Source organism: Streptomyces sp. NPDC005925 (genome assembly GCF_040638805.1).
In the GTDB taxonomy this organism is placed as follows: domain Bacteria; phylum Actinomycetota; class Actinomycetes; order Streptomycetales; family Streptomycetaceae; genus Streptomyces.
Window position 1 is genome coordinate 1 of record NZ_JBEXVL010000035.1, and the last position, 54,634, is coordinate 54,634.

General features: G+C 73.5%; 37 protein-coding genes. 12 read left to right on the forward strand and 25 right to left on the reverse strand.

The window, feature by feature from the left end:
- Both ABZ354_RS26175 and ABZ354_RS26180 read left to right on the forward strand, forming a co-directional pair.
- On the forward strand, positions 1-1,945 hold a 1,945-nt coding region (locus tag ABZ354_RS26175; RefSeq protein WP_358660727.1), incomplete at its 5' end, for a hypothetical protein.
- Positions 1,942-2,802 (forward strand): immunity 49 family protein, encoded by an 861-nt coding sequence (locus ABZ354_RS26180; protein WP_358660729.1) that lies wholly within the window; start codon positions 1,942-1,944, stop codon positions 2,800-2,802. The genes ABZ354_RS26175 and ABZ354_RS26180, both read left to right, overlap by 4 nt.
- Positions 2,803-2,844: 42 nt before the next feature.
- Here ABZ354_RS26180 and ABZ354_RS26185 read toward each other — a convergent pair whose 3' ends face one another.
- The 8 genes from ABZ354_RS26185 to ABZ354_RS26220 all read right to left on the reverse strand — a co-directional run bounded on the left by ABZ354_RS26185 (position 2,845) and on the right by ABZ354_RS26220 (position 13,689).
- Positions 2,845-5,457 (reverse strand): SpoIIE family protein phosphatase, encoded by a 2,613-nt coding sequence (locus ABZ354_RS26185; protein ID WP_358660731.1) that lies wholly within the window; start codon positions 5,455-5,457, stop codon positions 2,845-2,847.
- A gap of 226 nt (positions 5,458-5,683) precedes the next feature.
- Positions 5,684-6,112, reverse strand: coding sequence for an ATP-binding protein (locus ABZ354_RS26190; RefSeq protein WP_358660733.1), 429 nt, complete (start codon positions 6,110-6,112; stop codon positions 5,684-5,686).
- A gap of 155 nt (positions 6,113-6,267) precedes the next feature.
- Complete coding sequence (locus tag ABZ354_RS26195; RefSeq protein WP_358660734.1) at positions 6,268-6,672, reverse strand: (deoxy)nucleoside triphosphate pyrophosphohydrolase; 405 nt, start codon at positions 6,670-6,672, stop codon at positions 6,268-6,270.
- Positions 6,673-6,702: 30 nt separating this feature from the next.
- A complete protein-coding gene (locus ABZ354_RS26200) occupies positions 6,703-6,894 on the reverse strand; it encodes an SPOR domain-containing protein (protein WP_358660736.1) in 192 nt (63 codons plus the stop codon).
- A gap of 394 nt (positions 6,895-7,288) precedes the next feature.
- Positions 7,289-8,041: a GntR family transcriptional regulator gene (locus tag ABZ354_RS26205; RefSeq protein WP_358660738.1), complete on the reverse strand. Its 753-nt coding sequence runs from the start codon at positions 8,039-8,041 to the stop codon at positions 7,289-7,291.
- Positions 8,042-8,189: 148 nt separating this feature from the next.
- Positions 8,190-9,335 carry a DUF4190 domain-containing protein gene (locus tag ABZ354_RS26210; RefSeq protein ID WP_358660739.1) on the reverse strand — a complete coding sequence of 382 codons (1,146 nt, stop codon included), beginning with the start codon at positions 9,333-9,335 and terminating at the stop codon, positions 8,190-8,192.
- A 204-nt stretch (positions 9,336-9,539) separates the two neighbouring features.
- Positions 9,540-11,114 (reverse strand): S8 family serine peptidase, encoded by a 1,575-nt coding sequence (locus tag ABZ354_RS26215; RefSeq protein ID WP_358660741.1) that lies wholly within the window; start codon positions 11,112-11,114, stop codon positions 9,540-9,542.
- Between the two features lie 352 nt (positions 11,115-11,466).
- On the reverse strand, positions 11,467-13,689 hold the full coding sequence (locus tag ABZ354_RS26220) for a DEAD/DEAH box helicase (RefSeq protein ID WP_358660792.1): 2,223 nt from the start codon (positions 13,687-13,689) through the stop codon (positions 11,467-11,469).
- A 276-nt stretch (positions 13,690-13,965) separates the two neighbouring features.
- Between ABZ354_RS26220 and ABZ354_RS26225 the strand changes: the two genes are divergently transcribed.
- Positions 13,966-16,380, forward strand: coding sequence for a tetratricopeptide repeat protein (locus ABZ354_RS26225; protein ID WP_358660743.1), 2,415 nt, complete (start codon positions 13,966-13,968; stop codon positions 16,378-16,380).
- A gap of 520 nt (positions 16,381-16,900) precedes the next feature.
- On the opposite strand, the gene ABZ354_RS26230 is transcribed toward ABZ354_RS26225, so the two are convergent.
- Positions 16,901-18,160, reverse strand: a complete 1,260-nt coding sequence (locus ABZ354_RS26230; protein WP_358660745.1) for a hypothetical protein — start codon at positions 18,158-18,160, stop codon at positions 16,901-16,903.
- Positions 18,161-18,452: 292 nt separating this feature from the next.
- On the opposite strand from ABZ354_RS26230, the gene ABZ354_RS26235 reads away from it, so the two are divergent.
- On the forward strand, positions 18,453-21,848 hold the full coding sequence (locus tag ABZ354_RS26235; RefSeq protein WP_358660747.1) for a tetratricopeptide repeat protein: 3,396 nt from the start codon (positions 18,453-18,455) through the stop codon (positions 21,846-21,848).
- Positions 21,849-22,137: 289 nt separating this feature from the next.
- On the opposite strand, the gene ABZ354_RS26240 is transcribed toward ABZ354_RS26235, so the two are convergent.
- The 10 genes from ABZ354_RS26240 to ABZ354_RS26285 form a co-directional block, all read right to left on the reverse strand.
- The gene (locus ABZ354_RS26240) at positions 22,138-22,593 is read right to left on the reverse strand and encodes a hypothetical protein (RefSeq protein WP_358660749.1); all 456 of its coding nucleotides are present in this window, start codon (positions 22,591-22,593) and stop codon (positions 22,138-22,140) included.
- A 68-nt stretch (positions 22,594-22,661) separates the two neighbouring features.
- Positions 22,662-23,219 carry an NADPH-dependent FMN reductase gene (locus ABZ354_RS26245; protein WP_358660751.1) on the reverse strand — a complete coding sequence of 186 codons (558 nt, stop codon included), beginning with the start codon at positions 23,217-23,219 and terminating at the stop codon, positions 22,662-22,664.
- Positions 23,220-23,229: 10 nt separating this feature from the next.
- Entirely contained in the window at positions 23,230-24,495 is a 1,266-nt protein-coding gene (locus ABZ354_RS26250) for a cytochrome P450 (RefSeq protein WP_358660753.1), read from the reverse strand.
- Between the two features lie 71 nt (positions 24,496-24,566).
- The gene (locus tag ABZ354_RS26255) at positions 24,567-25,760 is read right to left on the reverse strand and encodes a cytochrome P450 (RefSeq protein WP_358660755.1); all 1,194 of its coding nucleotides are present in this window, start codon (positions 25,758-25,760) and stop codon (positions 24,567-24,569) included.
- A 61-nt stretch (positions 25,761-25,821) separates the two neighbouring features.
- The gene (locus ABZ354_RS26260; protein WP_358660757.1) at positions 25,822-26,100 is read right to left on the reverse strand and encodes an acyl carrier protein; all 279 of its coding nucleotides are present in this window, start codon (positions 26,098-26,100) and stop codon (positions 25,822-25,824) included.
- Between the two features lie 19 nt (positions 26,101-26,119).
- Positions 26,120-27,874, reverse strand: a complete 1,755-nt coding sequence (locus ABZ354_RS26265) for an acyl-CoA dehydrogenase family protein (protein ID WP_358660759.1) — start codon at positions 27,872-27,874, stop codon at positions 26,120-26,122.
- Positions 27,871-30,342 carry an acyl-CoA dehydrogenase gene (locus ABZ354_RS26270; protein WP_358660761.1) on the reverse strand — a complete coding sequence of 824 codons (2,472 nt, stop codon included), beginning with the start codon at positions 30,340-30,342 and terminating at the stop codon, positions 27,871-27,873. Before ABZ354_RS26270 ends, ABZ354_RS26265 begins: the two co-directional genes overlap by 4 nt.
- The gene (locus ABZ354_RS26275; protein WP_358660763.1) at positions 30,339-32,096 is read right to left on the reverse strand and encodes a fatty acyl-AMP ligase; all 1,758 of its coding nucleotides are present in this window, start codon (positions 32,094-32,096) and stop codon (positions 30,339-30,341) included. The genes ABZ354_RS26270 and ABZ354_RS26275 overlap by 4 nt, the downstream gene beginning before the upstream one ends.
- On the reverse strand, positions 32,093-33,931 hold the full coding sequence (locus tag ABZ354_RS26280; protein ID WP_358660765.1) for a thioester reductase domain-containing protein: 1,839 nt from the start codon (positions 33,929-33,931) through the stop codon (positions 32,093-32,095). The genes ABZ354_RS26275 and ABZ354_RS26280 overlap by 4 nt, the downstream gene beginning before the upstream one ends.
- A 5-nt stretch (positions 33,932-33,936) precedes the next feature.
- On the reverse strand, positions 33,937-41,268 hold the full coding sequence (locus ABZ354_RS26285; RefSeq protein WP_358660767.1) for an amino acid adenylation domain-containing protein: 7,332 nt from the start codon (positions 41,266-41,268) through the stop codon (positions 33,937-33,939).
- 308 nt (positions 41,269-41,576) lie between these two features.
- On the opposite strand from ABZ354_RS26285, the gene ABZ354_RS26290 reads away from it, so the two are divergent.
- The gene (locus ABZ354_RS26290; protein ID WP_358660794.1) at positions 41,577-42,923 is read left to right on the forward strand and encodes a LuxR family transcriptional regulator; all 1,347 of its coding nucleotides are present in this window, start codon (positions 41,577-41,579) and stop codon (positions 42,921-42,923) included.
- Positions 42,913-44,418, forward strand: a complete 1,506-nt coding sequence (locus ABZ354_RS26295; RefSeq protein ID WP_358660769.1) for an MFS transporter — start codon at positions 42,913-42,915, stop codon at positions 44,416-44,418. The genes ABZ354_RS26290 and ABZ354_RS26295 overlap by 11 nt, the downstream gene beginning before the upstream one ends.
- A gap of 48 nt (positions 44,419-44,466) precedes the next feature.
- Here ABZ354_RS26295 and ABZ354_RS26300 read toward each other — a convergent pair whose 3' ends face one another.
- Both ABZ354_RS26300 and ABZ354_RS26305 read right to left on the reverse strand, forming a co-directional pair.
- Positions 44,467-44,673 (reverse strand): DUF397 domain-containing protein, encoded by a 207-nt coding sequence (locus ABZ354_RS26300; protein ID WP_358660771.1) that lies wholly within the window; start codon positions 44,671-44,673, stop codon positions 44,467-44,469.
- Complete coding sequence (locus tag ABZ354_RS26305) at positions 44,670-45,491, reverse strand: helix-turn-helix transcriptional regulator (RefSeq protein ID WP_358660796.1); 822 nt, start codon at positions 45,489-45,491, stop codon at positions 44,670-44,672. Before ABZ354_RS26305 ends, ABZ354_RS26300 begins: the two co-directional genes overlap by 4 nt.
- Before the next feature lie 242 nt (positions 45,492-45,733).
- Between ABZ354_RS26305 and ABZ354_RS26310 the strand changes: the two genes are divergently transcribed.
- Positions 45,734-46,183: an ATP-binding protein gene (locus tag ABZ354_RS26310; protein ID WP_358660773.1), complete on the forward strand. Its 450-nt coding sequence runs from the start codon at positions 45,734-45,736 to the stop codon at positions 46,181-46,183.
- A gap of 135 nt (positions 46,184-46,318) precedes the next feature.
- Here the strand turns inward: ABZ354_RS26310 and ychF are convergent, their stop codons facing one another.
- Positions 46,319-47,407: a redox-regulated ATPase YchF gene (gene ychF, locus ABZ354_RS26315; RefSeq protein WP_358660775.1), complete on the reverse strand. Its 1,089-nt coding sequence runs from the start codon at positions 47,405-47,407 to the stop codon at positions 46,319-46,321.
- A 182-nt stretch (positions 47,408-47,589) separates the two neighbouring features.
- Between ychF and ABZ354_RS26320 the strand changes: the two genes are divergently transcribed.
- A complete protein-coding gene (locus tag ABZ354_RS26320) occupies positions 47,590-48,270 on the forward strand; it encodes a DUF6542 domain-containing protein (protein WP_358660777.1) in 681 nt (226 codons plus the stop codon).
- 86 nt (positions 48,271-48,356) lie between these two features.
- On the opposite strand, the gene ppgK is transcribed toward ABZ354_RS26320, so the two are convergent.
- Entirely contained in the window at positions 48,357-49,103 is a 747-nt protein-coding gene (ppgK, locus tag ABZ354_RS26325) for a polyphosphate--glucose phosphotransferase (RefSeq protein WP_358660779.1), read from the reverse strand.
- Between the two features lie 58 nt (positions 49,104-49,161).
- A complete protein-coding gene (locus ABZ354_RS26330) occupies positions 49,162-50,187 on the reverse strand; it encodes a 4-hydroxy-3-methylbut-2-enyl diphosphate reductase (RefSeq protein WP_358660780.1) in 1,026 nt (341 codons plus the stop codon).
- A 119-nt stretch (positions 50,188-50,306) separates the two neighbouring features.
- On the opposite strand from ABZ354_RS26330, the gene xseA reads away from it, so the two are divergent.
- The 3 genes from xseA to ABZ354_RS26345 all read left to right on the forward strand — a co-directional run bounded on the left by xseA (position 50,307) and on the right by ABZ354_RS26345 (position 52,607).
- On the forward strand, positions 50,307-51,515 hold the full coding sequence (gene xseA / locus ABZ354_RS26335) for an exodeoxyribonuclease VII large subunit (protein ID WP_358660782.1): 1,209 nt from the start codon (positions 50,307-50,309) through the stop codon (positions 51,513-51,515).
- Between the two features lie 118 nt (positions 51,516-51,633).
- Positions 51,634-51,888 (forward strand): exodeoxyribonuclease VII small subunit, encoded by a 255-nt coding sequence (locus ABZ354_RS26340; protein ID WP_358660784.1) that lies wholly within the window; start codon positions 51,634-51,636, stop codon positions 51,886-51,888.
- 128 nt (positions 51,889-52,016) lie between these two features.
- Positions 52,017-52,607, forward strand: coding sequence for a malonic semialdehyde reductase (locus ABZ354_RS26345; RefSeq protein WP_358660786.1), 591 nt, complete (start codon positions 52,017-52,019; stop codon positions 52,605-52,607).
- A 124-nt stretch (positions 52,608-52,731) separates the two neighbouring features.
- Here the strand turns inward: ABZ354_RS26345 and ABZ354_RS26350 are convergent, their stop codons facing one another.
- On the reverse strand, positions 52,732-53,259 hold the full coding sequence (locus ABZ354_RS26350; protein WP_358660788.1) for a DUF4245 domain-containing protein: 528 nt from the start codon (positions 53,257-53,259) through the stop codon (positions 52,732-52,734).
- A gap of 126 nt (positions 53,260-53,385) precedes the next feature.
- On the opposite strand from ABZ354_RS26350, the gene glpX reads away from it, so the two are divergent.
- Positions 53,386-54,420 carry a class II fructose-bisphosphatase gene (gene glpX / locus ABZ354_RS26355; protein WP_358660790.1) on the forward strand — a complete coding sequence of 345 codons (1,035 nt, stop codon included), beginning with the start codon at positions 53,386-53,388 and terminating at the stop codon, positions 54,418-54,420.
- The last annotated feature ends 214 nt before the right edge of the window (positions 54,421-54,634 follow it).

Genomic DNA, 54,634 nt, shown 5'->3' on the forward strand with positions numbered 1-54,634 from the left:
CGTGGTGACGACGGTGTTCACGGGTGGTGCGGGTGGTGCCGCGGCGGGTGCGGGCAAGGCCGGTGCGGTGGCGAAGGCGCTGTCGGTGGCGGGCAGGGCCGGCAGGTTCATCGACCCGATGACGTACATCGCCAAGGGCGCCGGCGCGGGCCTGTCCAGGCTCGGGGACATCAGCGCCGCGCTGAAGGGTGTCGGCGCCATCGACATCCCGGCGCTGCCGGAGGGCGCGATCGCCCTGCCGGAGGGTGCGGTGAGGCTCCCGGACGGGACGGTGAACCTGCCCGGGGGCGCGGCCCTGCCGGACGGTGCGGCCCGTCTGCCGGACGGGAACGTGAAACTGCCCGACGGCGCCACCGTCCTGCCGCCGGGCACGGTGAGGCTGCCCACCGGGGACGGTGTCCCGGCCCAGTACATGGACCCCGACGGCAACCTCCTGGACGGGCGGGGCAACGCCGTGCAGCAGGCGGCCGACGGCCCCGGCGACATCGTCGACCGGCCCGGCACCACGTCCGGGGCACCGGGTGCGGACAACCCGCGGGTGGACTCCCCGGTGCGGGAGCCCGCCCTGGTGGGCGCGGGCGCCCACACCGCCGACACCGCGGCACATCCCGTCCGCCTCGGCAGCGACCTCGGCGACGACCTCGGCCGCGTGGGCGACGACCTCGGCACACCGGGCGGCCACGTCGAGGGACCGGGCGGCACCGCCGGGGACAACCTCCCGGGCGGCACCGCGGGTCACCACCTGCCGACCAACAGCATCGACACCCCCGCCGCCCCGGTCGGCACCGCGGACAACGCGGTGCCCGGCGGCGCCGGGACGGCCGATCACGTACCCGGCGGCCACGCCGGCGACCCCGGCCACGGCCCGTCCGGCGGCCACGACCTGCCCGGTGGCGGCCACGACCTTCCGCCCCGCCCCGACGGCCCTTCCGGCGGCGGCCCGGACGACCTCGGCCGCGCCGTCGACGACAGCGTCCCGGCCGGGGCCGACGGCACCCCGCCCGTGCGGGACGCGGAGGCCGCCCGGCCCGACTTCATGCGGGACGGCGACAACCCGTACGGCCCCGAAGGGTCGCTCACCCCGGAGCAGGTGCACGAGATCCAGGTGTACCGCGCCAACCACGAGTCGGGTTACTTCGACGACTTCTACAAGTCCAACGGCAACCGGAAAAACCTGGACTTCGTCGACGAGAGCGGGCGGACGCCGCCGCAGCTCACCCGGCAGTCCCCGCAGCACCCGTGGACGACGGTCAAGGACGCGCCGGAGCCCCTCCGTCCGCGCTACCTCGACGACGCCGTGAAGGTCGGCCGGGAGACCGCGAGCCCCGAAGCCCTGTCGAAGCTGGACGAGGCGGCGGCGAGCCGGCACCACGCCGTGGACTACGACCAGGCCGCGGGACGCCACAAGGCCGATGCGGTGGAGGCGCACAAGACGCATCCCACGCCCGAGTCCGAGCTGACCCGGATAGAGCGCACCAACGAGTACAAGGCCGCGCACCGCGACATGCGGGACCACGCGGAGGCGTACGGCGAGGCCGTCGCCGAGCACCACGTCGTCCCGGAGCGCTACCCGAACGCCACCCGGGAGCCCCTGGACGGTCCGCTCAACGGCAACGACCAGTTCGACCAGGTGTGGCGCCGCGAGGACGGCGGCTATGTCGTCGTGGAGGCCAAGAGCAGCGTCGACACGGAGCTCGGCGCGCGCAACCTGCCGAACGGCAAGCGGGTCTCGCAGGGCACCCGGGAGTACTTCCTGGACATCCTCCACGAGATGCGCAAGCGCGGCGAGGACAACCCCAGCGAACTGCTCCTCGCGGACGACCTCGAAGCGGCCCTGGCCAGGGGCGATGTCGACTACATCGTGGTCAAGGGCCAACGGAACACCGGCGAGTACGCTGGCTACAGCATGCGGGAGTTCGACATCGCCGACAGGAGCACGCCGTGACCATCACCGTTCCCCGGCACGGGTCGCCCGGCCCCAACGCCGAGCGGTTCGCCGAAGCGCTCGCCACGAGCACGGCCGCGTCGGTCGAGCGGCTGGGGACGGCGCCCGCCATGATCGACACGGCGTTCACCAAGTCCCTGCTGAACGTGCAGGCCCACTGCACCGCGGACCCCCGGGCCGCGAAGCTGCAGACGTGGGAATCGGTCGTCACCGCCATGCAGCTGGGCTCCGCCCTGTTCGCCGTGACCGGCGGTACGGACGGGGTCGTCGAGACCCGTATCGCCCACCAGGTGCGGCGCATCCCGGAGATCGGGCCGCGCCCGTTCGCCGACCCGGGCAACTGGCTCACCGCGTTCTGGCTGGCCGTCGTCTGCCGCGACCAGAAGCGCATGACCGCGCTCTGCGGGATCCCCCTCGACCGGCTGCGCTCGACGGAAGGGTCGTACGACGCATACGTGTACCACTGGGTGGACACGCTGCGGACCTACTGGCTCCAGGGCGAGGGGCTGGTGGAGAAACTCACCGCGGCCATCGAGCAGTCGAACCCCGACATCGCCACGAACACCCCCCGTGACCTGCTCCAGCAGGTGCTGTATCCGCCGATCGACCTGTTCTACCGCTTCCTGCGGCAGGACGCCGAAGGGTTCAACCGGGCGCTCGAAGAGGCCCTGAAGCTGCACAAGCTGTACTGGACGGCGGACGAGGACCGGGCCAAGGACGCCGAGGGCCGTGTCGCTCTCGCCCCGCTCGCCGTCGCCTGCCTGGCACACGACGGCGGCATCGAGGTCGCGGTGGAGTCCGAGTACCTGCCCCACCACCTCCTACGGGGCAGCTGGCTCGGCGAGTTCGACACCTGAGCCGGGCACCCGCGCGCGTCCCCCGGGCCGGCGGGCCCGTCGTCAGAACAGGCTGAGCAGGGCCTCCGCCGGGTCCGCCACGCTGTTCTCGCCGTCCGGCAGGGCCAGTTCGAACCACACGGTCTTCCCGCGCGGCGTACGGCGTGAGCCCCAGGCCGCACTGAGCAGACCGACGAGCTGGAGGCCGCGGCCGCCCTCGTCGGTGTCGCGGGCGCGGCGGCGGCGCGGCTGGACCAGGCCGGCGTCCCAGACCTCGCAGACCAGGGTCCGGTCCAGCAGCAGCCGTAGCCGGATCTCGCCCTCGCCGTACCGCAGGGCATTGGTGACCAGCTCGCTGACCAGCAGTTCCGTCGTGTCGACCAGCGGTTCCAGGTCCCAGCTGAGCAGCTGGGACCGGGCGTATTCGCGGGCCCGGCCCACGCTGCGCGGCTCGCGCGGCAGCGTCCAGTCGCCCACGGACTCGGCGGGCAGGCCCTGCACGCGGGCCATGAGCAGGGCGATGTCGTCCTCGCCGTGGTGGGTGTCGAGGGTGTTGAGTACGTGGTCGCAGACGTCCTCGAGGGGTTGGGTCGGGTCGGTGAGCGTCCCTACGAAGGCCTGGAGGCCCTCGTCCAGCGGATGGTCCCGGGACTCGACCAGGCCGTCGGTGTACAGGGCGAGCAGCGCGCCCTCGGGGAGTTCGACCTCGACCTCCTCGAACGGTTCGCCGCCCACACCGAGCGGCAGGCCCGGCGGGACGTCCAGCATCAGCGCGTTCTCGCCGGGCTCCACCAGTACGGGCGGCAGGTGGCCGGCGTTGGCGAAGGTGCAGCGGCGGGTGACGGAGTCGTAGACGGCGTAGACGCAGGTGGCGAGGTAGACCTCGGACAGGTCGGCCTCGCGGGGGCGGCGGGCGGCGCGGGTGGCCTGCTGGACGCCGCCGGGCGCGCCGAGGCCGCGGGCGATCTCGTCCAGCTGGGAGAGGACCTCGGCCGGTTCCAGGTCCAGAAGGGCCAGGGTGCGGACGGCGGTGCGGAGTTCGCCCATGGCGACGGCGGCACGCAGACCGCGGCCCATGACGTCGCCGACGACGAGGGCGGTGCGGTGGCCGGGCAGTTCGATGACGTCGAACCAGTCGCCGCCGACCTCGCTGGGCCGGCCGGTGGAGGCGCTGCCGGGCAGGTAGCGGCAGGCGATGTCGAGTCCGGAGGCCTCCGGGTCGCCGGGCGGGAGCAGGGACCGTTGCAGTATCAACGCGCGTTCGTGCTCGCGCCGGTAGAGGCGCGCGTTGTCGATGCAGACGGCGGCGCGCGCGGCCAGTTCGACGGCGAGGTCGCGGTCCCGGTCGCCGAACGGCTCGCTGCCCTTGGTGCGGGCGAACTGGGCGAGCCCCACGACCGTGTCGTGCGCGACCATCGGCACGGCGAGCGTGGACTGCACGAGGCCGCCGTCCTCGCCGGGGACGTGGCGCGGCCGGGCGGTGCGCAGGGCGTCCGCGTAGGGCGAGGTGAAGGCGTAGTGGTGGACGGCGCCGACGGCCACCGGGTCGCGCCGGTTGTTGAAGGGCGCGTCGGAGACGGCGCTGGCGTAGGCGACGCGGCGCAGTTCGGCGCTGCCGTCGGCGAGGCCGGGCGGGGTCTGGTCGCCGGCCAGGAGGCCCTGGTAGAGGTCGACGGTGGCCAGGTCGCAAAAGCCGGGGACGACCACGTCGAGGAGTTCGCGCGCGGTGGTCTCCAGGTCGAGGGAGTTCCCTATGCGGGCGCCGGCCTCGTTGAGCAGGGCGAGATTGCGTCGGGCGGCGGCGGCCTCGCGGGCGGCGGCGCGGCGGGAGGTGATGTCGGTCCCCACCCAGGCGACGCCGACGGGGCGGCCCGAACCGCTGTGCACGCGGTAGAGGTTGACGGACCAGTGGCGGCGCTCGTCGGAGTCCGGCACGAAGCCCGTGACGTGCATGTCCGTGATGGTCTCGCCGGTTTCCAGGACCCGGCGCAGGGTGGCGGCGACCCGCTCGGCCTCACCGCGCGGCAGGTAGTCGTGGACGTCCCGGCCGCGGTGGTCGCGGGGGGTGCCGCCGAAGACGGAGGCGAACCGCTGGTTGGCGCGCCGCACCTTGAGATGGGTGTCGAGGAGCAGGAAGCCGAACGGAGATTGACCGAAAATGGCCTGCGAGGCGGCGAGGTCGGTCTCGATGCGGCGCAGGGTGCGGACGTCGACGACGACGCAGACGGCGGCCCGTTCGCCCTCCGCGGTGCGCGTCGGCATGACGTACACCTCGGCGAGGCCCTCGGTGTGCTCGCGGCGCCCGGCGGCGCCGGGGGTCCTGAAGGGGACGACCCCGGTCCACTCGCGGCCGTCGAGGATCTCGGACATCTTGCGCCGTCCGTCGACGCGGTTGTACGGGTCGACGAACGCCTCGACGGGGTCCAGGCCGACGGCGCGCGCGGCGGGGACGCCGAAGACCTGCTCGGCGCGCAGGCTCCACTGGTCGATGAGGCCGTCGGGGCCGATGGAGAAGGACGCGACGTTGATGTAGTCGTACATCGAGCCGGGCGGGCTGCTGTGCCACAGTGCGTCACCGGTCCGTGCGTCGCCGGAGACGAGGCCGTCGGCGGCCCGTCCTGTCGCGCCGCCCGCCGGGTCCTCGGACTCCGTGGCCTTCGCTGGTATCTCGCTCACGCGAACCGTCCCCTCCAGCTCACCGCGTCCGGCACCGGTCACCGGGGGCGGCTGCCCGCAGTATCCAGCACTACGGCGCCGCGCGACACGGTGTTCACGATCACAGCACGGTTCCGGCGGTTTTCGGACCCGGCTGCGACAACACTTCCAGTCTTCTAACCAGGGAACACGTCGGCGAATCACTCATCGTGGCATGGGCTGAGGACATGCGCCGGTCGTGCGACCGTCACGGCACCGCGAGTTCGAACCAAACGGTCTTTCCCACCCGGTCAGGCCGGGTTCCCCAGCGGCGCGAGGCGATGGCGACAAGTTCCAGCCCGCGCCCGCTCTCGTCGTCGGGGCGGGCGGCTCGGCGGCGGGGCGGGTCCGGGAGCGGGTCGGAGACCTCCACGAGGAGGACGCCCGGCAGGCCGGAGGGGTGGCGGTCGAGGCGCACGCCGATGGGGCCCCTGGCGTATCGCAGGGAGTTGGTGACCAGTTCGCTGACCAGCAGCGCCGCCATGTCGGCCGCGCTGTCGAGGCCCCAGTCGCGCAGTTGCCCGCGCACGGCCGCACGGGCGACGCGGACCGCGCCGGGGTCCGCGGCGAACGTCCACGCGGCGCAGTCGCCCTCGGTGTCGATCACGCCGATCACTTCCCAGGCCGGCAAGCACACCCATGTCGAATTTCATGGGATTAATGGGGACATACCCGATATGCATGCGTGGTTACCGCGCATGAAGGCGCACTGTGGCACGAACGGCGTACGAAGTACCCGCGATCGCACGCTCCGGCGCCCCGTCCGGACCGGAACCGGGGCCCCTGCCCGGCCTACGCGTCCAGGCCGAGGTGGGTGAGGGCGGCACGGACGGCGGGGACGTCCTGGTCGAGCCAGTCGACGGACCAGATCTCGCCGGGCCCGAGCCAGCGCAGCGCGTCATGATCCTCGAGAGCTTTCGGCGCGGGTGACCCGGGCAGCAGCCGTGCCGTCCAGACGTGCAGGGTGTACGGAGATCTCAGCGGCCACTCGCCCGGGACGCGCGCCCCGGTCTCGCTCTCGACGCCCAGTTCCTCGCGCAGCTCACGCACCAGGGCCGCGTCGGGCGCCTCGCCGTCCTCGACCTTGCCGCCGGGCAGTTCCCAGCGTCCGGCCAGCTCGGCGGGGGCACTGCGGCGCGCGGCGAGCAGTCGGCCGCCGTCGACCAGGGCGGCACCCACCACGATCCGTTCGCTCATGCCAGGAGCCTACGGGAGCTCTCCGGGCCCCTAGGTCCGGTTGCCCGCCTCGCTCTGACCGATCTTCTCGACCCAGTAGAGCGGCTTGGGGCCGTGTGCGTCGAGGCTGTCCGCGATCTTCTGGGCCTCCGCCCGGGTGGCGTACCTGCCCACGCGGTAGCGATTGCCGTTGTCGTCCTGCCGGACGACGAGCCAGGGCAGAGTGACCGTGCCCTCGTTCATCCCACCCCTCCATTTCCCGCCCGCGGCCCAGGCCGCGCCCCGCCCGATAAGGAAACCGCAATCCGCATATGCCCGAGCCTACGCCCAACCTTCACGCAGCGAATACGGCTTCTCACAAACAGGTACGCAACCGGCCAGCAGCCAAGGGGCGCACAACGCCCAATGCGCCACCGGGCAACGGCGACGCGTCCGGTCAGCGGCATTCGCCGACGCCGGGACCGACCTGCGAAGACGGCGAGATCTCAACGGAATTGAGGGCAGCGGAGACGGGCCGGGGCGGTCCGGAGCCCCGCCGGCCGGGCGGCGCGGAGTGCGCCGCGTCACGCGCATGCGCCACCCCGCGCCCCTGAGCAACCCCCACGGGGCCACGGGCGGCAGCGCCCGCGTCCGCCGCCTACTTGACGGGCAGGTGGTACGCCGCTCGGTAGCGGTCCGCCGGGATCACCACGTCCGCCGTCTCCACGGGGCGGCCGGAGGCGTAGAAGGTGCGCTGGATGACGAGGACGACATGGCCGGGGACGCCGCCGAGCAGGTGCAGTTCCTCGGCGAGGCCGGGGCGGGCGCCGACCTCCTCCACCACGTTGTCGACGACGATGTCGATGGCGGCCATGCGCTCGACGACGCCCATGCCGCCCAGGGGGCCCTCCTCGGGCAGCATCACCGGTGTGCGGCCCGTGACGGCGAAGGGCTCCCAGGAGAGGGAGAGCATGGTGGCCTCACCGGCCTCCCGGAAGAGGTACCTCGTGCACATCACGCGGTCGCCGGCCGTGATGGCGAGCCGCTCGGCGACGGTCGGGCTCGCCTCAGCCGACTCGCTGTGGGACTCCCAGGTGCCGCGCACCCCGAGGTCGGCCTGCTCCTGACGGAAGGGTGTGGCGCCCCCGGACGGGCGGTAGCCGGAGCGGGCGATCCGGCGGGGCACGGGCCGTTCGCGCACGTACGTCCCCGAGCCGGAGCGGCCTTCGACCAGGCCCTCGGCCATCAGCACCTTGCGGGCCTCCAGCGCGACGGTGTCCGAGACGCCGTACTCCTCGCGGATCCTGGCCTGGGACGGGAGGCGGGTGTGCGGGGGCAGCAGGCCGTCGACGATCTTCTTGCGGAGATCGCCCGCGACGCGCAGGTACGCCGGCTGCTCACCGAATGTCACGGGCCCGCTCCCATCAGGTCGTACAGACAGCAACAGCGTGGCAACCGTAGGTTGTGCCATGCAAGTAAAGGCCAGAGAATCACCCGATGTGATGACTCGTGCGGACCGTGCCCTTCACGCAGGCGCTTTCTCCCCGCTATGAGCCCCGTCACACGTCGAGCCCGGGACCCTCCCCCGTATCTCCCCCGCTCTCCGCATGGGTGGGCGCAGTGGTGGCGAGGCCGAGGGCCTCGCGGGTGGTGACCGCCCGTGCGGGGCCGGTCAGTTCGAGGGCGGCGCCGTAGTGCTCGGTGAAGGTGTCCGCGTCGTCGGCGGCGGCCGCCGCGAGCCATTCCCCGCGCGCCTTCTCCAGGTCTTCCACCAGGCCGGCGACCGGCCTGCGGGCCGTCGAGGGCCAGTCGTGGGCGCGCAGTGTGCGGACCTGCCGCCGGATCGCGGCGGCCATGTCGTCCGCCCACCTCCTGTGGCCGGGCAGGTCGTCCTCGACGTCCTCCTCCCCGGGGCCCGCGGCCATGGCGAGGTCCTGGTACCGGGCCGCCTTCAGGTAGGTGACCTGGTGACCGTCGAGTGTGGTCCTGTCCCTGCGCAGCGAGCCGGTCAGCGCGCCCGTCTCGTGGGTGTTGCCGAAGAGGCAGGTGATCTCGCGGTCGCCGAGGCTCCAGGTGTCCGTCGTGGGCAGGAAGTAGTACACGTCGACGTTGCCGGGCACGGCCCAGGGGTCCATCGCGTAGGCGTCCTGCCGCGTGTAGCACGTGTCGTCGGCGATCTCCGTCAGCCGGTCGTCGCCGGGGTAGGCACCGTCTCGCAGGGTGATCACGGCGAACACCTCGCCGTCGTGCTGCCCGAGGCAGGGCACCGGGTCGACGTCGTACGTCACGCCCTCCAGGCCGTCCGGCGAGTCGAAGCAGTCGCCCTTGTCGAGGGTGAGCGGGTCGCCGGCGGCGCGGGCGCCGTCCTTGAGGTTCTCCCACATGTCGGACGCGAAGCCCGTGGCCAGCGACGCCGTCCACAGGGCGAGGCCGAGGGCGGACAGCGCGGCGCCGGCGATCGCCATGCCCCGGCCGCGTTCCCCGCTCCGTCTGATCTGCCACAGCGCGATCACGCCGAGGACGAGGCCGAGGGCGGGCACGAAGCAGAGGGCGCCGAGCACCAGGGCGGCGACGGCGACGCCGTTGACGGCGGCCGGGCGGCTGTCCGGGAGCGGTCCCCACGAGCCGTGGGCGGGGGCCGGCGCGGGCGGGGGGTACGGCCCCCGCGGCGGTTGGTGGGGGCCGGGGGGCGGTGGGACGGACACCGGTGACGTGCTCCTGGTTCGGGCGGTGGGACGTGGTGGGGCACGCGGAAGGACCTGTGGGGGGGGAACTGGGGTACGGGCGGACCCGCCGCATCGTACGCGCGGCCGCTCGCACCCTCTCCGCCTTCACCGGGCGCCCCGCCCCCGCGTCGGAACGCGGGGGCGGGGGGGGGACGGGCTGCTGTCAGGAGGAGTGCGGGGGCGTCAGAACTGCAGGGCCCAGGCGTCGATGCGGCCGGTGTCGTAGGTCGCGTTGTCGCCGACCCGCAGCTTCCACGTGCCGTTCGCGACCTCGGAGGAGGCGTTCACGGAGTACGTGGTGTCGATGTTGTCGGCGCTGCCGCCGGTGCCGTACGCCTTCAGCGTGTACGCGCTGCCGTCGGGGGCGATCAGCTGGACCTGGAGGTCGCCGATGTACGTGTGGACGATGTGCACCTCGACGGCCAGGGCCGAGGGCGCGTTGCCGGTGACGCCGGAGACGGTCACCGGGGACTCGACGGTGGCGTTGTCGGCGATGGTGTAGTCGGTGGCGTTCTCGAAGCGCGGCCCGGTGGGCGGCGTGGTGCCGGTGCCGACGTAGAGCAGGCGGTTGGGCGAGCCGGTGCCGGGGCTTGTGACGACGCCCGTGGTGGCGGCGGACGTCAGTGCCGAGGAGACCTGGGAGGGCGTGGCCGTGGGGTGGTCGGCCAGGTAGAGCGCCGCGGCTCCGGCGACGTGCGGGGACGCCATGGACGTACCGGAGATGGTGTTGGTGGCCGAGTCGCCGGTGTTCCAGCTCGAGGTGATGGAGGAGCCCGGCGCGAAGATGTCCACGATCGAGCCGTAGTTGGAGTAGCTGGCGCGGGCGTCGGAGGACGTCGTGGCGCCGACCGTGATCGCCTCGGAGACCCGGGCCGGGGACTTGGTGGAGGCGTCGGTGGACTCGTTTCCGGCCGCGACGGCGAAGGTGACGCCGGAGGCGATGGCGTTGCGGACGGCGGTGTCGAGGGCGCTGTCCGCGCCGCCGCCGAGGGACATGTTGGCGACGGCCGGCTTGACCGCGTTGCGGGCCACCCAGTCGATGCCGGCGACGACCTGATCGGTGGTGCCGGAGCCGGAGTTGTCCAGCACCCGGACGCCGACGATCTTCGCCTTCTTGGCGACGCCGTGCAGGGTGCCCGCGACGGTGCCCGCGACGTGCGTGCCGTGGCCGTGGCCGTCCTGGGCGGTGTTGTCGTTGTCGATGGCGTCGTAGCCGTAGGAGGCACGGCCGCCGAAGTCGGTGTGGGTGATGCGGACACCGGTGTCGATGATGTACGCCGTCACGCCCTGCCCGGCGGAGTCCGGGTAGGTGTAGGAGCCGTCCAGCGGGCGGTTGCGCTGGTCGATGCGGTCCAGGCCCCAGGAGGGCGGGTTGGTCTGCGTGGCGGTGGCGGTGAAGGTGCGGTTCTGGACGACGGAGGCGACGGCCGGGTCGGCGGCCAGCCGCTTCGCCTCGGTCTCGGAGGCCTCGATCGCGTAGCCGTTCAGCGCCTTGGTGTACGTCCGCTCGATCTGGGCGCCGTACTTCGTGGTCAGGGCGCGGCCCTCGGCGGAACCGGCCTTCGCCGCACCGGCCTTGAGGGTCACGATGTAGCTGTCGGCTACGGCGTTCGCCGCGCCGGCGTACTTGATGTGGCCCTCTGCCGCCGGGCCGGCGGCGTCCGCGGGGAGCGCGGAGACGAGGCTCGCGGCGAGTGCCGCGCCGGCCATCGCGCCGATGGCGGTCAGTCTTCGCCGGGTGTGACGCATCGCTGCCATGTGAGGGGTCCTCCTCAGTAGGTGGTGCGCTGCTGTGGGGGTGGTGCCGTGGGTCCACGCACGACGGGACAGACGCGCACGACAGGGGCATGTCAATGACAGTCACGGGCGTCTGTGCGTCAGCCGAAAGATTGCGGCCTTCGCCGGAGTTGCACAAGGGGACGCGCACGGACGTGTCCGGCGAGCCGTGTGGCGGGCCGGAAGCCGACCCCGGCCGGGAGGGAGAGGGCCGGGGTCGGCCCGCCCGGGCTCGCCGGGGCGAATCGGCCCGCCCACGCGGGCCGGGGCGGATCGGCCCGCCCACGCGGGCCGGGAACGCAGTCGGCCGACGTGGCCGGGGAGGGCGGCGCGCTCAGCCGACCGACTCCGGCTCCGTGACGCCCAGCCGGGCCTGTTCCTCCTCCACGATGCGGCGGGCCAGGGAGACGTCCGAGACGTCGACCGCGTCCGGGGTGGACTCGGCCGTCGCGCTGCGGCGGGCGTACGCGTCGAAGAGGCGGGTCTTGTTCTCCAGCATCCGCACCATCCGCTCGTCGACGCCGCCCGCGGCGAGCAGCCGGTGCACCTGGACGGAGCGGACCTGGCCCATGCGGTGCGCGCGGGCCACGGCCTGGTGCTCGATGGTCGGCTTGATCTGCGGCTCGCAGATGACGACCACGGACGCGGCCTGCATGTTGAGGCCGATCCCGCCCGCCTCGATCTGCGCGAGCAGCACCGCGTGCCCGCCGGCGGCGGAGAACTCGTCCACCAGGCGCTGGCGCCGCGCAGGCGGCACGCTGCCGGTGATCGGCCCGTACACGGCGCGCCCGCGCGCCGCGCGTCCGGGCCCGGCGTCGTCGAGTGCGCCCCGGACCGTGTCGAGGACGTCCCGGAAGGCCGAGAAGACGACCACCTTCAGGCCGCTGCCGGCCGACTCCTCGACCAGTTCCCGCAGCCGCCCGAGCTTCGCCGACCGCTCGGGACGGGCGTACGCGGCGCGGCGCATCGCCATGAAGTTCCCGGCGCGCACCGCCTCCCGGTACGCCTCCTCGTCCGCCGTACTGAGCTCCTCCCACTCGTCGGTGTGCTGCAGGACGGGCAGTTCGGTGAGGACGTCCTGCTGGTTGCGGCGCAGGTAGACGGGCGCGACGGCCGTGCGGAACGCCTTCGGGCCGGCCAGCGGGTCCTCGTCGTCCACGGACTCGGCGAACTCCGGCCGCAGGATCGTCACGAGGTTGCGGAACTCGGCGACGCGGTTCTCCATCGGCGTGCCCGTCAGGAACAGCACCCGCTCGCAGGCCCCGGCCCACGCGGAGACGGCGGCCGAGCGGCGGGTCCCGGGGTTCTTGACGTAGTGCGCCTCGTCCACGACGAGCATGCCGAGCTCGCCGCGAGCGGGCGGCGGGAAGCCGCGCAACGCGTCGAAGGTGGTCACGGCGACACCGCCGCGGTCCTTCCAGTCGGCGTACGCCTCCCGCCGGTCGGGCCCGTGCAGCGGCATGGCACGCAACGTGCTGCGGGCCTCGATCTCCCGGGTCCAGTTGATCAGCACGCTCGCCGGGCACACGACCAGGAAGTGACTCCGCCCGCTCTTGGCGCTCTGCCCGCTCTGCCCGCTCCAACCCTGTGCCGCGAGGTGCGCGAGCGCGGCGACGGCCTGCACGGTCTTGCCGAGCCCCATCTCGTCGCCGAGCAGGACCCGGCGCTGGGCGAGGGCGAAGCGGGCGCCGAAGGCCTGGTAGCCGCGCAGTGAGACCGTGAGGTGCGTGTCGTCCAGGCGCTGTTCCCGCACCCGCTCGGCGACGTCGTCGGGCAGGAAACCCTCGGCCGCCGCGCTGTCGGGGCCGCGCCCGGTGATCTCCGCGAGGAGGCTGTAGTACTCGGCGGAGCGCAGTTCGAAGTCGACCCATGCGGCGAGGTCGCTGTCGGGGCGGCGCAGCAGGTCGACGCAGGCCTGGGCCAACTGCTCGGGCACGCGGTCCCGTTCGGCCTCCTCCACGATCCGCCGCAGTTCCGCGACGGCCGCCCGGGCCCGCTCCCGCTTCTCGCGCCCGGCGAGCAGCGGGAGCCAGCGACCGGCGAGCGGGCGGGCGTCGGCCAGCGGCGGGGCGAGCCGCGCCGCCAGCGCGGCAGCGGTCTCGGCGGCGCGCCGCGCGCCGGCGCCGGCCTCGACCAGGACGTGCAGGGCGATTACGAGGGCGGTGGTGTGCGGCTCGGGGTGGTCGACGTCGATCCGTACGGCCACGGAGTCGCGAACCGCGTCGGCGATGCGCCGAGCGGCCGCGACCGCCTGGTCGGCGGTGCGCTGTCCGACGCCGGGCGTCTGCCGCAGCCGGTACGTCCCGGCCTCCAGCACGTCCCGTACGGTCCCGAAGCCGCCCTTGTCCAGGTCGCCGAGCCGGAGCCGCCCCTCGGTGACGTCCCTCAGGCGGGCGACGGGAATCCGGGCGAGTTCCTCGTCGGCCAGCCTGTCGTGGATCGGCCGCAGCGCCTCCCGCACGTCCGCGAGGGCCCGCTCGTGGTCCCCGCGGACCCGGGCGGCGCCTTCGGCCAGTCGTGCGCCCCGTGCCACGGCCTCGCGCTCGTCCCGCCCCATCCGCTCCGCCTCGCTCCCCGGTGCCCCATCCGCTCCGGGCATCGTGCCACTGCCCTCGGACAACGGCCGCACGCCGGTCCGCGGGAGGCCGCACGGTCAGGTCGGGAGCGTGCGGAACCGCAGGTCCGTCACATGCCTTTGGCATATTCTCCAACGGCACATTCGGCGGCCTGCCGCCGCCGCGTCGGAGGCCATTTCCGCAAACCATGGATATCGAGCAGGTGTACGGAAAGGATCTCCACGAGGTGTGGGCACTTACACGGGGGTGGGGAACGGGTGCGTCGCCATGAGCCGGGGTCCCACAACGAGCTGAGCGGTACGGTGCACGGCCCGGCCGTCCAGGCGGGCACGGTGTACGGCGGCATACGCATCGTCTCCGAGGCCGCCTCCGCCGAGCGGACGCCCTGGCAGCTGCCGGCGCCCGGGCACCTGGTCGACCGCGCGCCCGAGCTGGCCGCACTGGAGCGGTACCGGGACCGTGCCGCGCGGGCGGGGCGGGCCCCACTGGCCGCGCTCAGCGGGCTGGGCGGCGTCGGCAAGACGGCCGTCGCGCTGAAGTGGCTGCACTCCCTGCGCCCGCACTTCCCGGGCGGGCAGCTGTACGCGGACCTCGGGGACCAGTCCGCCGCCGGACCGGCGGACCCGGCCGAGGTGCTCGCCCGTTTCCTGCGGGCCCTCGGTGTGCCCGCACCGCACGTCCCGGCGACACTCGCCGAACGGACCGCCCTCTACCGGTCGTTGACCGCCGAGCGGCCACTGGTCGTGCTGCTCGACGACGCCGTGAGCGCCGCCCAGGTACGGCCCCTGCTGCCGGCGGGCGGCAGCGTCACGGTGGTGACCAGCCGCAGACGGATGCCGGGACTGACCGTCGACGGCTGCCACCCCGTCCACCTGGAACCCCTCGGCCACGACGCGGCCGTCGAACTGCTCGCGGACACCCTCGCCGACGGCCGTGTCGCCGCGCAGCCGGAGGACGCGCGCGCCCTGGTCGAGCTGTGCGCGGGACTGCCCCTGGCCGTGCGGGTCGCCGGGGCCCGGCTCGCGGCCCGCCCCGAGCGCAGCATCACCACGATGGTCCGGGCGCTCACCGACGAGCACGACCGGCTGGAGGCCCTGGCCATCGACGGCGACCACAGCGTGCGGGCGGCACTGGACCTGTCGTACGAGGCCCTGCCCGCCCCGGCCGCCCGCCTCTACCGGCTGCTGGGGCTGCACCCGGGGCCGGAGTTCGCCCCACCGGTCGCGGCGGCGGCACTCGGCACGGACGGCGACGGGGACAGCGGTGGAGGCGGTGGCACGGGCGGAGGCGGGGACGCGGAGCGGCTGTTGGAGACGCTGCACGACGCGAGTCTCCTGTTCGCCGTCGGCGAGGAGCGGCACCGCTTCCACGACCTGGTGCGGCTGCACGCCGTCGCGAAGGCGGAGCAGTGCGAGTCGCCGCACGAGCGGGCGCGGGCGGTGCGCCGCATGGCCGATCACTACCTCGCCGGGGCGAGCCGTGCCGAGGAGATCGTCGACCCCCAGCACCGGACGATGGCCCGGGACTACGCCTCGCGGCCGGTGGTCACTCCCGACGTCGGGGACGACGCCGATGCCGCCCTCGGGTGGCTGGAGCGGGAGCTGCCCAATCTGATGGCGGTGCTGCGCCGGTCCCGCGCCGAGGGCTTCCCGACCGTCGCCTGGCAGCTTGCCGACGCCCTGTGGCCGCTGTTCCTGCGGCGCAAGTTCTACGACGACTGGCGCGCGGCGCACGAGGAAGGGCTGGTGGCGGCGGAGGAGTTGGGGGACGTGGCGGCCGTGTGCCGGATGCTCACCTCCGGCGGGGTCGGCGAACTGGGGTCGGGCGGCCACGAGCGCGCCCTGCGGATGTTCGACCGCGCGGCACGGCTCTTCACCGACAGCGGCGACCGGCTCGGCCGGGCACGCACCCTCAACTACCGTGGCCTCGCCCTGCAACGGCTGGGCCGCCTGGACGAGGCAGCGGAACTCTTCGGCCGTGCCGCCACGGAACTCCCGGCCTGCGGGGACCCGCGGGCCGGCGGGCTGGCCCGGCTGAACCTCGCCGACGTCGCGCTCACCGCCGGACGCGCCGAGGAGGCCGTCGTCCAGGCCCGTGCCGCCCGTACGACGCTGGAGGAGGCGGGCGACACGTACAACACGGCACGCGCGGCCCTGGCGCTGGGCCGCGCGCATCTCGCGCTGAACGGGTTGGAGCAGGCGGAGGACGAGTTGTCCTCCGCCCTGGCCACACTGCGTGCCGTGGCCGCGGACTATGAGACGGCCCGCGCCCTCGGCGGCCTGGCCGAGGTGGCCGAGCGGCGCGGACAGCGACCGCTCGCCCGGGAGCGCTGCCGGGAGGCGCTGGACCTCTATGCCTCCGTGGGCAGAGCGGGCACGGAGGAGGCCGGGGCCGCCCGGCTGCGGCTGACGCGGTTGGACGACGCGTCCACGAACGGCGGCCCGTCCGCGAGAGGCGACGTGTCCGCGAGCGGCGACGCGCCTGCGAGCGGCGACGTGCCCCCGGCTGGTGGCGCGCCCGCCGGCAGCGACGCGCCCACGAGCGACGCCGCGTCCGCGCACGGTGACCCGCCTCCGAACGGCGGCACGCCCGCGGGCAACGGCATGCCCTCCGGCGACGACCGGTCCGCCGACGGTGAGGCGTCCGCGCACGGTGACGTGTCCCCGAGCTGAACCAGGAACCGGCGCAGCGATCCGAGGGCCGCCCCGGGCAGTCCGGCCGCCAGCCAGGAGTGGGCCAGCGAGGCGAGGCCCTCCCACAGCTCCTCCCGGTGCCGCTGCCCGGCGTCCGCCTCCAGTTGGAGCACGGTGCCGTCCGGGCTCAGCCGGATCCAGCAGCGGTCGCCCCGGTGGACGGCCACGACGAGCGCCCCGGGGTGGGCGAGGGCCAGGCCGGCGGCCTGCGACTCCCCCGTCCCGTACGCGACCAGTACGTCGCCGAGCGTCGCCCGGACCCCCTCCTCCGACGTCAGCCGTACCCTGACGTGTTCGTCCACGGCCGTGTCGCCGGTGACCGGGTGCTGCAGCACCGTGCGGACCCGGCGCAGCGGGCCACGAGCGCCCGTGCCCCTGACCACCGCCGCCACGGCGACCGCCGTCCTGACCGGCTCGGGCCGGGCCGGCGACGCCCCGGCAGCTTCCGGCCCGGCAGCTTCCGTCCCGGCAACGTCCAGCCCGGCCTCCGCCGTCGGGCTCACCACGGCGCCGTCACGCTGCCCGGCGCGTCGTAGCGCACGACGAGAGGCAGGCGGGCCGGTTCGGTGGTGGTCCGCCTGCGCAGGGGCCGCAGGCGGAGCTTGCGGTAGAGCAGCGCGCGCATCTTGCGGTGGAACTGGCCGGGCTCCGAGGTGATCCGTGCCGCGACCCGCTCGTACCGGTGTGCCCCGCAGGTCGCGGCGCTCCGCCGGAGCTGGTGGTACAGCGGCTTGTCCCCGCGCAGGCGCGGCGCGAACGACATGAGCTCGGCCAGCGGCGAGCCCGGGTCGACGTCGGCGTCGGGCCCGCCGGCCATGAGCACGGGTACGCCGGTCATGGCGCCGTACAGGGAGACCGAACCGTGGTCGCCCACCACGTAGTCGGCCGCGACCACGGCCCCGGTCCAGTCCGCGTACGGGCTGACCAGGACCAGACCCGCACGGGCCATGCCGGCGAGCCAGGCGCGGACCTGCCAGTCTCCGTGCGCGTTCCAGATGTGCGGGTGCAGCAGCGCCGCGATGCGGTACTCGTCCGCGGGCAGCTCCTCGACCATGCGCTCCAGGAGCTCCCAGCCCTGTCCCAGCAGGGAGTCCGCTCCCCAGGTGGAGCAGACCAGGACCAGGTTCTGTCCGGCGCCGACGCCCAGGGCTGCCCGGTACAGCGCCCGGGAGGACAGGCTGGCGGTGATGCGATCAAAACACGGGTCGCCCACCACCTCCGCGACCTGCACCGCTTCCGGGCATTCGTGGCCCAGCCTGGTCAGTTCCTCGTGGTGGGCCAGCACGATCGACTCCGGGACCACCGTGCCGTCCCGCACCAGCCGCTGCCTGCTCAGTCCGTACACCCCGCGCGGGGACACCGTCCGGCCCTTCTGCCTGGCCGGGGTGACCTTGTTGTGTCCGGCGCCGTGCGGCAGGACGACGACGGGCGCGTGCAGTTCGTGGAGGCCGCCGTAGCTGGCCGCCAGGGCGAGGTCGAAGGTCGTCTGCACCGCCTGGCCCCACGGCAGGACCAGGCCCCCCAACTGCTCCAGGAAGTCGGCCACCCCGTTGCTGAACACGTCGGGCGCCTGGGTGAAGAAGGTCTGCACCCTTATGTCGCCCTCCAGCAGGCGTATCGCGTCGAGCAGGCGCTGTCCCGCGACCACCGTGTGTACGACCACCAGGACCCGCTTTCGGGTCCGGCGGGTTGCCCACCGCTCGACGTCCAGACGCACCGGCACATGGCGCCAGAGCGGCTCGGGCACTGTCACGTTCATCGATTCCCCCGGTTCCTTCTCTCGTGTCTCGTGACATTCCGGGGCGGCGCTCCTTCACCGCCCGAGGGAGACATGCCCGAGGAACCGGACGCCGGGCTTGCAGGAATCCTGCACTCCGCCTGCACCGGGGCCGGGACTCCCTCCGTGGCGGCGGGGCACGTGCGCCCGCCACGCTTCGGTGCGCCCCTGTCCACCGCCCCCACGCCCGCAGAACAGTGATTCGGGTGCCTGTGCGAAAGCGTGGGCTCTGACGCACGTCCGTACGCGAGAAGAAGTACGCCCGTCGGGGGTGATGGTGGACCTTCTTGCTCTGGGACCTCTCGAACTGTGGCACGACCAACGGCAGCACAAGCTCGGAACACGATTACAGCGCGGCCTGCTGGCCGTGCTCGTCCACGCCCGGGGAGAACCCGTCGGCGTGGACACACTCATGGACCGTCTGTGGAACGGGGAGCCGCCGCGGTCGGCCCCGGACACCCTGCAGAGCTACGTGTCGCGGCTGCGGGGGCGGCTGGGGCAGGCGGTCCGCGACGACCGGGCCGGGATCGACCGGACCTCGTCCCGGCAGTACCGGCTGCGGGTGGACCCGGCCGTCATCGACCTGGTGCGCGTCGAGCGGTTGCGGGAGGACGCGTCGGCCGCGGCTCTCCGGGGTGAGCGGGACGATGCCGTCACCATGCTGCGCACCGCCGAATCGTTCTGGCGCGGCGAGCCGTTGCCCGAGTTCACCGGCAGCACGTGGGCGGATTCGGTGCGCGCCCGGCTGGCCGAGGACCACCGCCGGGTGCGGGAGGAACGCATCCAGCTGGAGCTGGACGCGGGCCGGCACGCCGACCTGATCGGCGAACTGCGGGAACTGGCCGAGCAGAATCCGTTCGCCCAGCGGGTGATCGGCGCGCTGATGCTGGCCCTGTACCGCTCGGGACGACACGACGAGGCGTTGCACGCCTACCGCGTCACGCGTGCCGCGCTGAGTGAGGACCAGGGCATCGAGCCGGACACCGAGCTCCAGGATCTCCACCTCCGCATGCTCGAACAGGACCGCTCCCTCCTCCGGCCGCCCGACACCGGGCGGGTGACGGTCGCGTCGCCCGCGCCGGAGACCGGGCCGGGGACGGTCATGCCGCCCGAGCCGGACACCGGGGCGGGAACGGTCGCATCGCCCCCCGCGCCGCACACCGGGGCGGGGGCCGTCACGCCGCACGCGCCCGGGGCCGGGGCCGGGCCGGGGACGGCTCCCCCGCCCGCGCCGCACACCCGGTCCGGGACGGGCACGCCCCCCGCGCCGCACACCGGGGCGGGGACGGTCGCATCGCCGCCCGCGCCGCCGGAGTCCCGCAACTGTCTGCCCCGCGACACCCCCGACTTCACCGGGCGCGCCGCCGAGCTGCGCATCCTGCTCGCCGCGGCCGGCCGCACCGCCCCGACCGCCCTGCCGGTCACCGTCGTCCACGGCATGCCCGGCATCGGCAAGACGGCGTTGGTCCTGCACGCCGCGCACCGGCTGTGCGAGGCCTACCCGGACGGGCAGTTCTACGTGGACCTGCGCGGGTACGGCGGTGAGCGGCCCCTCGACCCCGCGGAGGCACTCGCCACCCTGCTCCAGTCCACCGGCTTCGACGGCGAACTGCCGGGCACGCTCGGCGAGCGGGCGGCCAGGTGGCGGGAGTGGACCGCCCGGCACCGCGCGCTCGTGGTCCTCGACAACGCCAGGGACACGGCACAGGTCGCACCCCTGCTGCCCGGTTCGCCCGCCTGCCGGGCCGTCCTCACGACGCGTGGCCGGCTGGCCGGGCTGGACGGAGCCGCATTCCTGCCGGTGGAGGCGCTGTCCCGGGCCGAGGCGACCGCCCTGTTCACCAGGATCGTCGGCCCGTCCCGGGTGTCCGGCGAGCACGACGGCCTGGAGCGCGTCGTGGACGCCTGCGGCTGCCACCCCCTGGCCGTGACCCTCCTTGCCAGCCGCTTCCGGTTCCGGGGCTCGTGGGACCTTCAGCACCTGCTCGAACGTCTGGCACGCGCGGCCAACCCGCTCCACGAGTTCGACGACCTGATGTCGGCGGTGTTCCGCTTCTCGTACGCCGAACTCACCCGCCCCGCCCAGCAGTTGTTCCGCCGCCTGGCGCTGCACACCGGCCCGGACCTCACCCTGCCCGCGGCCGGGGCACTCGCCGGGTGGCACCTGGCGCGGCAGGCGGGTCTGCTGGAGAGGTGCGTCGAGGAACTGCTGGACTCCAGCCTGCTGGAGGAGCCGGTGCTCGGACGCTACCGGCTGCACGACCTGACCCGCGCCTTCGGCGTGCAGGTCGGCCTGGACACCGACACCGAGGACTCCCGGCACGAGGCGGCCGGCCGCCTCGTCGCCCACCACCTCTCCACCGCCCTGCGGGCCCACCGGCTCACCCACCCGCACCGCCGCCCGCTGCCGCCGACGCCGGAGACCGAGTCCCGTTACGCCCTGACCTTCTCCGGCAAGGACGAGGCCACGGTGTGGCTCACCGTCGAACGCCCCAATCTGCTGGCCACCGCGCGCACGGCCGCCGCCGGGCATCCCGCGTACGCGGCGGTGTTCCCGCGCGTACTGGCGAGGACGCTCAAGCTGTGGGGGGCGCTGGACGTCGCGGCGGAACTCTTCGACGCCGCCCTGCCGGTGCTGCGCGCCCGCGGCGACCGGTCCGCGCTCGCCGGCACCCTGACCGACCGCGCGGACCTGCTCGCGCAGCTCAACCACGGCGAGGCACTGCGCTGCGCGACGGAGGCGCTGGCGCTCTACCGGGACCTCGGGGACACGGGCGGCCGGGCCGACGCCCTCCTGCAGTCGGGGCGCGCCCACCTCGCGGGAGGCCACGGCGGCAGGGCGATGCAGGACCTCGAACAGTCCCTGGCGCTGTACCGCGAGGCGGGCGACCGCGCGGGCGAGGCCGACTGCCTCAACGTGCAGGGGGCCACGCTGGCCTACGCGGGCCAACACCACGAGGCCCAGGAGCGGGTCCGGCTCATGCAGGAGATCCACGAGGCGCTGTCCAATCCCTACGGCGTGGCGCGGGCGCTGAACAACCGGGGGGAACTGCTCTGCGCGCAGGGCCGCTTCGACGAGGCCCGCGACTGCTACGAACGGTCCCAGGTGCTGATGCGGCAGCACGGCGGTCGGTACGATTTGGCCATTTTGGACAGTAATTTGGGTGTCGTGCACGGGGCGACCGGTCGGACCGAAGAGGCCCTTGCCCATTTCCGGCGGGCCCGGGCCGCCCACGAGGCCAGTGGTGACGCGCTGGGCGTGGCCGACGTACTGATCAGCATGGGCACGGTGTACGCCCGGTCCGGGCGGCGGGGCGAGGCGCTGCTGCACCTGACGATGGCGGAACGTGTCGCCGCCGACATCGACAACCCCTTCGAACGCCATCGGGCACTGCTCGCGATGGCGGAGGTACAGCGGGAGTCGGGGCGGCTGGACGCCGCGCACCAGGGGTACGGGGAGGCGCTCGGCGTGGCCCGGAGCATCGACTTCCCCCTGGGCTGCGCGGCCGCGCTGGCGGGGCTGGCGTGGACGGCCCACGTCCGCGGCCGGCCGGAACAGGCCCGTCGGTACGCCGTGGAGGCGGAGGACCTGTACCGGCGACTCGGGGCCGACGCCGAGGCGGACAAGCTGTCGCCGCTTGTCACGCCTCACGAGGCGGCCGGCCCCTGAGCGACCTGCTGTGCCGGTGCCGTCAGGCGGTCGTGCCGGGGACGACCCACATCCACCTGTCAGCCACGGCCACGGCGGGCGCGACAGGCACGGTTACGAAGGTCAGGACGCAGACGGCGACGGCGGACAGCCGCTTAAAACGAATGTTCAAGTTACTTCCTCAACACGTTGGCGCGATGATCAGTTCACCGCATCGGGCAGCGAGGCTAACGCCAACGAGTAGATTTCGTAAAATCTGACCGTCACTCGCACATTCGCAACGCATATGCCCCGCACGCCACTTGAGCCCTCACCGTTCTCCCCCGTCCCTCTCAACGCCCCGCGGCGACTGGACGTGGAACGTCAGGCCGGAGATCTGCTGCGCCTGGAAGACCGGGGCGTACTGGGTGCCGCCACTGACGCTGTTGCTGACCGTGCCCGCCCGCGCCCCGTTCCCCTCCGGGGCGAGCTGAGCGAGCAGGGCCCTCAGCTCCTCCGCCGCCCCCGGTTCGGACAGCAGCGCGAGGCGCAGGCGGGTGCGCCACGCGTCCTCGATGTCGACGGCGGCGCCCTCGTCCCCCGCCTCCCGCGCGGCGATCAACTCCGCCCGGGAGGCGCCCAGTTCACGTTCGACCGTCTCCTCGTCACCGGCGCCCGCGAAGAACCGTGCCACCCGGTCCCGCGCCTGCGTCCAGGTCTCCGACACCATGAGTCCCACCAGTGTGGTGGCCCCCGACGCCGCCAGTGCCGCCAGTTCGGCTTCCACTGAACCCCCTCGTGTCCATGGTCCGTCGAGCACGTGTCAGCCACGGTAGAGGACGTGTGAGGGACGGGTCACGGTGCGAGAGCGGCACTGTCCTCCCGGGCTTCGGCGACGGCTCGGGCCAGGTCGTCGAGGAGGCCCTTCAGCTCGGCCAGGGTCGGCTCGTCGGTGATGCGGCCGTCCGCGATCTTGCGGGTGGCCTGCGGGATGCGCAGCCCGTCGGGGAGTACGGCCGCGCCCATGACCGTGAGCGTCTGGGTCAGCCAGGCCCGGGCGTTGTCGCCGCCCGTGACGGCCGGGGACGCGCTCACCAGGGCGACCGGCTTCGCGGCGATCTCACCGCCGCCGACCAGCCACTCCAGGGCGTTCTTCAGCACGCCGGAGGTGCCGTGGGCGTACTCGGGAGTGGCGATGAGGAGGCCGTCGGCCGCTTGGACGGCGGCGCGCAGGTCGGCCACGATGTCGGGGAGGGCGGTCTCCTCCACGTCGGCGTTGAAGAAGGGCAGACGGTCGAGGCCGGGTTCGACGGTGATCTCCCACGGTGGGGCGAACAGATCGGTGGCCGACCGCAGCACCGACGCGTTGAGCGACTTCTCCCGGAGACTTCCGCACAGGGCGAGTACCTTCATTCCGATCACCCTACGCTCGGAACGTGACGGGCAGTGAGGACAGCGCTCGGGAGACGGTGGAGGGGCGGTACGCCGGCTCGCCGGCGAGGGCCAGGTCCGGCAGTTTCTCGAAGATCAGCGGGACCGCGATGCGCGCCTCCAGGCGGGCCAGTGGCGCTCCCAGGCAGTGGTGGATGCCGTGGCCGAAGGCCAGGTGGCCGCGTTCGCCGCGGGTGATGTCGAACGCCGCGGCGTCCGGGAAGCGTGCCGGGTCGCGGTCGGCGGCCGCCACGCTCAGCGCCACGGCCTCGCCCGCCGGGATGGTGACGCCGCCGACGGTGACGGGCTTGCGGGTGAAGCGCCAGATGGCGTTCTGGATGGGGCCGTCCCAGCGCAGCACCTCCTCGACGGCGTCCGGCCAGCGGTGCGGTTCCCGCTTCAGCAGCGCGAGTTGGCCGGGGTGGCGGAGCAGCGCGAGCACGCTGCTGCCCAGCAGGTTGACGGTCGTCTCGTGGCCGGCGGACAGCAGCAGCGCGAGCATGGAGACGAGTTCGTCCTCGCCGAGCCGGTCGGTCTCGTCGCGGGCCGAGATGAGCGCGGACGTCAGGTCGTCGCCGCCCTCGACGCGCTTGCGGGCGACCAGGTCCGCCAGGTAGCCGTGGACGTCCTGGAAGGCGGCCATGGCCGCGTCCCTGCTGTCCTCGTCGTTGCTCATGACGGCCTCGACGTCGCGCCGCAGCCGTTCACCGTCCTCGGCGGGCACGTCCAGCATGTGCCGGACGACCTCCATGGGCAGCAGCGCGGCGAAGCCGGTGGTCAGGTCGGCCCGTCCCACCCGTTGCGCGGACGGCTCCCCGGTCTGCTCCCCGGCGCGCTCCAGCAGGTCGTCCAGCAGGCGGGTCGCCGTCCGCTCGATGCTCGGGGCGAGGGCCTCGATGCGGCGCGGGGTGAACGCCTTGGAGACCAGGGAGCGCAGCCGGGTGTGCCGGGGCGGGTCCGAGACCAGCATGGAGTCGCCCATGCCGATGACCACGTCGCCGGTGATGGGCACCCGTTGTTCCTGGAAGGCGGTCCAGGTGCCGGCCATGTCCTTGGAGTAGGAGTCGTTGTCGAGGAAGGCGGCGCGGCAGTCCTCGTAGCGGGTGAGCAGCCAGGCCTCCACGCCACCGGGCAGGGTGATCCGGTGCGCCGGGGCGTCTTCGGAGAGCGCCGCGTACGCCGGGTAGGGGTCGGCGACGAACTCGGGGGTGAAGAGGCTCGTGGTGGTGGCCGTGTTGGCGTGCGGGCAGGCGTTCACGGTGGGTCCATTCGGGGGTCGGGGGGTGGAGGGCCGGGGGCGTGGGCCGAAGGCGGGGGCCGGCCCGTGGGTCACCAGGTGACGGGCAGTTCGCGTACGCCGTAGAGCACCATGTCGTGGCGGAAGGGGAGTTCGCCGACGGGCTTGACCGGCCGCAGGCCCGGCAGGCGGGCGAAGAGGCCGCCGAACACCTCGGTGAGTTCGACGCGGGCGAGGGTGGCGCCGACGCACTTGTGGAAGCCGTGCCCGAAGGCGAGGTGCCGGGTGGTGTTCTCGCGGTGGATGTCGAAGGTGTCGGCGTTCTCGAAGACGCTCTCGTCGCGGTTGGCGGCGTTGAGCATCACCAGCACCCCGTCACCGGCGCGGATGAGCCGGCCGCCGACCTCGACGTCCTCGGTGGCGGCCCGGGGCAGGCCGGCGTGGTTGATGGACAGGTAGCGCAGCAGTTCCTCGACCGCGCCGGGCAGCAGCGCCGGATCTGCCCTCAGCTCGGCGAGCTGGCCGGGGTGTTCGAAGAGGGTGACCGTGCCGATGCCGATCATCTGGGCCATCGTGTCGTAGCCCGCGAGCAGCAGCAGGGCCGCCATGCCGACGAGTTCGCCGTGGTCGAGGCCGCCGTCGGCCGCGCGGGCGACCATGCGGCCGAAGAGGTCCTCGGACGGCTTCTCCTCCTTCGCGGTCACCAGCCGGTCGAAGTAGGCCATCAGCTCGCCGGCCGCGCGCACCGCCTCCTCGGGCGGGCTGGTGCGGTCCAGGACGGTGTCGGTGAGGGACACGAACAGCTTGTGGTCCTCGAAGGGCACGCCGAGGATCTCGCAGATCGTCATGGCGGCCATGGGCAGCGCCAGCTGACGTACCAGGTCGGCCGAGCGGTGGCCGTCGGCCGTCATGTCGTCGATCAGTCCGTCGAGGATGCGGCGCATGGTGGGCCGCAGGGCCTCCATCTGGTTGATCAGGAACTCGCGGGTCACCGTCCGGCGCAGCCGCCCGTGGTCCGGCGGGTCCGCCTGCATGAAGAAGCCGGCCGGCGGCGGTACGTCTCCGGTGACGTACGTGGGGAAGCCCGGCGTGCGCGGATCGGAGCTGAACCCCCGGTGGGTGAGCACGGCCCGCGCGTCCTCGTGGCGGGTGACGACCCAGGCCGTGTCGCCGCGCGGGGTGCGCACCCGGAAGACGGGCCGCTCGGCGCCGAGCGCCCGGTACTGGGGCGGCGGGTCGAGCGGATGGGAGCGGGGCATCGGGAACTCGGGCAGCGTATCGGTCATCGCGGTGACTCCGTACGTGGGTGCGCGGGGCGGTTCGGCAGGGCGCAGGTGAGGGGAGGGTTCAGCGGGCGGCCGTGATCAGCGGGACCAGTGCCTCGGCCAGCGGGTCGAGGGCGGGGTGGTCCCACATCACGGTCGGCTCGACCGCTATGCCGTAGTGGTCCTCGATGTCGGCGCACAGGCCGAGCACGTACACCGAGTCCAGGCCGTACTCGGTGAGCGGGAGGTCGTAGCGGATCTCCTCGGCGGGGCGCCGGATCTGTTCCGCCACGCGGTCGCGCAGCCAGGCGCGGACCTCGACGGCGGTGACCGGCCCGGGCCGGGTGACGGAGTCGGACATGGCGTTCCTCCAGGTGGGTTCAGGCCCCGGTGGGCCGGCGGTCGAGGTCGAAGGTCAGGCCCGCGTCGAAGCGCCGCAGCAGCTCCGCGTGGAGCGGCTCGGCCAGGGCGGGAGGCAGCGGGTCCCGGTGGCGGTCCAGGTGGGCGCCGAGCCGGTGCAGGGCGGCGAGCGCGGCCACCGGTTCGGCGCCGAAACCGCCGTGCCACCAGGTGTTGAGGCAGGCGGAGGCCGCGAGGACGCCAGTCCAGCGCCCGGCCAGGCCGAAGGCGTACGGCGTGGCGGCGGGCCCGGTGTCGGCGGGCCGCAGGCCGCTCGCGGCGGTGGCCAGCGCGTCGAGTTCCGCGTGCCAGGCCCTGGCCGGGTCGCTGAGCGGATCGTCCGGGGGCGCGGCGGCGAGGCCGTCCACGAGGGACTGGGACAGCGGGTCGCGTCCGCCGGCCGTCAGCGCGAGCCGCTCGAACCGCAGGGGCGTCCGGCCGGGCAGGGCGTGCCGGGGGCGGAAGGTCTCCTCGGAGAGTCCGTCGGCGCGCTCGGCGCGCCAGGTGCGGCGGACGGTGAGGGGGAGCTGGGGCAGCAGCGCCGACAGGCAGGACACCCGGGAGGCGTGCCCGAAGGCCGACGGCTGCACGTCCCGCAACAGCTTCTGGAACAGGGCGTGCTCGCCGCCGCGCAGATAGAACTGGGAGCCCAGCAGCTCGGACAGGCGGTAGACGGCCCGCATCAACACGGCCGGTACGAAAGCCTTGACGGCGGACGCGTACACGCCGGCCTGGGCGGGCGCGGTGTGGGTGGCGCGGGCGGCGACGGTGGTGAAGACGTCCGCGAGCAGCAGGTCGGCGAACGCCTCCGCGAGGAGCGAGCGGGACAGCGGGAGGTCCGCCGCCGTGCCGCCGTACAGCGAACGTCCGTGAGCCGCGCGCAGGGCGGTGCGCAGCGCCGTGTCGAGCAGCCCGATCGTCATACCGGGCAGGGCGATGCGGGTGGCCTGGAAGGAGCGCAGAGCGGTCTCGACGCCCTGGCCGGGGCGGCCCACCACACTGTCGGGCGGCACGGGGCAGCCGGTGAACTCGACGCCGCCGAGCGGCACGCCGCGCATGCCCGCGGTGCCGAACCGCTCCAGGTGCCGTACCGCTCCGGCGGGCAGCGCGTCGGCGTCGAGGAGCAGCTGGGAGTGGCTGCGGCTGCCCGGGGCCGGGTCGGTTCGGGCGAACACGACCAGGGCGCCGGCCCGCCGCAGGTTGGCCACGACCTCCTTGCGTCCGCTGAGCCGGAGACGGCCGTCGGGTCCGGGCAGGGCGGTCAGCGCGGCGCGCGCGAAGTCGTTGCCGTGCGCGAGTTCGTGGTAGACGCAGGCGGCGCGGGTGCCCGACAGGAGCCGCTCGGCGAGCCATGCCCGCTGGGGCGCGCTGCCCGCCGTCCAGACGTTGACGCCGGCCATGAAGGAGCCCGCGCCGTAGCCCAGCCCGAGGCAGGGGTCGCGCCGGTAGACCGCCCTCATGACGCCGATCAGGCCTTCCAGGCCGGTGAACCGGCCGCCCAGTTCCTCCGGTACGAAGTGGGCGTTCAGGCCGTGGGCGGTCAGGAGGTCCTCGCCCGCCGCGAGCATGGTGGCGCGCTCGTCGGCGGCGACGACCGCGGTCCGTCCCACGGGGTTCGCGGGGTCCTCGGCGGCGCCGAAGAGGACTTCGAGGCGCTCGATCGCCGCGTCGGGGGTGAGGTGCCCGGACGGCTGGGCGGGGGGCTGGGCGGGGGTGGCGGGGGCGGTCGATGTCATGCGGTCGGCTCCTTCGCCGGGTCCGTCCGCGGGGTGCCGTCCGGCTCGGCGTGGTGCGGCAGGGCAGCGAGCAGGGGTTCGTACGCGTCGTCCGGGGCCTGGTGGCCGGGTCTGAGCAGTTCCAGGGCGCGTTCGGCGGCGGCCGTCAGGCGCAGCGCCCTGCCGGGGGCGGCGGGTGCGGCGTCGTGGGGAGCGAGTGCGGCGGGAGCGGTGGCGGCAGGGTCGGGAACGGGTGCGTCGGGTGCGGTGGCCCCGGGCGCGGTGACGTCGGGTGCGGTGACGTCGGGTGCGGTGGCGGCCAGCAGGTGGACGGCTGCCGCGCCGGCGAAGCAGAGCTCGTAGCGGCGGGCCAGGGCGAAGGCCTCGGCGGGGGTGTCGCGGGCCGCCGCCGGGCGCAGCGCCGCCATCAGGTCCGCGAGGCGGGCGGTCTCCTCAGCCAGCGCGACGGCGATCTCGTGGGCGCGCGGTGGATGCCCGCGGAGCCGCTCGACGGCCGCGGGCAGGGCCTGTACGACGCTGCATCCGGTACGGCTCGTCAGGCGCAGGGCGTCGAAGTCGAGGGGCGCGAGGCCGCAGCCGAGGGCGGCGGCGAGGCCCGGCTCGTCGTAGGTACCGCGACGGGCCAGGCGGGCGAGGACGGGGAACTGGGAGATCAGGGCGGAGCGGTTGACGGCCGTGGTGCCGTCGAAGACGCCGACGATGCGGTGGTCCCGCTCCACCTTCTGGAACATGCCGTGGGCGTGGTGGCCGGTCAGGTAGCCGCGTGCGCCCATGAGTTCGGCCAGCTCGTCGATGGTCTGCTGGACGATCTCGGGCACGCCCGCCTTGACCACGGCCGACACCACGCTCATCTCACCGGTCAGGCAGTGCGCGGAGCGTGTCGCCAGGAGGGCCGCCGCGTCGGCGAGTTCCAGGGAGGCGGCGGCCCGTCCGAGCACCCGGCGGGCGAGCGGGAGCCGCAGCAGCGTCGTGCCGTACAGCTCGCGTCCGGCCGCGAACGCGTGGGCCAGCCGCAGGGCGTGTTCTCCCGCGCCGAGCGAGAGGGCGGTGCACACGGTCCGGGTCAGTTGCAGGGACCGCAGGACGATCTCCAGGCCCTGCCCGGGGCGGCCGGTCAGCGCGCCGGCGGGGATCTCGGCCCCGGAGAAGCGGATGCCGCTGATGTCGGCGCCCCTGATGCCGTGCGTGGGTTCCTTGGGCAGTGCGTGCCAACTGCCGTGTGGCAGACGGGACTTGTCGACCAGGAAGAGGCTGAAGCCGCGCGGGCCGCCGTCCGGTGAGGTGCGGGCGAGGACGGAGATGAGGTCGCCCCGGGTGGCGTTGTTGACCGGCCACTTCGTGCCGTCGAGCCGCAGCCCGCCCGCGGCGTTCGGTGCGGCGTCCGAGACGGCGACCGGTGCGGCGTCCGAGGCGGCGGCCGAGGCGGGTGCGGCCTCGGTCGGTGCGGTGACCGGCACGGCGTTCGGCACGGCGTTCGGGGCGGCGACCGCAGCGGCGTCCGAGGCGGCGGCCGGTGCGGGTGCGGCCTCGGTCGGTGCGGTGACCGGCACGGCGTTCGGGGCGGCGTTCGGGGCGGCGTTCGGGGCGGTGACCGCTGCGGCGTCCGAGGCGGCGGCCGGTGCGGGTGCGGCCTCGGTCGGCACGGCGACCGGCACGGCGGTCAGCCGGCCGGCGAGCAGGTCGCTGCCCCGGCCCGGCTCGGTCAGCCCCCAGGACACCACCGCGTGCTCGTCGACGACCCGCCGGGCCAGGGCGTGGCGCTGCCGGTCGTCGCCCGCGACCCACGTCGGCACCGAGCCGAGGAACGTCTTGCCGTGGGCGACGGCGACGGTCACGTCCCGGCGGGCCACGGCGCGCAGCGACGCGACGAGTTCGGGCAGGCCGCCCGCGGCGCCGCCGAGCGGGGCGGGGACGTAGGCGCGGGCGATGCCACAGGCGTCCAGCACCGCGCAGGCTTGGGCGGGAAACTCCTCGCGTGCGTCCAGCCGCGTGATGCACTCCGGGGAGAACGGCCCGGCCTCACCAGTGCCCTCATCATCGGCCTGACCGGTCTCCTCGCCGGGCTGTCCGGGCTGTCCGGTCTCCTCGCCGGGCCGACCGGGCTGACCGGTCTCCTCGCCAGGCTGACCGGGCCACGCTGCGGCGCGCATCGCGGTCTCCAGGGCATCGGGGAGGCCGTGCGGCCAGTCCGGGCCGACGGCGGCCACGGAAGCGACCACGGTTACCGGGTCGGGGGCGGCCACCGGGGCTGCCGCGGCCGGCGGGCCGGTCGCGACCACCGGGGCCGTCGCGGCCACCGGAGCGGCGTCCGGCACCGGAAGGGCCTCGGTCGCCGGGAGGGAGGCCGAGGCCGGGACCGCCCCGGTCAGCACGACGGCGTCCGGCACCGGAACCACCCCGGTCGCCGGGGCGACGGTGTCAGTCAGCGGCGCGGCGGCCTCGTCCGCCGGGGCGACGGCCTCGTTCACCGGTCCGCCCGCGACAGCATGGCCCGGATCTCCGGGTCCAGGTCCTCGAACAGCGGGGAGAGCGCGCTCTGGAGGAACAGGCCGCGCATCTCGGAGCGCTGCACCTTGCCGCTGGTGGTCTTGCGGACGGCGCCGGGGCGCAGCAGGACCAGCCCGGCCACGCGCACCCCGAACTCGCGGTACACGGTGACGCGCATCGCGACGGCCAGCTCCCGGTACTCGTCCTCGCTGAACCGGCCGCGCACCTCGTGCAGGACGACGACCTCCTCGTGCGGCGCGGGCACGGTGAACGCGGTGCCGGCGAGGGTGGCCAGCGGCGCGTGGTGGAGGCGCAGCTCGTGCTCGATGTCGTGCGGGTAGAGGTTGCGGCCGTGGACGATGAGGAGGTCCTTGCTGCGGCCGGTGACGTACAGCTCGCCGTCGAGCAGGGCGCCGAGGTCGCCGGTGCGCAGGAACGGGCCGGCGCCGTCGGCGGTACGGGCCCGGAAGGTCTCCTCGGTGGCGTCGGGCCGCCCCCAGTAGCCGGCCGCGACGCTGGGCCCGCTCAGCCAGATCTCCCCGGTCATGCCGTCGGGCAGCACCCGGTGGTCGGCCGGGTCGACGATCCGTACGCCGAAGTCGGGTGCGTCGCCGCAGCCCACCAGTTCCCGCGTGGGCCCGCCGGCCCGGGCGGGCTCCAGCAGGTGCTTCTCCAGGGCCTGCGGGTCGACGTGTTCGACGCGCGGCGGGCGGCCGGCCAGACCGGACACGTAGACGGTGGCCTCGGCCATGCCGTAGCAGGGCGCGAGGGCCTCGGCACGGAATCCGGCGGGCGCGAAGCGGGCCGCGAAGTCCCGCAGGGTGGAGGCCTGGATGGGTTCGGATCCGTTGGCGGCGAACGTCCAGCGTGACAGGTCGAGGCCGGCGATCTGCGCGTCGGTGACGCGGCGCAGGCACAGCTCGTAGGCGAAGTTGGGCGCGGCCGAGTAGCCGAGGTCGTATGCGTCGATCAGGGCCAGCCACTGGTGCGGTCGTTTCAGGAACGCCATGGGGGACATCAGGGCGCAGTGGCTGCCGAGGAACAGGCCGGGCAGCAGCTGACCCATCAGGCCCATGTCGTGGTAGAGCGGGATCCAGCCGCCGAAGTTGGTGTCCTCGGTCAGGCCGAGCGCGCCGCACAGGCTGTCGGCGTTGTGCAGCAGGTTTCCGTGGTCGACCATGACGCCCTTGGGGTCGCCGGTCGAGCCGGAGGTGTACTGCAGCAGGACCAGGTCGCGGGCCGCGGCGGGCGGTTCGCTCCACTGGCCGGCGTCGCCGAAGTCCGCGGTGTCGCTGGCGGCGACGTCGATGTCCAGGCCTTCCGACGCGGCCCAGGCGCGGGCCTCGGCGAGCTGGCCGGTGTCGGTGAGCGCGACGCGCACCCCGGCGTCGGCGGCGATCCCGGTGACGCGGCGCTGCTGGTGCTGGAACTGTCCCGGCATCGGCGAGGGCACCGCGACGACACCCGCGTACAGGCAGCCGAGGAAGGCGGCGGCGAAGGGCAGGCCCGGCGGGTGCAGCAGCATGACCCGGTCGCCCGGTGCGCAGCGCTCCTGCAGCCAGGAGGCGACCCGTCGCGCCTCGGCGTCCAGCGCGGCGTAGTCGAGGGTGTGGGCACCGTCCGCCGCGCCGGGGTCCTGCACGAAGGTCAGCGCGGCCCGGTCCGGCCGCTCCGCGGCGTGGCGGCGCAGCAGGTGCAGGGCGCTGGGCTCGCGCAGGAGCGGGGAACGGTTCATGGGGCGGTCCTCTCGGCATGCGCGGGCGGGTGGTCGAGGGGCGGACGGGCAGCGGGCGCGAGGGCGGGGGGCAGGTAGCCGATGGCGTCGAAGTAGTCGAGGTAGCGGCCGATCAGGTCCCGGTCCGGGGGGAGGCACGCGATGCCCGATCCGGCGAGGGCGGCCCGCAGGTTGTCCGTCTCGAACACGGGCCTGCTGCCCCGGTAGCCGAGGTCCTCGGCGGGCACGTCCGGCCCGAACAGCGGCAGGAAGCGGGCCAGTTCGTTGTCCTCGCCGCGTTCGGTCGCCGCCGTCAGTTCGGCGTACCAGTCGGCGTACGGCAGGCGGCGCAGCGGGCGGCCGCACTCGGCGAGCAGGTCGACGAGCCGGTCCCAGGGCAGCGGGTACGCGCCCGGGAGGTTGAAGGCGGTGCCGTGCCCCTGCCCGCCGAGCGCCACATGGGCCACCGTCGCCGCGCAGAAGTCGACGGGCGTCGTCTCCAGGTGCACGTCGAACTCCAGGGCCGCGCCGAGTTGCACGCACCCCTTCACCACGGCGTTGAGGAAGGTGTCGGTGGCGCAGGCGCCGGTGGTCTGCGCGCCCGTGATCTGCCCGGGCCGGTAGACGCAGGTGGGCAGGGAGCGCGCGTGGGCCTGCGCCATCATGCGGTCGCCGACCCACTTGGTCTGCCGGTACCCGCCGACCACGCCCTCGGGGTCGGTGGCCGCGTCCTCCGCCCACCGGTGCTCGCCGGGCCGCCCCGGATAGACGGCGAGGGAGGACACGTAGTGCACGGGCTTGATCCGGTGCCGTCCGGCCAGCCGCAGCACCTCCTGGGTGCCGAGGACGTTGACCGGCTTGAGTCTGCGGTACGGCAGCGCGTAGCTGGACCAGGCGCCGTTGTGGACGATCATCTCGACGTCCCGCGCCAGGCGCCGGTACGTCGCCCGGTCCACTCCGAGGTAGGGCCGGGCCAGGTCGCCGGGCACCCCGGTGAACCGTGCCGCGTCGCCCTCGCGCCACACCCCGTACCGCTCCATCGTGTCCCGCACCCGGTCCGCCGCCCGGCGGGGCGTGTCGGCGCGGACCAGGACGTACAGGTGGGCGGTGGAGCGGTCGATCAGTTCGCGCATCAGGAAGGCGCCGGTGTATCCGGTGCCGCCGGTGAGCAGGACCGTGCGGTACGGGGCGGGGGACGGGGGTTCCGCGTCCGGCTCGGGGGCGATGTCGGCGGGGAGTACGGCTTCCGCGGCGAGGTCGTCGCCGGCCAGGGAGCGCGGGTGCGCGGCCTGCCCGCCGTGCGCGGGGGTGGCGGCCGAATCGTCCGGTCCGGTGCTTGTGCCGAGGTGGCGGGCGAGGCGTTCGACGGTCGGATGGTCGAACAGCCGGCGCAGGGTGATCTGCTCGCCGGTCGCGTCCCGCAGCAGGGCCGCCGCCCGGACGGCTGCGAGGGAGTCGCCGCCCAGCTCGAAGAAGTTGTCCTCGAGTCCCACCCGGGAGACTCCCAGGACCTCGCCGAAGGCGTCGGCGACCTGGATCTCCAGCGGGGTCTGCGGGGCGACGTAGGCGGCGGCCGTGTCGTCGTCCGTCACGGCGGGGAGGCTGCCGCGGTCCACCTTGCCGTTCGGCAGTTTGGGCAGCTCGGGCAGGACCACGAAGCGCGCCGGGACCATCGCGTCCGGCAACTGCCGGCCGGCGAACTCCCGCAGCCGGGAGCGGAAGGCGGCCCGGGCGGTGCGGGCGAGGGGGTCGTTGGCGGTCAGTGCGGACGGCTGCGGGACCGGTGACTGCGGGACCGGTGACTGTGTGGGGGACGGCTGTGGGACCGGTGGCTGGGTGGCGGACGGCTGCTGCATGGGGGTCACCGCTTCCTCGGCTCGAAGATCGCGTCGAACGCGCCCGTCCGCCCGCTCTCCGGCGGGGTGAGACGGACCGCGCGCCCGTGCCGTTCACCCAGTTCGGCGAGGTCCTCGGGGTGCGGGGCGGTCTCGTCGGGCACCTCCCACAGGGCCTTCTCGAGGTCCCACGCGGTCTGCCGGTCTCCCTGCTCGCCGCGCAGCAGGGCCAGCGCGGCCAGCGGCCGGACCAGCCGGCGGTCGGGCAGCGCGGTGACGGTCAGTGTCCGTTCCGGGTCGGTGCCGGCGAGGAGGTCGTCCAGGACCTCGGTGCCACCCACCTCCGCCCAGTCGAGCCGCTTCCCGTCAAGGTGGCCGTCGTCCGGGGCGCGGTCACGCCCGTACAGGGTGACGTCCCAGCGGAACCGGGTCAGTTCGTTGGCGCCGCGGCCCCGCTTGAGCTCGATGCGCAGCCCGGCGCCGTGGGCGGCGGCGATCTCCTCGAAGAACGCCGGGGTCAGGCACAGTTCGCGTTCCTCGGCCAGGGCGCGCGACGCGGCGGCTGCCACGTCCCGGGCCGCGGCCAGGGCCGGTGACCTGCGCACCTGGGTGTCGGCGTGGAAGGCCGGCAGCAGCGACAGGTCCCGTACGTCGCCGACGAAGACCGCGCCCCGCGGCCCGGCGACCCGCAGCGCCTCGGCGAGGACGCGGCGCAGGTAGTCGGGTCCGGGGAAGTACTGGACGACGGAGTTGAGCAGTACCAGGTCGGCCGACGCGTCCGGCAGCCCGGTCAGGGCCGTCGCCTCGCCCTGCCGCAGGGTGATGTGGGCGGGCAGCCGGCCGTCGGTCTCGGCCGCGACCGACGCCGCCGCGGTGGCGAGGGCTGCCGGCGAGAGGTCGATGCCGAGGTAGGAGTCGGCGTGCGGGGCGAGTTCCCGCAGGTAGAGGCCGACCCCGACCCCGACGTCCACGATCCGGCGGGCCTCTGTCGCCCGGATGCGGCGCACGGTGTGCCCGAGCCACTCGCGCATCTCGTGGGCGGGGATGGGCCGTTTGGTGTAGGTGCTGAGCCAGCCCGCGAAGTCCCGTTCGTCGTCGTCTCCCGCCGAGGAGCCGTCGGGGCCCGCGGGGTTCGTCTCCGCGGGCCCGGTCACCTCGGGCCGCGCCCTGCCGGGCCGTGCCGCCTCGGGCCCGGTCCCCGGTTCGCCGCTGCCCGGTTCGCCGGTCCCCGGTGCGTACGCCCCCTCCCACACCTCCCGCCACCGCTCGACGTGGGTCCGCTCGCCGCCGCCGGACTCACCGTGTCCCGCCGGGGCGACGTAGGCGACGAGTTCGGCGCCACCGCCCGCGCGCCGCGCGGCGACGACCGCGACGGAGGCGACCTCGGGGTGCCGGGAGAGCACGCTCTCCACCTCGTCGGGTTCGACGCGGTGACCGAGGATCTTCACCTGCCGGTCGATCCGGCCGAGGAACTCCAGCGTGCCGTCGGCCCGGCGGCGCACCCGGTCCCCGGTGCGGTAGCAGCGCCCGTCCGGGGTGTCGACGAAGCGTTCGGCGGTCAGCTCGGGCCGGTCGAGGTACCCGGCGGCGACGCCCTCCCCGCCGATCCACAGCTCACCGGCGACACCGACGGGTACCTCACGCCCGTCGGACGTCGCGACCCGCACCCACGTGTTGGCGACGGGGCGGCCGATGGGCAGGGCGGAGGCGTGGGCGTCGTGTGCGCGGTCGAGTTCGTGCACGGTCGACCAGATGGTGGTCTCGGTGGGCCCGTACATGTTGAACACCCGCACCGACGGCAGCGCGGCCAGCAGCCTCCCGGCCAGCCCGGACGGGAAGGCCTCGCCGCCCACCAGCAGGGTCCGCAGCGGGCGCAGCGCGTCCAGGGCCTCCGGCTGCGCGGCGACCGCCGCCAGGAAGGAGGGGGTGGCCTGCAGCAGGGTGGCCCCGTGGCGCGTCAGCAGGTCGCACAGGGAGTCCGGGCCGTCGGCGGGCGTGAGCCGCTCGATCACGCGCTCCCCGGCCACGGCGACGGTGGCGCCGCGCGTGAGCGGCCACAGCAGTTCGAGTACGGAGATGTCGAAGGACATGCTGGTGAGCGCGAGGACGACGTCGTCGGGGGTGAGGCCGATGCGGCGGTCCATGGCGGTGAGGAAGTTCACGACGTTGCGGTGCCGCAGGACCGTGCCCTTGGGCCGCCCGGTGGAGCCGGAGGTGTAGATGACGTACACCGGGTCGGTGGCGGCCGGGGGTGCGGGGAGCGGTCCGGTGGGCCGGGCCGCGATGTCGGCGGCGTCGCGGTCGAGCCGTACGACGGCGTGCGCGGGCAGCAGTCCGTCGAGCGCGCTGGAACCGTCCGGTCCTCCGGGGCCGCCGAGGACCAGGCAGTCGAGGCCGGCGTCGGTCGCGATGTGGCGCAGCCGGTCGGCGGGAAAGCCGGGGTCCATGGGCACGTACGCGGCGCCGGTCCGTGCGACGGCGAGCAGGGTGACGACGAGGTCGGCGCATCGGCGCACGCCCACGCCCACCCGCCGGCCGCGTCCCGCGCCGTGTGCGCGCAGATGGTGGGCCAGCCGGGCGGCCCGCGCGTCGAGTTCGGCGTAGGTGAGCCGGTCGTGGCCGTCGTCGACGGCGGGGGCGTGCGGGGTCGCCGCGATCTGCCGGCCGATCAGCGCGGGCACGGTCGCCGTGCGGTCGAAGGGTACGGCGGTGTCGTTCCAGGCCCGGGCCAGGGCGCGCTCGTCCGGTCCCCGCAGGTCGGCGGGGGGTACGCCGTCGGGGTCGGCGGCGAGCGCGGCGAGGGCGCGTGCGTAGTGGCCGGTCAGGCGGGCGCAGAACTCCGGGTCCAGCAGGGACACGTCGCAGTCGAGCCACAGCGCGAGCCTGCCGCCCGCCGGGTCGACGAGGAAGTTCACGGCGAGCGGGAAGTTGGTCTCGGCGATGCCGAAGCCGCCCTGGATCGCGGTGTCCGCGCCCCACCGCTGGTGGAAGTCCATGAAGTTGACGTACGAGTCGAGGGCCAGGTCCTCGTGGTCGCGCAGGACGCGGGCGTACGGGTAGCGGCGGTGCGGCAGGGTGCGCTGCTCGTGGGCGTGGACCCGGCGGGCCAGCTCCGGCCAGGTGCCGCCGGTGACGGTGAGCCGCAGCGGCAGGGTGTTGAGGAACACGCCGATGGCCCGGTCGCCGCCGTCCTCGGCCAGGCGGCCGTGCGTGACGACGCCGGTCAGCACCTCGCCGCCCGGGGTGCCCGGTGTCACGGAGTGCAGGACCACGGCGTGTACGGCGGCCAGCAGCGACTTGACCGGCAGCCCGGCGGCGCGGGCCGCCGCGGCGACCCGGGCCCCGGTCGCCTCGTCGAGGGGCACGTCGAAGCGCCGGTGACGGGCGCCCGCGACGTCCCGCACGGGTTGGACGGGCAGTGGCGTGGGCTCGGCGCCCGCCAGTTCCCGCGCCCAGAACTCCCGGTGTTCCGCCCGTCCGGCGGCGGCGCGCTCGGCGGCCACGAAGTCCCGGAAGGTGGAGGGGATCCCGGGCAGGAACAGGTCCTCGCCCGCCAGCGCGGCACGGTAGCGCCGTACGACCTCGTCCAGCATCACCGCGTCGCTCCAGCCGTCGAGGACGACGTGGTGCTCGACCACGCCGAGCTGGAAGGAGTCCTCGGTCAGCGGGTGCGCGGTGAAGTGCAGCAGCGGCGGCGCGGTGAGGTCGAAGTCGTGATGCTTGGCCGCCTGGGCCCACTGGGCGAGAGCGGCGTCCCGCGCTGCGGGGTCCGCGCCGCGCAGCCGCTCGTCCACGGTGAGGGGCGCCGGTACGTCGCGGTGCACGAGCTGCAGCGGCTCACCGGACCCGGTCAGGCGGAAGGAACTGCGCAGCGCCGGGTGGCGCCGCAGCGTGCCGTCGAGCGCGCCCCGCAGCAGGTCCGGGTCGAGGGGCAGGCCGATCCGGATGCTGGTGACGACCCGGTAGACGGACGTGCCCTCCTCGTACGCGGCGTGGAAGACCATGCCGGTCTGCATGCTGCTCAGCGGGTGGGCGTCCTCCAGCCCGGCGGGCAGCAGTTCACGGTCGGCCGCGGACACCATCGAGAAGGGCGGGACACGGGTGCCGCGGGTCGCGCCGGTTCCGCCGGGGGCGTGCGGCCGGGTGCGCCGGGCCAGGGCGCGGGCGCTCGGCGCCTCGTACAGGTCGGGCAGGTCGAAGGTGAGCCCGTCCCGCTCCAGCCGGGTACGCATCCGGATGCTGAGCAGGGAGTCGCCGCCGAGCGCGAAGAAGGAGGTGTCGAGGTCGACGGCCGGGATGCCGAGGACCTCGGCGTAGGCGTCGTGCACGAGGAGGACGGGACCGGTGTCCGGCTCCCCGGGGTCACGGCCGGTCGTGGCCGCCGGACCTCCGTGGCCGGACTCGGGCTCGGGCAGGGCCCGGCGGTCCACCTTCCCGTTGGGCAGCAGCGGCAGCGCGTCGAGGAGCACGACGGCCGCCGGGACCATGTGGGCGGGCAGCCGCTCGCGCAGCGCCGCCGTGAGGGAGTGCGAGGTCGCTTCGTCGGCGACCACGTGGGCGACCAGGTGCCGCTGCCCGCCGGGCCCGCGCGGAGCGGTGACGATCGCCTGCCGGACGCCGGGCAGGGCGAGCAGCGCGGACTCGATCTCGCCGGGTTCGATGCGCAGGCCGCGCACCTTCACCTGGTGGTCGGTACGGCCCCGGTATTCCACGACCCCGTCCTCGCGGAGGACGGCGAGGTCACCGGTGCGGTAGAGCACACCCCCGCTCTTGCCGAACGGGTCGGCGACGAAGCGTTCCCCGGTCTGCCCGGGCCGGTTGAGGTAGCCGGCGGCGACCTGGACGCCTCCGATGTGCAGTTCTCCGGGCACGCCGAAGGGCAGCGGTTCGCCGCCCGGGTCGAGGACGTACAGGCCGGTGTTGGCGACGGCACGGCCGATCGGCACCGGCCCGTCCGCGTCCCGTTCGGTGCACCGCCAGTGGGTGACGTCGATGGACGCCTCGGTGGGCCCGTACAGATTGTGCAGCTCGGGGCTGCCGGGGCCGGTGGAGCCACCGGGACCGCCGAGGCCACCGGGACCGCCGGCCGCACCAGGACCGCCGGGGTTGCCGTACACCGCGAAGAACCGGCCGACGGTCTCCGGCCGCAGCGTCTCCCCGCTGCACATCACCCGGCGCAGACTCGGCAGGTCGGCGGCTTCGGGTTCGGCGAGGAACAGGTCCAGCATCGGCGGCACGAAGTGGGTCGTGGTGACGTCGTGGGCGCGGATCTCGGCGGCCAGCGCACGCGGGTCGCGGTGCGCGCCTGGCGCGGCCAGGTGCAGCCGCGCCCCCGCGAGCAGCGGCCAGAAGAACTCCCACACGGACACGTCGAAGGTGAACGGCGTCTTCTGCAGCACGCATTCGTCGGCCCCGAGGCCGTACTCCTCCTGCATCCACAGCAGCCGGTTGACGACGCCGCGGTGGGGTACGGCGACGCCCTTGGGGGTGCCGGTGGAGCCGGACGTGTGGATGACGTAGGCGATGTCGTCGGCGCGGCCGTCCGGTATGGGCCGGCCGGGCGGGGGCAGGCCGGGCAGCAGCCGGTCCACGGCGAGGACGTCCGCACCGGTCGCGCCGAGTGCCCCGGCCCGCTCCGAGGTGCTGAGAACGATGCCGGCGGCGGCGTCCTCGATCTGGAAGGCCAGGCGCGGCAGGGGCAGCTCGGGGTCGAGCGGCAGGTAGGCGCAGCCGGCCATCAGCACGGCGAGCAGGGAGACGACCAGGTCCGGCGAACGCTCCTGGTGCACTCCGACGACGCTCCCGGGCCGCGCGCCGCGCCGCCCCAGTTCGGCCGCCAGCCGACGGGCCCGGTCGATGAGCTGCCGATACGTCAGGCGCTCCCCGGCGGCGGTCTGGACGGCGACGGCGCCGGGGGTGTGCGCGGCGCGTACCGCGACGAGTTCGTGCAGGCGCGAGTCCAGGTCGTAGTCGCGTGTCCGGGGCGCGCCGGCCGCGAGGACCGCGCGACGCTCCGCGTCGTCCATCAGCGGCAGCCTGCCGACGGGCAGGTCGGGCCGGGCGAGCGCGGCGCGCAGCAGGGCGAGCAGGCGGCGGCTGTGCGCGGCGGGAGCGCCGGGGGCGTGCCGGCGCGGGTCGGCGTCGACGTTCAGCCGTACGCGGGTGCCGCGGGCGTCCGAGAAGAAGTCGAACTGAAGGTCGTCGACGGGCCCGGAGGAGAGGTGGTGCGCGGTGCCGGGTACGTCCCCGAACCACACGTCGGCGTCGAAGGTCACCACGTTGACCGTCGTGCCGGCGAGTGGTGCGCGCCGTCCGTCCGGGAACAGCTCGCGGTGCAGTTCCTCGCCGCGGAAGCGCTGGTGGCGCAGGGCGCGGCCCAGTTCGGCCGAGACGTCGGCGGCCAGTTCGGCGAAGGTGGAGGTGCGGGGGGCGGCGATCCGCAGGGGCAGTTCGTTGGCGAACATGGCCGGGGTGGCGATGGCCGCCGCGGACGGCCGGGCGGGCAGCGGCATCCGCAGGAGCGTCTCCTCGCCGCCGGTGAGTCTGCACTGGTAGGCGGCCACGGCGGCGACGAGCAGCACGGACGCCCGCACCCCGAGCCTGCGGGCGGCGTCGGCGAGCAGCGCGACGTCGGCGCCGGCGAGATCGGTACTGCGCCGCAGCAGCCCGCCACCGGCCTCGTCGCCGCCCGCGTCTGCGCGGTCGCCGAGGCCGACGGGTTCGGGGTGGTCGGCGTAGCGCTCCAGCCAGTAGGTACGGTCCCGGGTGCGGGCGGCGGAGTCGGCGTACGCGGCGTCCTGGGCGAGGAGTTCCGCGAGCGGCATGACACGGGAGGCGGGGGGTTCGGTGCCGGCCGCGAGTGCGGTGTAGACATCGGCGACCCTCCGGAGATGAACGGTCTGGCCGAGGCCGTCCATGATCAGGTGGTGGTACCGCAGGTACAGCAGCCGGGTGCCGGGGGTGTCCGTGACGAGGACGTGCCGGATCAACGGGTCGCCGGCCGGGAGGTCCACGGGACGGGCCAGGTCGGCGCGCATCCAGGCCTCGGCGGCGCCCCGGTTCCCCGCGCCGTCGCCCGACAGATCGAGCAGCTCCAGCGGGTCCTCGGCGACGGGCACCACGGTCTGCCCCGGCTCGCCCGTGTCGCACGGATCGTCCAGGCGCACTCTCAGCGCCTCGGCCTCGGACAGCGCGGTACGGATCGCCCGCCGCAGCAGTGCCGTGTCGACCGGGCCGTGCAGCTCCAGGTAACTGGCGCAGTTGTAGCGGGGGTTTCCCGGGTCCAGCTGCTGCGCGGCCCATACGCCCGACTGGGCGGCGGTCAGCGGCAGACGGACTCCAGGGCTGACGTCTGGCATGTCGATGCGTTCTCCCCGTTGCGATCACCCGCCGCCGCGTCGGCGCATTCCGTAGGAGTCCAAAAATGCCAAAGGCTCCGAAAATCAGCCACTACTTGTTCGAGCAGTTGACCGAAGCTCGCCGAGTGGGCTACGACAGCCGTTTCGGGGGAAATTCTTTATGGTCGGCGGAGCGCCGACGGAGGCGGACTCGAGAACTCCTCCATGCTCGCGTGTCACCCCTTGACCGCTGCGCACCACGGTGCGTCAGATGGGCGGGCGGGCGAGCGATTTGAGCCAACAGCTGATCAACGGGGGCACGGGTGAAGGTGTATGGGCGCGCACAGGAACTATGGCTGATTCGACAACGATTGCGCAAAGTGTCGCACGGCCAAAACGGCCTGATAATTCTCGACGGAACGCGAGGATCCGGAAAGACGGAATTGGTCCGTCAGGTTTCCGCGACCGCCCCGGGGTACGGCTTCGCCGTCCTGGAAGGACAATTCACCAGGCACAAGAAACTCGTCCTGGCCGTCGCACTCGCGAGCCGCACGGACGGCCGGCCGTTTCCGGGAGCGGCGGGAAGCGGCGCGCGCACGGGTCCGAGCCTCGCGGACGACGTCCTGGCGGCCGAACTGCCGCACCCGGCGCCAGGACCGGTCGAGCCGGACACCCGACCGCCGGGGTGGCCGGAAACACGTCCGCCGGTGCTCGTGGCGCTCGACGACGTCCCCTGGGACGACCCCGACGTCCGCGCGGCCCTGACCGGACTGCCACTGCCGGGCACCGCGCACCGTGTGCTGTGGCTGCTGTCCGGCACCGGCGGCCCGCCCCCGCACGAACTGCCGCACGACCCGGGCACGGACGACCACCTCACCCACCTCACCCTCGGCCCGCTCCGCCGCCGTGACGCGCTGCGGCTGGCGGCCGACCGGCTCGGCACGGCGCCCGACGACACCGTCGGCCGGCTGGTCGAGGCCTGCGGCGGCCACCCCGGCCTGCTCTCGGCCGTACTGGGCAGACTCGTCACCGACACCACGTACCGCGGTCCGGTCACCGCCGCCCGACGGCGCGCCGAGGCACTCCCGCCGAGGGTGCTGACGTCCCTCCTCCGCGACGACCCCCGCCTGTCGCAGCGCACCCTGTCGCTGCTCCGCACGATCGCCACGCGCCCCCGCCCGGTCCACACACGGGAGCTGGTGCACCTGCCCGCCGGACGGGCCGTACCGCTGCTGGGTTCGGTGCGCGAGGCGGCGGAGGCCGGGGTGCTCGTCATGGACGGCGACCGCCTCACCTTCCGCCACGCCCTGGTACGCAGGGCCGCCGCGCTGCTGCCACCGCGGGACAACGCGTCCACGGCCACCCCCTGGCCGCCCCGCCCGGCATCGTCCGTACCGGCCCCCGCCACCACCGACGCCACCGCTGACGCCGCGACCGACGAGGAGACGGGCCCGCTGAGTCCCAGGGAGGACGCCATAGTGCGGCTGGTGGCACAGGGCCTGACGAACAGCCAGATAGCCACCCGGGTCAACCTCTCGCCGCACACCGTCAACTTCCACCTGAGGAAGATCTTCCGGAAGCTCGGAGTCTCCTCACGCGTCGAACTCGTGGGAACCCGCCTGCGTACCCCCACCCGTCCCCCCACACAGGAGAGCAGGGCAGCACATGCTGGATGACCAGGCGGCACCGGTCGCGGACCGCGACGGACCCGGCACCGGAACCGGCACGAAACCGGGGCCGGAACCGGAACCGCATGCGGGCACCCCGGCCCGGGCGAAGGGCATGCTCCTGGTGGCCATGGCCGCCACCTTCATGGCGATGATGGACTCCTACATCGTCAACGTGGCGATCCCGTCCATCCGCACCGACCTGGGAGCCTCCGTCTCCGCGGCCGAGATGACCGTGGCCGGATACATCCTGATCTACGGCCTGTTCCTGGTGACCGGCGGCCGGCTGGGCGACATCGTGGGCTACCGGCGGATGTTCCTCACCGGCCTGAGCCTGTTCACCGCCGCGTCCCTGGCCTGCGGCATCGCACCGAACCCCGAAACACTGATCGTCTTCCGCTGCGCCCAGGGACTGGCGGCGGCCCTGTTCTTCCCGCAGATCCTCTCCATCATCCAGACGACGTTCGACGGCACCCGCCGCGACAAGGCACTGGCCCTCTTCGGCGTCACCATCGGCCTGGCGGCCATCAGCGGCCAGCTGATCGGCGGAATCCTGGTCCACCTGGACCTGTTCGGCTGGGGCTGGCGCCCGATCTTCCTGGTCAACCTGCCCCTGGGCCTGGCAACCATCGCGGGCGCCGCCCTCACCATGCCGGGCATCAAGGGCACCCACCGCCCCCGCCTGGACCTGCCCGGCGTGGGCCTCCTGACGGCGGCCCTGCTCCTCCTGACCTTCCCGCTCGCGGAGGGCCGTACGGCGGACTGGCCGGCGTGGTGCTTCGTGATGATGGCGCTGTCGGTACCGTTCTTCATCGCGTTCGGCCGCTGGGAACTGCGCCTGTCGGCACGCGGCGGACAACCCCTCATCAGCCCGTCCCTGCTGCGCCTGCGCGGCTACCGCTCGGGCAACGCCGTCTTCCTGGCGTTCTTCGCCGGCAACGCGGGCCTGTTCTTCGTCCTGGCCGTCCAGCTGCAGAGCGGCCTCGGCTACTCGGCGATCGAGTCGGGCCTGCTGTTCGCCCCGCTCGGCATAGCGTTCACCGCGGTCTCCCTGTACGTGCCGAAGCTGATGCCCAGGCTGGGCCTGCACATCCTGACCGCCGGCTACGGCATCAACGCCCTCGGCTACCTGGCGCTCCTGCTGACGGCCTGGGCGGCGGGCGACGACATGTCGGGACCGATGCTGGTCCCGGCCCTGGTAGTGATCGGAATCGGCCAGGGCCTGGGCGTCAGCCCCCTGCTGGGCACCGCACTGGCCGAGGTCCCGCCCACGGAGGCGGGCAGCGCGGCAGGCGTCCTGGAGACCATGGGCCAACTCGGCATGACCATCGGCATCACCCTGGTGGGCCTCCTCTACTTCACCACCCTGGGCGAGACGCCCGGCCGGCACGACTACGCCGAGGCCTTCACAGTGACCCTGGTCCTCAACCTCGCCCTGTCCCTCCTGGCGATGCTGTGCGTACCGCCCCTGCGCAGGGCGGCGGCAGCGGCAACGGCGGCGTGACCGACGGACGACGCGTGGGCGGGCGGGGAGACCATCCCCGCCCGCCGCTCAGCTGTGCCCGCAGGCCATCCGCAGGAAGGCGCCCCACTCCGCGCGTCCGACGGCGAGGACCGGCCCGGTTGTCTGCTTGGAGTCCCGTATGTTGACGACTGCGGCCGTGCGGGCCACTTCGACGCACTGGCCGCCCTCGCCGCTGCTGTAGCTGCTCTTCTTCCACACCAAGGGCTGCGTCAGAACATCCGTACCGAGGTTCATGCCTCTCCCAGCAACTTCTCGATGTACGCCAGCGATTCGCGCGGTGTAAGTGCTTGCGCTCGGATGATTCCATATTGCGCCTCCAGTTCACGGACTGCTTTCCGCTCGGTGAGCAGGCCGCTGATACTGGCCACTTCCGCGTAAGCGATACGCCGCTGTCCCAGCGTTTCGATCAGTGTGAACGGCCCGCCGAGTCCCGCATGGTCATCACGGCACGTGGGCATGACCTGCACTTCTACGGTGCGTTTGTTGCCGATGAGCAGGATGTGCTCCAACTGCCCGCGCAGCACGTCGCTGCCGCCGACGGGGCGGTCCAACACCACCTCTTCGATGACGAAACTCATCAAGGGCGGAGACTTACGGGCAAAAATGTCCTGGCGGGCAAGTCGTGCGGCAACTCGCTGCTCGACCGTCTCCTCGTCGAGCGAAGGCCGCCGCATCGCGAACACCGCCCGCGCGTACTCCTCCGTCTGCAACAGGCCATTCACGAGGTGGGTGTCATAGACGTGCAGTTCGACGGCCTCGGCTTCGAGTTGCACGTACTGCCGGGCGAACCCCGGATACCTGGCCTTCCCCACCTCCCCCTTCATCGCGGTCAGGACTCCGTTCCCGCCCACCACCCGATCCACCGCATCCACCATCTCGGGCTTCGGGATACGCCGCCCCTGCTCGACCGCGGCGACCTGCGCCTCCCCGTACCCGACGTGCGCGCCCAGTTCCGCCTGGGTGAGACCGGCGGCCTCGCGCAGCAGCTTCATCTGGCGCCCGAAACACCGCAGGAACCCGTTCCCCGCGTCCACGCCGTCCACCGTGTCCACCCCGTCCGTACGGGAGACCCCGCCCGTCAGATCCACGTCCACCACCGACCCTCGCCCGACTGTTCAGCTTCCTTCACAGTCGGGCCGATTCCCGTCCTCAGGGGGCGATTCGGCCGGACGTTTCCCCATACGGGTGACCCGACCCCGGCACCCCCGACAACCGCCCCACCCGCCCCGACAGCCCCCCGCCGTAGCGCTCCACACCCTGGCGACAGTGACCCGGACCACGCCACCGTCGAGTCATGGCCCCCCTGACGCACAGCGCCACCTCCACGACCTTCGAGCTGCGGTTCGCCTCCACGCCACGCGGCGCCCGCCTCGCCCGTCGACTCGCCTCGTACCGCCTGGACTCCTGGGGGCACGGGTACGGCTCCGAGGCCAACGAGGCGACGACCCTCGTCGTGGCCGAACTCGCCTCCAACGCCGTCACCCACGGCCGCGTCCCCGGCCGCGACGCCCTGCTACGGCTGACCAGGACGGACGACCGGCTGCGAGTCGAAGTCGCCGACACCCGGGGCGAGCGCCACCCGGCCGTCGGCCCGGGCACGGCGGACACCGAAACGGGCCGAGGCCTGCTGATCGTCGAGGCACTGGCCGAAACATGGGGCGTGACACCCCGCACCGGCGCTCCGGGCAAGACGGTGTGGGCGGTGCTTCACTTCGGACACCCCAGCAACCCGGCGACGGCATGAGCGGAACACCGAGCCCTCACAAGAGCATGCGGCACAGATTCAGCACGGGGCGGACGAAGGGGCCGACTCCCCGGAGGAGCCGACCCCGTCCGACCTGTGTGTCCGCCAGATCGGCGACTGGTGGTACGTCACCCGCTACACGTTGAACCTGAACTCCACCACGTCCCCGTCCCGCATCACATACTCCTTGCCCTCCATGCGCGCCTTGCCCTTGGCGCGGGCCTCGGCGACCGAGCCCATCTCGACCAGGTCCTCGAAGGAGATGACCTCGGCCTTGATGAAGCCCTTCTGGAAGTCGGTGTGGATGACGCCGGCGGCCTCGGGAGCGGTGGCGCCCCTCTTGATCGTCCAGGCGCGGGATTCCTTGGGGCCGGCCGTCAGGTACGTCTGCAGGCCCAGGGTGTCGAAGCCGACGCGGGCGAGCGTGGCCAGGCCCGGCTCCTGCGCGCCCACCGACTCCAGCAGCTCCATGGCGTCCGCCTCGTCCAGCTCGGCGAGGTCCGCCTCCAGCTTGGCGTTGAGGAAGATCGCCTCGGCGGGGGCGACCAGGGCGCGCTGCTCGTTCTTGAAGTCCTCGTCGACCAGCTCGTCCTCGTCCACGTTGAACACGTAGAGGAACGGCTTCGTGGTGAGCAGGTGCAGGTCGTGCAGCAGTTCGTTGCGTTCGGTGCCCTGGACGATGCCGTGTGCGAAGAGCGTGTCGCCCTTCTCCAGGATCTCCTTGGCCTCCTCGACCGCCTTCACCTTCGGCTCGAGTTCCTTCTTGATCCGCGATTCCTTCTGGATCCGGGGAAGGACCTTCTCGACCGTCTGGAGGTCGGCCAGGATCAGCTCGGTGTTGATCGTCTCGATGTCGTCCTTCGGCGAGACCTTGCCGTCCACGTGGACGACGTTCTCGTCCTTGAAGGCCCGGATGACCTGGCAGATCGCATCGGACTGGCGGATGGTCGCGAGGAACTTGTTGCCCAGGCCCTCGCCCTCCGACGCGCCGCGCACGATGCCGGCGATGTCCACGAAGTCGACGGTCGCCGGGGCGACCCGCTGCGAGTCGAAGATCTCGGCCAGTTTGCCGAGACGGGCGTCGGGGACGCCGACCACGCCGACGTTCGGCTCGATCGTGGCGAACGGGTAGTTGGCCGCCAGCACGTCGTTCTTGGTCAGGGCGTTGAACAGGGTCGACTTGCCGACATTCGGCAGACCGACGATTCCGATCGTGAGCGACACGTTGCGACTTCCCGTACGTGAGGAGGGGGACGGACTGGCAGGGTGGCCGGACACGGCCTGGGCCGATCCACCAGTCTACGGCGTGCCGCATCCCTACCGGCGACCCGTCGAACGCCTGGCCAAGGGGACCGTCGGCGTGTCTGACGGGTGATTCGGCACATTAACCGACCTAAGTTGGTCCAGTGGAGCAACCCAGGACGCGACCCGCACAGTACGGACCGCAGGGCGGCCGACCGCCGCTGCCCCCGCTGCCCCCGCAGACTGACCGGGCTGCGGGCGGCCCGCCCCGCCCCGCCCCTGGCACCCCGGGCCCGGCCGCCCCCAGAGAAACCGGCGGCAGTGGCGGCGGCATCCGCAGTCGTAACGCCGGCGGCCCCGGTCCCCGCCTCGCCGCCCTCCTCGACCGGCTGCCCGCGGTGCCCCCCGGGCTCGCCCGCCACCTCCGCCGTCTCCGTCACCGCTTCCCCGACCCCCGCCTGACCGGCCTCGGGAGCGGACTGTTCTGCGTCGCCGTGATGCTCCTGCTCGGCCTGCTCGATCAGCTGCTGTTCGGTTCGCTCACCGTCTACGGCGTGCTGTTCGTGCCGGTGTGCGCGCTGACCTCGGTGTGGGTGCGGCCCAGCGATCTGCCGACCGCGCCCGTCGCCGTACCGATCGCCTTCGCGCTGGGGCTGCTGCCCGTGGCACCGCGCGGGGACGGGGCCGGCGACCGGCTGATGGGGATCGTGACGGCGCTGGCCACGGAGGCGGGCTGGCTGTACGGCGGGACGCTCGTCGCCGGCGTGATCGTGATCGCCCGCCGGATCCGCCTGGTCCGCCGCCGCACCGCCGCGCGCAACCGCGCCACCGCCTCACCCCCGTGACCGCGCGCCCCGCCGCCCGAGGACGCACGAGGGCGCGGCACACCGGCCACGCCCCCTGCCGCTCGCCCGTCCTACGGGCTCGCCCACTACCGTTCCTCCGCCGCCCGCATCGCCGCCCCCACGATCCCCGCGTTGTTCTGCAACTGCGCCGGGACGATCTCCGCCTTGATGCCCTCGATGTGGTGCAGGAACTTGTGGGACTTGCGGCTGACGCCGCCGCCGATGATGAACAGTTCCGGGGAGAACAGCATCTCGACGTGGGCGAGGTACTTCTGGACCCGGTGCGCCCAGTCCTCCCAGGACAGGTCGTGGTCGTCCCTGGCCTTGCTGGAGGCGCGCTTCTCCGCGTCGTGGCCGTGCAGTTCGAGGTGGCCCAGCTCGGTGTTCGGCACGAGGGTGCCGTCGATGAAGAGGGCGCTGCCGATGCCCGTACCGAAGGTCAGCAGGAAGACCGTGCCCCGGCGGCCGCGCCCGGCACCGAAGTGCATCTCGGCGACGCCCGCCGCGTCCGCGTCGTTGACCACGGTGACCGGCAGGCCCCCGAGACGGTCGCTCAGCAGGGCTCCGGCGTCCACGTCGACCCAGGACGCGTCCACGTTCGCCGCGGTGCGGATCGTGGCACCGTCGGTCACCACGCCCGGGAAGGTGATGCCGACGGGGCCCGTCCAGCCGTAGTTCTCGACGACCTGCCGCACGCCGTCGGCCACCCCGTCCGGCGTCGCCGGGTGCGGGGTGAGCACCTTGAAGCGCTCCTGGGCGAGGTCGCCCCGCTCCAGATCGACCGGGGCACCCTTGATCCCGGACCCGCCGATGTCCACACCGAAGATCTGCATGGTCCTACGTTACGACCATGACCACGGCGTACGACGGACAGTCACCGATCCCGGTACGTCACTCCGCCGCGACGGCCGAAGCACCCGCGGGGCCCGCCCCGCCCCGCTCCGCCACCAGCGTCGCCGCCTCCTCGCGCAGGTCGCGGCGCAGTTCCTTGGGCAGCGAGAAGGTGATGGACTCCTCGGCGGCCCTGACGATCTCGACGTCCTCGAAACCGTGCCGGGCCAGCCGGTCCAGGACCTGCTCGACCAGCACCTCCGGCACGGACGCGCCCGAGGTGACCCCGACCGTGGTGACGCCCTCCAGCCAGGCCTCGTCGATCTCGTCGGCGAAGTCGACCAGGTACGCCTCGCGGGAGCCCGCGAGCTTGGCGACCTCGACCAGCCGCTTGGAGTTGGAGGAGTTGCGGGAGCCGACCACGATGACCAGCTCGGCCTCGGCGCCCATCTGCTTCACGGCGAGCTGCCGGTTCTGCGTGGCGTAGCAGATGTCGTCGCTGGGCGGCGAGACGAGCTGCGGGAACTTCCCCTTCAGCGCGTCCACCGTCTCCATGGTCTCGTCCACGGAGAGCGTGGTCTGGGAGAGCCAGACGACCTTGGACGGGTCGCGGACCTCGACCTTCGCCACGTCTTCGGGGCCGTCCACGAGCTGGATGTGGTCGGGGGCCTCGCCGGAGGTGCCGATGACCTCCTCGTGGCCCTCGTGGCCGATGAGGAGGATGTCGTAGTCCTCGTTGGCGAAGCGGACGGCTTCCTTGTGGACCTTGGTGACGAGCGGGCAGGTCGCGTCGATGGTGGCGAGCCGGCCCTGCCTGGCCTCGTCGTGGACGGTCGGTGCCACGCCGTGCGCCGAGAACATCACGATGTTGCCCGGCGGCACCTCCTCCGTCCGCTCGACGAAGACGGCGCCCTTCTTCTCCAGGGTCTGCACGACGTACTTGTTGTGGACGATCTCGTGCCGGACGTAGACGGGGGCCCCGTACTGCTCGAGGGCCTTCTCGACGGCGATCACGGCGCGGTCCACACCCGCGCAGTAGCCCCGGGGGGCGGCGAGCAGGACACGGCGGCCGGGCGAAGCAGTCATGCGGACATCGTAAGGCCGCGGGCCCCGCCCCGAAGATCGCGGCCCGTTTCGCCGGGAGGTCCCCGGGGCGCCTGCCGTCGGGCCCGGGGCCTGTCAGTGGCTGCGGCTACGCTCGCGGCATGGCTCTCAACACGTCCGCGGAAGCGCCGCTGCCCGTCGGTGAGGTGTCGCGCCTCATCGGCGGCTGGATCGACCGGCTCGGGGCGGTCTGGGTCGAGGGGCAGATCACGCAGCTGTCGCGCAGACCGGGCGCGGGCGTGGTGTTCCTGACGCTGCGCGACTCGTCGTACGACATCTCCGTGGGCGTGACCTGCTTCCGGCAGGTGTTCGACGCGGTCGCGGACGTCGTGGGCGAGGGCGCGCGCGTGGTGGTGCACGCGAAACCCGAGTGGTACGCGCCGCGCGGGCAGTTGTCGCTGCGGGCCGTCGAGATACGGCCCGTCGGGGTCGGGGAGCTGCTTGCGCGCCTGGAGCAGCTGAAGAAGTCGCTCGCGCGGGAGGGGCTGTTCGACGCAGGGCGCAAGAAGCCGCTGCCGTTCCTGCCGCAGTTGGTGGGGCTGGTGTGCGGCCGGGCCTCGGCGGCCGAGCGGGACGTCCTGGAGAACGCCCGGCACCGCTGGCCCGCCGTCCGTTTCGAGGTGCGCAACGTCGCGGTGCAGGGGGTGCACGCGGTGCCGCAGGTCGTGCGGGCCGTGAAGGAGCTCGACGCGCTGGACGAGGTCGACGTGATCGTCGTGGCACGCGGCGGCGGCAGCGTGGAGGACCTGCTGCCGTTCTCCGACGAGCAGGTGGTGCGCGCGGTCGCGTCGTGTCGTACGCCGGTGGTGTCCGCGATCGGGCACGAGCCGGACAACCCGCTGCTGGACCACGTGGCGGACGTGCGCGCCTCCACCCCCACCGACGCGGCGAAGCGGGTCGTACCGGACGTGGGCGAGGAGTACGAACGGGTGCGGATGCTGCGGGACCGGGCGAGGCGCTGCGTGGTGGCGTATCTGGAGCGGGAGGAGCGCGGGCTCGCGCACGCGCTGGCCCGCCCGTCGATGGAGGACCCGCACCGCATGGTCGACACGCGGTCCGAGGAGGTCACGGCGCTGCTCGACCGCGGCCGGCGCTGTCTGCGGCACCAGCTGGACCGGGCCGACTCGGAGCTGTCGCACACGCACGCGCGCGTGGTGGCCCTCTCCCCCGCCGCGACCCTGAAGCGGGGGTACGCGGTGCTGCAGCGGTCGGACGGGCACGCGGTGCGCGACCCGGCCGAGGTGGCGTCCGGGGAGGCACTGCGCGCCCGGGTCTCGGAGGGCGAGTTCTCCGTACGGGTCGACACGTGAGCCTTGGGGGCCGACCCGCGAGTCGTACGCGGGGGCGCCCCGCGTGGGACGGGTCGACGCGCGGAGGTGAGCACGCGGCCCTGGTGGCCGGGTGCGGGGCGGTGCATAGGGTGAGTGAATGACCAGCGAGGTGGAGAACGTGGCGGAACCGGCGGCCGTGACCGAGGCGCTCGGGTACGAGCAGGCCAGGGACGAGCTGATCGAGGTCGTACGGCGCCTGGAGGCGGGCGGTACGACGCTGGAGGAGTCCCTGGCGCTGTGGGAGCGGGGCGAGGAGCTGGCCCAGGTGTGCCGGCGCTGGCTGGACGGGGCGCGGGCGCGGCTGGACGCGGCGCTGGCCGAGGAGACGAAGGCCGGCGGGGAGGGCGGGTAGCCGGGGCGGCGGCGCACGCCTGTGACGTCAGCCACCCCGACAAGACCTTTTGTTGAACATTGAACTTCCATGTCGTACTGTCGATGCCGTCAACCGATCTTCGGACCCGACAGCGAGAAAGTGCAGACATGTCCCTCGTTCTTGACCCCGCCACCCAGGACCTGCTGTTCCGCGAGGCCCGCACCGCGAACACCTTCACCGACGAGCCGGTGACCGACGAGCAGGTCCAGGCGATCTACGACCTGGTCAAGTACGGTCCGACGGCCTTCAACCAGTCGCCGCTGCGCATCACTCTGGTCCGCTCGCCGCAGGCACGCGAGCGCCTGGTCACACACATGGCCGAGGGCAACCGGGCCAAGACGGCCACCGCCCCGCTGGTCGCGATCCTCGCCGCGGACAACGAGTTCCACGAGGAGCTGCCGCAGCTCTTCCCGCACTTCCCGCAGGCCAAGGACGCGTTCTTCGCCGAGCGCCCGGTCCGCGAGAGCTCCGCGACGCTGAACGCCGCCCTCCAGGCCGCGTACTTCATCGTCGGCGTCCGCGCCGCCGGTCTCGCCGCCGGCCCGATGACGGGCTTCGACTCCGAGGGCGTCCGCAAGGAGTTCCTGGACGACGACCACACCCCCCTGATGGTCGTCAACATCGGCCGGCCGGGCCCCGACGCCTGGTTCCCGCGCTCCCCGCGCCTGGCCTACGACGAGGTCGTCACCACCGTCTGACCTCGCCCGCGCACCCGCGCCCCGCGCACCCGAGAGGCCCCCGGCTCACCGAGCACGGGGGCCTCTGCGCGTCCGTGACGCCGCACCGCGCACGTCGTCTCCGGGCCTGCGTCACGCACCGCGCCTACTTCATCTCCAGCGCCTTCGCCATCGTCGTCAGCCGACCGAACGAGGCCGTGCCCGCAACGACCGTCGTCTCGCCGTCGTCGCCCTTCAGCACCAGCGCGTCGTACCGGCCGCCGCTGTACCGGGTCCACGTACGGCCGTCGATCTCGTCGGTCGCGCCGGTCGCCTCCGAGCCGTGCGTCGCGTCGTCGACGAACGCCGCGCGCTTGCCCGTCGACTGCTCGATCACCACGTACTGCCCGTCCGGGTCGTGGAAGCCCAGGTGCCACTGGGCGGAGTGGTCGCCCTCGAAGCGCACCGACGTCGGCTTCCAGCTCACCGGCAGCCCCTCGGGCGCGGCCACCGGGTACGGCGCCGCCCTGCGTGCCGTGAGCAGCTCGACGCGGTAGTCCACCCGCTCGACGGCCGGCGTCTGGTCGTCGTCGTGCGGGATGAAGAGGTACACCAAGCCCGCCGCGAGCAAGATGACTCCCAGGGACAGAACCATGTCCAGGGTTGACTTCTGCTTGCCTTTGCTACCTGCCACAGCGCCTATCGTCGCAGGTGCCCGGCCCGCTCATCCGTGGGGTCCCCTGCTCATTCTGTCGGCCTGCCGTTAGAGTCGGGCACAACACCCTCATCCGGCCGTCGTCGTACAGAAAGGTGCGCACCGATGACCGAGCATCATCATCTGCCGTCCGAACTGGACGTGCCCTCCGAGGCTCCCGACCGCAACCTCGCCCTCGAGCTGGTCCGCGTCACCGAGGCCGCGGCGATGGCCGCCGGCCGCTGGGTGGGCCGCGGGGACAAGAACGGCGCCGACGGTGCCGCGGTACGCGCCATGCGGACCCTCGTCTCCACCGTGTCCATGAACGGTGTCGTCGTCATCGGCGAGGGCGAGAAGGACGAGGCCCCGATGCTCTTCAACGGGGAGCGCGTCGGCGACGGCACGGGCCCCGAGGTCGACATCGCCGTCGACCCGATCGACGGCACCACACTGACCGCCAACGGCATGACGAACGCGATCGCCGTCCTCGCGGCCACCGAGCGCGGCGCGATGTTCGACCCGTCGGCCGTGTTCTACATGGACAAGCTGGTCACGGGCCCCGAGGCCGCCGACTTCGTCGACATCAACGCGCCCGTGGCCGTGAACATCCGGCGGGTCGCCAAGGCCAAGCGGTCCACACCCGAGGACGTCACCGTCGTCATCCTGGACCGGCCGCGTCACGAGGGGCTCATCGCCGAGGTGCGGGAGACCGGCGCCCGGATCAAGCTGATCTCGGACGGCGACGTCGCCGGCTCGATCCTGGCGCTGCGCGAAGGCACCGGCATCGACCTGCTGCTCGGCGTCGGCGGCACCCCCGAGGGCATCATCTCGGCCTGCGCCGTGAAGTGCCTGGGCGGCACCATCCAGGGCAGGCTGTGGCCCAAGGACGACGAGGAGCGGCAGCGGGCGGTCGACGCCGGGCACGACCTGGACCAGGTGCTCAGCACCGACGACCTGGTCCGCGGCGACAACGTGTTCTTCGCGGCGACCGGCATCACCGACGGTGAGCTGCTGCGCGGGGTGCGCTACCGCTCCGAGACGGCGACGACGTCGTCGATCGTGATGCGGTCGCGGTCCGGCACGGTACGGCGGATCGACTCCGAGCACCGGCTGAGCAAGCTGCGGGCGTACAGCGCGATCGACTTCGACCGGGCCAAGTAGCACCGGGCCGGGCGGCGCCGGGCCGTGTCACACCGGGGCCCGGCCCGCCGGGGCACGCGACGGGCCACGTAACTCCGCGAGGCGCAGTTACCCACCAGAGAAGGGGCACCCCCTGTGCGGGCGCTTTCTAGGGGTCGTTGCAACACGTGGTCGTGTTGATCAGGCCGCGAGCAGTTTAGACAGACGCTCGGCTGGGGTTTCCCAGCCGAGCGTT

Excerpts from the sequence above, each read along its gene's own strand:
- ABZ354_RS26195 (WP_358660734.1), bottom strand. The coding sequence starts at position 6,672 with ATGAGCGAACGGATCGTGGTGGGTGCCGCCCTGGTCGACGGCGGCCGA.
- ABZ354_RS26230 (WP_358660745.1), bottom strand. The coding sequence starts at position 18,160 with ATGAACGTGACAGTGCCCGAGCCGCTCTGGCGCCATGTGCCGGTGCGT.
- ABZ354_RS26220 (WP_358660792.1), bottom strand. The coding sequence starts at position 13,689 with ATGGGGCGGGACGAGCGCGAGGCCGTGGCACGGGGCGCACGACTGGCC.
- ABZ354_RS26285 (WP_358660767.1), bottom strand. The coding sequence starts at position 41,268 with ATGCCAGACGTCAGCCCTGGAGTCCGTCTGCCGCTGACCGCCGCCCAG.
- ABZ354_RS26345 (WP_358660786.1), top strand. The coding sequence starts at position 52,017 with ATGTCCCTCGTTCTTGACCCCGCCACCCAGGACCTGCTGTTCCGCGAG.
- ABZ354_RS26340 (WP_358660784.1), top strand. The coding sequence starts at position 51,634 with ATGACCAGCGAGGTGGAGAACGTGGCGGAACCGGCGGCCGTGACCGAG.
- ABZ354_RS26275 (WP_358660763.1), bottom strand. The coding sequence starts at position 32,096 with ATGAACCGTTCCCCGCTCCTGCGCGAGCCCAGCGCCCTGCACCTGCTG.
- ABZ354_RS26310 (WP_358660773.1), top strand. The coding sequence starts at position 45,734 with ATGGCCCCCCTGACGCACAGCGCCACCTCCACGACCTTCGAGCTGCGG.
- ABZ354_RS26330 (WP_358660780.1), bottom strand. The coding sequence starts at position 50,187 with ATGACTGCTTCGCCCGGCCGCCGTGTCCTGCTCGCCGCCCCCCGGGGC.
- glpX (WP_358660790.1), top strand. The coding sequence starts at position 53,386 with ATGACCGAGCATCATCATCTGCCGTCCGAACTGGACGTGCCCTCCGAG.
- ABZ354_RS26280 (WP_358660765.1), bottom strand. The coding sequence starts at position 33,931 with ATGCAGCAGCCGTCCGCCACCCAGCCACCGGTCCCACAGCCGTCCCCC.
- ABZ354_RS26235 (WP_358660747.1), top strand. The coding sequence starts at position 18,453 with ATGGTGGACCTTCTTGCTCTGGGACCTCTCGAACTGTGGCACGACCAA.
- ABZ354_RS26255 (WP_358660755.1), bottom strand. The coding sequence starts at position 25,760 with ATGACCGATACGCTGCCCGAGTTCCCGATGCCCCGCTCCCATCCGCTC.
- ABZ354_RS26295 (WP_358660769.1), top strand. The coding sequence starts at position 42,913 with ATGCTGGATGACCAGGCGGCACCGGTCGCGGACCGCGACGGACCCGGC.
- ABZ354_RS26300 (WP_358660771.1), bottom strand. The coding sequence starts at position 44,673 with ATGAACCTCGGTACGGATGTTCTGACGCAGCCCTTGGTGTGGAAGAAG.
- ppgK (WP_358660779.1), bottom strand. The coding sequence starts at position 49,103 with ATGCAGATCTTCGGTGTGGACATCGGCGGGTCCGGGATCAAGGGTGCC.
- ABZ354_RS26245 (WP_358660751.1), bottom strand. The coding sequence starts at position 23,219 with ATGAAGGTACTCGCCCTGTGCGGAAGTCTCCGGGAGAAGTCGCTCAAC.
- ABZ354_RS26200 (WP_358660736.1), bottom strand. The coding sequence starts at position 6,894 with ATGAACGAGGGCACGGTCACTCTGCCCTGGCTCGTCGTCCGGCAGGAC.
- ABZ354_RS26265 (WP_358660759.1), bottom strand. The coding sequence starts at position 27,874 with ATGACATCGACCGCCCCCGCCACCCCCGCCCAGCCCCCCGCCCAGCCG.
- ABZ354_RS26215 (WP_358660741.1), bottom strand. The coding sequence starts at position 11,114 with ATGGCAGCGATGCGTCACACCCGGCGAAGACTGACCGCCATCGGCGCG.
- ABZ354_RS26260 (WP_358660757.1), bottom strand. The coding sequence starts at position 26,100 with ATGTCCGACTCCGTCACCCGGCCCGGGCCGGTCACCGCCGTCGAGGTC.
- xseA (WP_358660782.1), top strand. The coding sequence starts at position 50,307 with ATGGCTCTCAACACGTCCGCGGAAGCGCCGCTGCCCGTCGGTGAGGTG.